Below are 57,311 nucleotides of genomic sequence, written 5' to 3' on the forward strand. Positions count from 1 at the left end.
CGATGGCTTAGGAAAGAAGCCCCCCGGTTAGGATCATGTACATCTTTACCAAGATGCCTAGTGATCGCCCAGATCCGGGTATATACGGCTGGGAATGGACTGCAGGAGGCCCCCCATGCAGGTCAAGAAGGTGATCACCTACGTGGCTGTCGCGTTCGTGGTCTTCTACCTGTTCACCCGGCCGGCCCAAGCCGCCGACGCGGTGAATGGTGTGTTCGACGGAATACTTCAGGGAGCCAACCAGTTGGCTACATTCTTCTCCAGAGTTCTGACTTAGCCTACGGTTCTGTCTGCGTCAGGTGCTTCCAAGCGCTGCCGGATCGTGTTACGCAGGCAGGATGAGAGATCGCCCCAGCGGCACCAAGATCAATCAGCTCGATCCCCACGCGCGGCGCATCCTCGAGCGGGCCGAGCTCGAGGGCATCGAGCTGATCCGGTTCCTTTACGCCGACCACGGTGGCGTGATTCGTGGCAAGGCGGCATCCCGGTCACGGTTGGCCGAACGGCTCAACACGGGCATCGGGCACACGGTGGCCATGATGGCGATGAACATGCTCGACCAGCTCCAGGAAGTCGAGCACATGGGTCCGGTGGGCGAAGTACGCATCGTCCCCGACCCCGCCACCTTCGTCCCGTTGCCTCACGCTCCGGGCGCGGCCGCGATGCTGTCGGATCTGCGTCAAGCGGATGGCACGCCGTGGGGCGCGTGTGCTCGCACGTTCCTCAAGGACGCCATCGCCGAGCTCGGCACCGAGGGCTACACGATGATGGCCGCGTTCGAGCCCGAGTTCACCCTCGGGCGCCGCCTGCCCGACCCGGCGGGCGGCCCCGACCGGCTGGTGCCGCTCGACGACTCGCTGTGCTACGCCGGCATGGGCTTCGACACGGCGCACGACTACACGCTCAAGCTGATCCGCGCCCTGGAGACGCAGGGCCTGCGCGTCGAGCACTATCACCCGGAGCTCGGCCCGGGCCAGCAGGAGCTGTCCGTACGCCACGCGCCCGCCCTGCGCGCCGCCGACAACCACATCCTCTACCGCGAGACCGTGCGCGGCGTGGCCATGCGCATGCAGATGTGGGCCAGCCTCGCCCCCAAGCCGCTGGCCGACCAGGCCGGCAACGGCGCCCACCTGCACCTGTCACTGTGGAACGACACCCACAACGCCTTCGCCGAGGAAGGCGAGATACGCGACGGCTTCATCGGCGGCCTGCTCGCCCACCTGCCCGCCCTGACGGCACTGACCTGTGGCAGCGTCAACAGCTTCCGCCGCCTGGCGCCCCGCACGTGGGCGAGCGCCTACGCCGTGTACGGCCCCGACAACCGCGAGGCCGCCGTACGCGTCTGCTCCCCGCTCGGCGACACCGGCGAGCCGAACCTGGAGCTGAAGCCCTCCGACTCCTCGGCCAACCCCTACCTGTCGCTCGGCGCCGTCATCCACGCGGGCCTCGACGGCATCCGGCGCAAGCTCGACCCCGGCGCCGCCGTGGACGTCGACCCGGACACCCGGCCCGGCCAATACGCCCGCCTGCCCGCCTCGCTCGACGAGGCGCTGGACGCGCTGGAGGCCGACGAGGTGCTCATGGAGGCGCTCGGGCCGCTGCGGCGCAGCGCGTATCTCGCCGTCAAACGGTCAGAGGCGGCCGCGTTCGCCGCCAAGGACGTCTCCTACGAGCTGTTCCAGCACCTGCGGGTGTTCTGACCCCGCTGCTGGCGCTCGACGCTGACGTTCGATTCCGACGCTGACGTCCGACGGGAAGAGGATCCACCGGGGAGCGCCGCGCTGTCGCGGCGCTCCGGCGGACGGCTAGCGGACCGGGTGGCCCGCCATCCGCAGGGTGTCCTTGACCTCGCTGATCTTCAGCGTGCCGAAGTGGAACACGCTCGCCGCCAGCACGGCGTCGGCGCCCGCCGCGACCGCCGGAGGGAAGTCCTCCAGCCTGCCCGCGCCACCACTGGCGATCACCGGCACACGCACGGCGGACCTGACCGCCCGCAGCATCTCCAGGTCGTAGCCGTCGAGCGTCCCGTCGCCATCCATCGAGTTGAGCAGGATCTCGCCCACGCCCAGCTCCTCACCGCGAGCCGCCCACTCCACGGCGTCGATGCCGGTGCCACGCCGGCCGCCGTGGGTGGTCACCTCGAAGCCGCTCGGCGTGCCGGGGGCCCGGCGGGCGTCCACCGACAGCACGACGCACTGCGCGCCGAACCGCCTGGACGCCTCCGTGAGCAGCTCGGGCCGGGCGATGGCGGCCGTGTTGAGCGACACCTTGTCGGCGCCCGCCCGCAGCAGCCGGTTGACGTCGTCGACCGAGCGAACCCCACCGCCGACGGTGAGCGGGATGAACACCTGCTCGGCGGTCCTGCGCACCACGTCGAGCATGGTCTCGCGCTCGCCGGACGACGCCGTGATGTCCAGAAAGGTCAGCTCGTCGGCGCCCTCCTGGTCGTAGCGCCTGGCCAGCTCGACGGGGTCACCCGCGTCGCGCAGGTTCTCGAAGTTGACGCCCTTCACCACACGCCCGGCGTCCACGTCGAGACAGGGGATCACTCTTACCGCTACGGTCATGCTCGCAGTGCCTCTATTTCGATCTCGACCAGCATGCGCGGGTCGACGAGTCCGGCCACCCGCACCCCTGTGCAGGCGGGGCGTACCTTGTAGAAGACGTCGTGGATGGCCCGGCCGACCAGGTCGAAGTGGCGGTGCTCCACCACGTAATAGCGGACCATGATGACATCCTCCTTGGTCAGGCCGCCCATCAGGACGGCCTCCAGAGCGATGTCGATGGCGGTCAGGCTCTGCTTGTAGGCGTCGCCGACGTGGCGTACCTCTCCGTCGACCGTGGCCGTGCAGCCGGACACGATCACGCGCTCACCCGCGACGACCGCGCGGGCGTAGCCGTACTTCTCCTCCCAGATGCCGCCCGAAAACACTCGGTAACCGGTGCTTTCCATACCGATGCTGCTGACGCTCATCTCGCCCCCTCCCGGCAAGAGCTACACGCGTACCGCGGCCAGCGCGTTTTCCAGTGTGAACGCGTGAGCGTACAGGGCCCTGCCCACGATGGCGCCCTCCACTCCGACCGGTACGAGAGAAGCGAGTGCGACCAGGTCATCGAGGCTGGAAACCCCGCCGCTGGCCACCACGGGCCGGTCGGTACGGGCGCAGATGCGCCGGTAGAGGTCGAGGTTCGGGCCCTGGAGCATGCCGTCCTTGGTCACGTCGGTGACCACGTAGCGGGGGCAGCCGTCGGACTCGAGCCGGTCGAGGACCTCCCACAGGTCGCCCGCGTCCTCGGTCCAGCCGCGGGCGGCCAGCGTGGTGCCGCGCACGTCGAGCCCGACCGCGATCTTGTCACCGTGCTCGGCGATGATCTTGCGGCACCACTCGGGGTTCTCCAGGGCGGCGGTGCCGATGTTGACCCGGCGGCAGCCGGTGGCCAGCGCGGCCGACAGGGAGTCGTCGTCGCGGATGCCGCCGGACAGCTCCACGTTCACGTCGAGCCGGCCGATCACGTCGGCGATCAGGGAGCGGTTGCCGCCCCGGCCGAACGCGGCGTCGAGGTCGACCAGATGGATCCACTCGGCGCCCGCCTCCTGCCAGGCCAGCGCGGCGGCCAGGGGCTCGCCGTAGCCGGTCTCGGTCCCGGCCTCGCCCTGCACCAGGCGTACGGCCTGGCCGTCGGCGACGTCCACGGCGGGCAGCAATACGAGCGACATTCAGATCCTCCGGTCGAAAGCCAGTGTCACGACAACGGGTGCGAGCAGCAAGGACAGGATCAGCACGCCGAAGCTGAGCGGGAACGAGCCCCACACCAGCCAGACGAGCGCCTGCACCAGCAGGAAGCCGAGCGCCACCACCACGTTCTGGACGCGGTGGCGGCGGGCGAGCAGGCCGCCCTGCCGGTAGAACCGCACGGGACGCGGGAGCGCACGGGTGAGGAGGGCACGGCGGCGCGACCGGCGCGCCTGCCGCTTCTCGTTGGCGCGGATCGCCCGCGCCCGCTCGGCCTCCCGCTCCGCCCTGCGCCGGGCGCGCTCCTTGCTCATGACGCCCCGCCCCTACTCATAACGCCCTACTCATGACGCCCCGCACATCCAGCGCCCTGCACATCTTGCGCACAGCGCCCTGCTCATAGCGTGTGGAGCCAGTTCCGCAGTAGCGCGGCACCGGCGTCGCCGGACTTCTCGGGGTGGAACTGGGTGGCCATGAGCGGGCCGTTCTCCACCGCGGCCACGAACGGCACGCCGTGCTCGGCCCAGGTGACGACCGGCTCCGCGAAGCCGTCGCCGGTGCGCAGCTCCCACTCGCGCACCCCGTAGGAGTGCACGAAGTAGAAGCGGGTGGCCGCGTCGAGCCCCTCGAAGAGCACGCTGCCCTCGGGCGCCTTGACCGTGTTCCAGCCCATGTGGGGCAGCACCGGCGCGTCAAGCCGCTCGACCGTGCCCGGCCACTCGCCGCAGCCCTCGGTCTCGACGCCGTGCTCGACGCCCCGGGCGAACAGGATCTGCATGCCGACGCAGATCCCCAGCACCGGACGGCCGCCCGACAGGCGCCGGCCGATGATCTGCTCGCCGCGGACGCCCTTGAGCCCCTGCATACACGCCTCGAACGCGCCCACACCCGGCACCACGAGCCCGTCGCACTCCAGCGCCGCCTCGAAGTCGGGCGTCACCGTCACCTCGGCACCGGCGCGGGCCAGCGCCCGCTCGGCCGAGCGCAGGTTGCCCGACCCGTAGTCGAGCACCACGATGTTCTTCTGGCTCACCACCACAACACCCCCGCCGTGATCGCCATCGCCGCGCCGAGCCCGCAGATGGCCGCACCGATCTTCAATCCCTGCTTGGCCAGGGAGAACACGCCACCGATCAGGAACAACCCGATGAACACCATCACGACGGCGAGGAGGTTGTCGGTCATAGGACGCCCTTGGTGCTGGGCACCCCCGTGGCGCGGGGGTCGAGCTCCGACGCCTCGCGCAGCGCCCTGGCCAGCGCCTTGAACTGGGACTCCACGATGTGGTGGGCGTTGCGCCCGTACGGCACGTGGACGTGCAGGCAGATCGCGGCCTGCGCGACGAACGACTCCAGGATGTGCCGGGTCATCGTCGTGTCGTATTCCGGGCCGATCATCGGCGCCATGCCCTCGGGCTCGGTGTGCACGAGGTAGGGGCGGCCGGACAGGTCGACGGTGACCTGGGCGAGCGACTCGTCCAGCGGGCACGACGCACTGCCGAACCGCCTGATGCCCGACTTGTCGCCCAGCGCCTCACGGAAGGCCGCCCCCAGCGCGAGCGCGGTGTCCTCGATCGTGTGGTGCGAGTCGATGTGCAGGTCGCCCTCGGTCTTGACCGTCAGGTCGAACAGCCCGTGCTTGCCGAGCTGGGCCAGCATGTGGTCGTAGAAGCCGACCCCGGTGGCCACCTCCACCCGGCCGGTGCCGTCGAGACCGACCTCCACCAGGACCGAGGTCTCCTTCGTGACACGCTCGACGCGGCCTACGCGACTCACAGGACTCCTTCCAGGGCGGCACGGAAGGCCGCCATCTCCTCGCCGGTGCCGATCGACACACGCAGCCATTCTGGCGGGCCCACCTCGCGGATGAGCACCCCGCGCTCCAGCATCCCCTCCCACGCCTTGCGCCGGTCCGGGAATCGCCCGAACAGCACGAAATTGGCGTCGGAGTCGGCCACGGACAGGCCCTTGGAGCGCAGCCACGCGACCGTGCCGTCCCGCTCGCGCCGCAGCGCGTCGACCGTGCCCAGCAACTCGGCGCGGTGCCGCAGCGCCACACGCGCCGCGGTCTGGGTGAGCGTCGACAGGTGGTACGGCAGCCGCACCAGCAGCAGCGCCTCCACCACGGCCGGGTGCGCGGCCAGGTAGCCCAGCCGGGTGCCGGCCATGGCGAACGCCTTCGACATCGTCCGGGTGACGATGAGCCTCGGGTGCGCGGGCAGCAGGGTCAGCGCCGAGGCCGTGCCCTCACGGGCGAACTCGGCGTAGGCCTCGTCCACGACCACCATGCCGGGCGCCGAGGCCAGCACCGCCTCGATCGTCTCCAGCGGCTGCGCGGTGCCGGTGGGGTTGTTCGGCGAGGTGAGGAAGACGATGTCAGGGCGGTGCTCCTCGATCGCCGCGGTCGCCTTGCCGGGGTCGATGGAGAAGTCGTCTTCCCGGGTCGCCCTGACCCACTCGGTGTTGGTGCCGCTGGTGATGATCGGGTGCATGGAGTAGGACGGCTCGAACCCCATGGCGGTGCGGCCGTGGCCGCCGAACGCCTGCAGGATCTGCTGGAGCACCTCGTTGGAGCCGTTGGCGGCCCACACCTGCTCGGTCGCCAGGCCGTGGCCGAGGTAGGCGGCCAGGTCGGCGCGCAGGGCCACGGCGTCCCTGTCGGGGTAGCGGTTGAGCTCGCCCGCCTGCTCCCCGATCGCCCTGGCCAGGTCTGCCACCAGCTCGGGCGAGGGCGGGTAGGGGTTCTCGTTGGTGTTGAGCCGGACCGGGACGTCGATCTGGGGCGCGCCGTACGGCGACTTACCCCTCAGGTCGTCGCGGATGGGCAGGTCGTCGAGGCTCACGTCGGCCCGATTCGCGTCGTCCAGGTTCACATCGTCCCGATCCGTGCCGTCCAGATCCGTGCCGTCCAGATTCGCGTCGTCCAGATTCGCGTCGTCCAGGTTCACTCGGTCTCCGTGGGCACTCGCCAGTCGAAACGGGCCCGGATCGCGGCGCCGTGTGCGGGCAGGTCTTCGGCGTCGGCCAGGACCGACACATGGGCCGCCGCGCCCGCGAGCGCCTCGCGGGTGTAGTCGACGACGTGGATGCCGCGCAGGAACGACTGCACCGACAAGCCGCTGGAGTGGCAGGCGCAGCCGCCTGTGGGCAGCACGTGGTTGGAGCCGGCGAGGTAGTCGCCGAGCGAGACCGGCGCGTAGGTGCCCACGAAAACGGCCCCGGCGTTGCGGACCCGCGCGGCCACGGCCGCCGCGTCGGCGGTGTGGATCTCCAGGTGCTCGGCGGCGTAGGCGTCGACGACCTTGAGGCCGTCGTCGATAGAGCTCACCAGCACGATGCCCGACTGCCTGCCGCTCAGCGCCTCGCCGATGCGCTCGGAGTGCCTGGTCGCCGACACCTGGCCCGGCAGCTCCTTCTCCACGGCGTCGGCCAGCTCGGCGCTGGTGGTGACCAGCACGGCGGCGGCGATCGTGTCGTGCTCGGCCTGGCTGATCAGGTCGGCGGCGACGTGGACCGGGTCGGCCGTCTCGTCGGCCAGGATGGCGATCTCGGTCGGGCCCGCCTCGGAGTCGATGCCGATGCGGCCCTTGAGCAGCCGTTTGGCCGCCGCCACCCAGATGCTGCCGGGACCGGTCACCATCGTGGCCGCCGGGCACTCTTCGGTGCCGTAGGCGAACATGGCCACCGCCTGCGCCCCGCCCACCGAGTAGACCTCGTCGACGCCGAGCAGCGCGCACGCGGCCAGGATCGTGGGGTGCGGCAGACCGCCGAAATCCTTCTGCGCCGGGCTGGCCACGGCCAGCGAGCCGACGCCGGCCTCCTGGGCCGGGACGACGTTCATCACCACGCTGGACGGATAGACCGCCCGGCCGCCCGGCACGTAGAGGCCGACGCGATCGACCGGCACCCACCGCTCGGTCACGGTGCCGCCGGGCACGACCTGCGTGGTCACGTCGCCGCGCCGCTGGTCGCGGTGGACCAGCCGGGCCCGCCTGATCGACTCCTCCAGCGCGGCCCTGACCTTGGGGTCGAGCTCGGCCAGCGCCCTGTCGAGGGCCTCGGCGGGGACGCGGGCGGAGGCGATCTCCACGCCGTCGAACTTGGCGGTCAGCTCCCGTACGGCGACCGCCCCGCGATGGCGCACGTCGTCGCAGATGGGCCGCACCTTCTCCAGGGCGGCCTCGACGTCGAGCTCGGCGCGGGGCAGCACGTCGCGCAGGTTCTCGGGCAGAGAACCGCGCATGTCAATACGGGAAATCACCCTGACAGTCTACGGAGTCCACAAGCTGAATCGGGTTCTGTCCACCATCCGGACAGCCGTCGAGAGCGCGGCCTGTGCTCCCCATCCGGACCCGTCGCGCCCAGGAAAGCCCGACGGCCGCGGGGCGGGCGCTCGCCGACGCAGCGCCCCGCGACCGTCGACACCCCGGACCGGGCCTGCCGGGGCGGCGTCGTGGCCGTCACGGGGGCACGGCCACGACTGAGGAAAGCTCGCCAGCGTTTTTCTCTGCCCTGGGCTGGCGCCCGCTAACGCGTACGCCAAGAAAAACCTTGAGCAATCCCAAAGTGACGTTAAGTAGTTTTTACCTCTGGTGCGTGTCGCGCGGAAGAGGTCGGCGACGAACAGTATTACGTGTCCATTATGTCCGGGTACATACACTGGCTGGCATGGGACATTGGCGCGGGCCCGACGGCATCCTGGTCGAGGCGATCATCTTGGATGATCGTCCGCTCCTGCGCGTCTCCCATCGGGTCAACGGCAGGACCTATCTGCGCGGCTACTGCGCCACCGTCTCCGAACTGGGCCAACACGGTGTAGACCTGGGCGAACTCGTAGAAGACACGCCTCTTGACCATCTGTAGACCCCGGACCGCCACTGTCGATCAGCCGGACGGGGTACGGCATGCACCATGGTGCGGCTGCCGGCCTACGCGCCGATGCTCGCCCAGCTCGGCACCCTGACCTCCGTCCAGGGCCCCGACTGGGCTGTGGAGATGAAATGGGACGGCGTGCGCGCGCTCGCCTACATTGAGGACGGCGCCGTCCGGCTGATGTCGCGCAACGGCAAGGACATCACCATCGCCTACCCCGAACTGCAGCTCATGGCCGGCGCCACCGGCGGGCGCGCGGCGGTGATCGACGGCGAGGTGGTGGCCTTCGACGAGGCCGGGCGGCCCAGCTTCGAGGCGCTCCAGCCCCGGATGCACCAGCGCAGTCCGGCGGCGGTGGCCGAACTGGTCAAGGCGGTGCCGGTGACGTTCATGGCGTTCGACCTTCTCCACCTCGGCGACGCCGGCGTGGTCGCGCGGCCGTACACCGAGCGCAGGCAACTGCTGGAGGGCACGCTCACGCCCGGATACCGGTGGCAGGTGCCGGTGTGGTTCGCCGACCACGCCACGCGGGCGCTCGAATCCTCCCAGAAGCTCGGGCTCGAAGGGGTCGTGTGCAAGCGGATGAGCTCGCCGTACCGGCCGGGCAGGCGCAGCTCCGAGTGGACGAAGGTGAAGAACGTCAGCGCGGTCGAGGTCGTGATCGGCGGATGGAAGCCCGGGGGCGGGCGGCGTTCGGGGATGATCGGGTCCCTGCTGATCGGCGCGTACGATCCGCACGGGCGGCTGCGGTACGTCGGCCACGTCGGCACCGGCTTCACCCAGGCCATGTTGCGCGACCTCCAGGAACTCCTGGAGCCCCTGGAACGGCCCGACCCGCCCTTCGACGAGGCGGTGCCGCGTGAGCACGCCCGCGACGCGCACTGGGCGGAGCCCCGCGTGGTCGGGGAGGTCCAGTACGCCGAGGTCACCGGCGACGGGCGGCTGCGGCATCCGTCCTGGCGGGGGCTGCGGCCCGATCGCGACCCGAGCGAGGCCGGCACGACCGAGATTCCGCCGTCCGGGCACACCGGCAACGCGGTGGCGGGCTGATCGCGACACGCGACGCCAAACTACACTTGGTCCTCTTATGGCGACTTAGAGTGATCGCGAGGTCATCGAGCCGCTCGGGGGAAACTGTGCAGAAGACTCTGGTCACCACGCTGACCACGCTGGCCGGGGTCACGCTCGCCCTGCCGGCCACCGCCGACCAGGCACCCGCGACCCCGGCGACCGCCGCGGCCCCCGCGACATCCACGACATCCACGACATCCGCGGTTCGAGCGACCTCTGCGGTTCCTTCGTCCCCCGCCTCCGCCGCGAGGCCCGCGACCTCCACGCAACCTGCGGCCTCCACCGCCGCTGCGGCCTCCACCGCGCCCAGGACCTCCGCCGTCGCCACGGCGGCCGGGCGGCCGGCGGCCGCCGCCCCGGCCCTTTCCTGGGGCGCCGCGGCGTCGCCCGTGATGCGGCCCGCGCGGGCCGTCCGATACTGGACCGCCGGCAAGCAGGCCAAGGCCAAGGCCGCGGACCTGCCGGAGAGCGGGCCACGCACGGGCGCGATCCCCAAGGCCGGGACCGGGGCCTCCGCGCCACGCACCGTGCCCTCGGCCAAACGGCTCACCCCCGGCGGTGACGCCAACGGGTACGCCCGCGTCCCCCGCCCGTACACCGGCGCACCCCACAGCCGCATCAGCGGCCGCCTGTTCTTCGTCAACGCCGCCGGGGACGGCGACTCCTGCAGCGCCTCCGTCATCCGCTCGGCGTCCAAGCTGCTCGTCGTCACCGCTGCCCACTGCGTGTACGGCGTCCCCGACGGCGCCTCCACCGGCCAGTGGCACACCAGCTTCGCCTTCGTCCCCGCCTATGACGGCCGGGCCGCCGACGTGGCGCAGCGCGAGCCGTACGGGCGGTGGGGCGGGCGGCGGGCGTGGAAGCCCGACAAGTACACCGGGCTGATCGGTGGCGACTGGAACTCCATCTACGACATCGCCCTCATCGAGGTGGGCGGGCGCAAGCGCAGCCTCCAGGACTCCGTCGGCGCCTTCACCCCGATGCTCAACCAGGGCGGCAGGCACACCATCGCCACCACCGGCTACCCGGGCCTGCTCGGCAGGGAGCCGTACGACGGCAGGGACCAGCTCTGGTGCGTCGGCCACACCCGGGAGAGCCGGGGGATCCCCGACGGCGACACCATGCTCGCCGCCGGCGCCGCGGCGCCGGCGGTCAGGACGGGGCGGATGGAGACGTACAACTGCCACCTGTTCAAGGGGCACAGCGGCGGGCCGTGGATCCTCAAAGGCACCGGCGACCTGGTCGGTGTGCTGTCGGCGGGCAAGGAGGACGGCGAGGCCGACGGCAACTCCGTCGCCAACGCGCTCAACCTCGAAGGCTACGGGGCGATCGTGCAGCAGGCGGACCCGAACGGCGTCTACGACGCGCTGTCGGTCAAGCTGGCCGCGCAACCGGTCCGGCGCGGCGGCACCACGACCGTCACGGCCACCGTCACCATGCGCGGCCTGATGGCCGCCGCCCAGGTGCCCTTCTCCCTCGACCTGCCGACCGGCACCAGCCTGCGGGCGACCAGCGGCGCCTCCTGCGAGCGCGCGAACAGGAAGGTCGGCTGCACGATCGCCGCCGTCCACCCCGGCAGGCCCGTCCGGATCACGGCCCGGGTGGGCGTGGCCAAGGACGCGCGACGCTCGCTGCCGTTCGTCGCCCACGTCACCTCCACCCGCCTGGACCCGGCCCAGCGCGACAACACCGCCGTCCTGCGCCTGCCGGTCCGGCGCTAGCGGCACGGCTCACCGGGTTGCTCACCTGACGCCGCATGTGGAACTGCTCGTCGAACGGTCCGGGATACGACGATGAGTTCGGGGCGTCCATCTGGTCTGTCTGCGCAGCGGGTGCTGTCGCACCGGCACGACGAGCGAAGGAGCTCCAGATGTTCGACATCGAACCGCAGAAGGCCACCGGCAAGGTTCTCCTTCACTTCAGCATGTCGCTGGACGGGTTCGTGGCGGGCCCGAACCACACCATGGACTGGCTGACCGGAGTCACCGGCCGCGACGGCGTGGAAGAGGAGTACATGGAGACCACCGGCGCGATCCTGGGCGGGCGGAACGGCTGGGACCGCGACCCGGGCGCCCGGCCCTACAGCGAGGACTGGAACGGCCCGATCTTCGTCCTCACCCACCACCCCGAAGACGCCACGCCCGCCGACGGCGTCACGTTCCTGAACTGCGACGTGGCCGAGGCGGTACGCATCGGCCTGGAGGCCGCCGGCGGCAAGAACCTCGAGGTCCTCTCCCCGACGATCGGCCGCCAACTGCTCGAACGCGGCCTGATCGACGAGATCGATCTGCACATCGCACCCATCCTGCTCGGTGACGGCATCCGGCTCTTCGACAACCCCGGCGGCCGGCCGATCCGGCTGCGACACGCCCACGGCGCACAACCCTTCGCCGAGGTCGACGTGCGCTTCCACCCCGTTGCGGAAGCGTAGGAACCGCGGCGTCCCCGGCCGGAGCGCAGGGCCTCCAGGAAGCAGGGCCTCTTCGGAGCCGGCCGGGACGGGGGCCGCCGCAGGGGCGGCGTCCCGGCCCGTGGTCAGGCGGGGGCCGGGACGGGTTCCTTCAGGGTGCGCGCCAGGAACCACGCCAGGATCGGGAACGCGATCAGGCAGGCCAGCGCCGTCCTGAGCGAGGCTGCCTCCGCGACCGCGCCCACCAGCGGGCTGGCCAGGCCGCCCACGCTCACCGCCAGCCCCAGGGTGACCCCGCTGGCCGTGCCCACCCTGGTCGGCAGGAAGTCCTGGCCGAGCGTGACGTGCAGGGAGAAGGGGGCGTACAGGGCGATCGAGGAGGCGGCGACGAACACGTACGCGAGCGGACTCGGCGCCAGCACCACGCCCGCGACCGCGGGGATCGCCAGCGCGTACGACAGGCGCATCGTCCGCACCCGGCCCCATCGCGCCGCCAGCCGGCCGCCCAGCACCGTGCCCACCGCCCCACCCGCGAACAGCACGAACAACACCACCGCGCCCGCCGCCCCACCCCCCATGTACAGGGCCACGAAAGCGCTCAGCCCGACGTACACCACGGAACGGAACACGATCACCAGCGTCAGCCTGGTGAACGACGGCCAGTCGTCCCGGCCCGGCGACGGCGCGGCGGCGCCCGCCGCCCGCTCTCCCCCGGCCAGCGCCCTGATCGCCGGCAGCGTCACCACCGCCCCCAGCACCGCCGGCACCACGAGGAGCGGCGAGGCCCCCAGCCCCCAGATCGACAGCAGCGGCGTCACCAGCACCGGCGCCGAGGCGAACCCCAGCGTCCCGCCCAGCGAGAACCAGCTCATCCGCACGTGACTGCCCTCACTCGCGATCCTGGCCAGCCGGGCGGACTCCGGATGGTAGGCGGCCACACCCAGCCCTGACAACGCCACGGCCAGCCAGGTCAGCACATAGGAGTCCGTCACACCGCCGAACGCCACCCCCGCCCCGGACAAGATCATGCTCAACGGGATCAGCCACGGCATCCGCCACTTGTCGGTCAGCACCCCGAAGAGCGGCTGCACGATCGACGACAGCAGCGTGGCGGCCAGCACGATGCCCGAGACGGCGACGTACCCGTAGCCGCGCCCGGCCACCAGGAACGGCACGAGGGCGGGGACCGCGCCCTGGTAGAAGTCCACGGTGGCGTGACCGGCGGCGAGCATGGGGATCCTGTTCACCCCTCGATCCTCGCCCCGGGGACGGCTGGCCCGCTTCCGATAAAATGCCAACTCATGACGGGAATCCGCCACCTGCCCGAAGCGCCGACCGGCCGGCGCCCGCTGGCGTCCGGCGCCGGCATCGACGCTCACCGCCACGACACCCACCAGATCGTGTACGCCTGCCGCGGCGTCGTGTCCGTCACCACCGACGCGGGCACCTGGGTGGCCCCCGCCAACCGGGCGCTCTGGATCCCGGCGCGAACCGTGCACGAGCACCGTGCCCACGGCGACACCGACCTGCGGCTGGTCGGCCTGACCGACAACCCGCTCGGCCTGCGCCGCCCGGCCGTCCTCGCCGTCGCCCCCCTGCTCCGCGAACTGGTCATCGCCTACACCGAGCCGGGCGCGAGCCGGGGCGACGAGCGGGCCCGGCTGCTCGCCGTCCTGCTCGACCAGCTCCGGCACGCCCCCGAGCAGCCGCTGCACCTGCCCACCGCCCGCGACCCCCGGCTCGCCGCCGTCTGCGCCATCCTGCACGGCGACCCGGCCGACGGCAGCACCCTCGCGCGTCTGGCCGCCCGGGTGGGCACCAGCGACCGCACCCTGGCCCGCCTGTGCCGGAGCGAGCTCGGCATGAGCTTTCCTCAGTGGCGTACGCAGCTCCGGCTGCATCATGCCCTGCTCCTGCTGGCCGACGGCATCCCTGTGACCACGGTGGCGCACCGCTGCGGGTGGGCCTCGGCGAGTGCGTTCATCGACGTGTTCAGGCGGGCGTTCGGGTACACCCCCGGCCGGGCCTTTACATTGTAGATTCGCTACAATCGGGTCCCGTGAGCAAATCGAAGGGCAAGGGCGGCACCCCGGCCACCATGGCGCTGACCAAGGCGAAGGCCGAGTTCACGCTCCACCCGTACGAGCATGACGCCTCGGCGCAGGCGTACGGCGAGGAGGCCGCGGACGCGCTCGGCGTGCCGTACGAGCGGATCTTCAAGACGCTGGTGGCGGAGGTCGAGAGCGGGCTCGCGGTGGCGGTGGTGCCGGTGGCGGGCAAGCTCGACCTCAAGGCCCTGGCCAGTGCGCTCAGCAGCAAGCGGGCGGCGATGGCCGACGCCGCGAAGGTGGAGCGGGTGACGGGGTACGTGGTCGGCGGCATCAGCCCGCTGGGCCAGCGCAAGCAGTTGCCGACCGTGGTCGACTCCTCGGCCCTCGACTTCGAGACGATCTACTTCTCGGCCGGGAAGCGCGGGCTGCAGATCGAGACCGCTCCCGACAACCTCATCACGATCACCAGGGCCGTCACCGCGCCCATCGGCAAGGCCGGATAACCTCCCGGGCGCTCCTACGCTTCGTGCTTCGGCACAGGTCCTCTCCGGAAAGCCGGTCCGACCTGGGAGCGAGCGGCCCGCGACGGGCAGCGCCGCCCCGGTCATCACCGGTGAGGCGGCCCGCCCTGCGCGTCGCCGGGTTCCGCGCCGCGCCCGCGCGGGCCAACGGGTCGTTCGCCGTCCCCGGCAGGCCCTTCCGCGACCCGCCTGCCGCGGTTGTCACCCGTCTCCGCGTCAGGCCCGCCGCGCACCCCGGCCACCTGGCCGTCGCGAGGCTCGCTCACCCGGCCGTCCCGCGCCCCGGCCAGGCGACCGCCGTCGTACCCGCCCACGTGCGCTTCGCGCGGCGCGACCGCCTGACTCTCGCGGGGCGCGACCGCCTGCCCTTCGCGGGGCGCGACCGCCTGCCCTTCGTGCGGCGCGGTGACGGGGCCGGCGGTCGGCTCGCTCGTACGGCCGTCGCGCGGCCCTGACACGACGCGGCCCTGGGGCACCTCGAGCGACGGCGTGGCCGGGTCCTGCCCCAGCAGCCAGCCGAACAGCCGCCGATGCCGCCGGCCGAACGGGTGGTCGCCGCGCTTCTTCTTCCGCTCCTCCTCCGCGAGCGCCTCCTCCAGCCCCGGCGTGTGCCCGCCGCCGAACCGCGCCATGTCGGGCCCCGGGAAGCCGCGCGGCTCCGTACGCCGCAGCGCCGGCCGCATCGAGTCCACCCAGATCGGCCCCGGCAGCGACGCCCCCTGCACCGACCCGTAGTACCGCTCCCCGATCCGCACCCCCTGCAGCGGGAACCGGTAGGAGCCCCGGATGTCCCCCACGCTCACCGCCGCCGCCAGCGCGGGCGTGTACCCGGCGAACCAGGCCGAGGTGTAGCCGTTGTTGGTGCCCGTCTTGCCCGCCGCGGGCCGGTCGATGCTCTGCCCGCGCATGGTGCCCTTGTCGAAGACGCCGCTCAGCACGTGGTTGACCGCGTCCGCGACCGGCCGTTCGATGACCTGCTCGCACGCGGGCGGCACGTGCGTACGCCGTCCGTCCCTGCCCGTGATCTCCACGATGGCCAGCGGCCGGCAGTACAGCCCCCTGGCCGCGAATGTCGCGAACGACGCCGCCACCGTCACCGGGTCCATCTCGTTGACCCCGAGCGTGAACGTCGGCACCTCCCGCAGCGGCCCGCCGTCGGCCCTGGTGACGCCGAGCGCCTTGGCCGTGCGGACCACGTTGCAGAGCCCGACCTTGCGCTCCAGCATCATGTAGAAGATGTTCACCGACTTCCAGGTGCCGGTCTCGATGCTGTGCGGCCCGCCGGAGCCCTCGCCGCTGGCGTTGAGCACGCGCGTGCCGGGGTCGTTGACCGAGCGTCCCCTGCAGTCGCGGTAACCCTGCTCCGGCACCAGCTCGCCCGGCGTCTTGAAGCCGTCGCCGAAGCGCCAGCCCTGCTGCAGCGCGGTGGCCAGGGTGAACACCTTGAACGTCGACCCGGCCTGGAAACCCTGCCCGCCGCCGTGCGCCACGTCGGCGGGCAGGTTGAAGGTGGTCTTGGCGCCGTTCTTGCGGTTGCCGGGGTTGCGGCCGAACCGTTTGCTGGCCGCCATCGCCTTGATCCGCCCGGTCCGGGGCTCCACCATGGCCTCGGCCGCGACCTCGGTGTCCTCGGGCGCGACGTACCGCTGGATGGCCCGGTCGGCGGCGCGCTGCGCGAGCGGGTCGAGGCTCGTCCTGATCACCAGGCCGCCCCTGGCCATCCTGGCCCGGCGCTCGCCGGCGGTGTTGCCGAAGACGGGGTTCGACAGGAGCTCCTGCTGCACGTACAGGCAGTAGAAGGGGAACTCGCTCTGCGCGCACCCGCCGGGCTCGGGCCGCAGCCTGATGCCCAGCGGCGCGGCCTTGGCGCTCGCCGCCTCCTGCTGGGAGATCAGCTTGAGCCCGGCCATGCGGTCGAGCACGAGGTCGCGCCGCTCCCGCAGCCGCGCCTGGTGCTCGCGGCCGAGCGAGGGATCGGTCGAGTACGGCATCCGCACCGCCCCCGCCAGCGTGGCCGCCTGCGTCAGCGTCAGCCGGGAGGCCGAGGTGGAGAAGAACCGCCTGGCGGCCGCCTCCACTCCGTGCGCGCCGGCGCCGAAGTAGGCGATGTTCAGATACCGCTCGAGGATCTGGTCCTTGCGGTACTTCTTCTCCAGCGCCAGCGCGTACCGCAGCTCGGTGATCTTCCTGGCCAGGTTGGGGGCGCGGGCCCGGTCGCGCTCGGCCTCGCTGCGGGCGCTCTCCACCAGGATGTTCTTGACGAGCTGCTGGGTCAGGGACGAACCGCCCTGCCGGATGCCGCCCGCCTGGGTGTTGGTGAGCAGGGCCCGGAGCGTCCCCCTGACGTCGAGGCCGCCGTGCTCGTAGAAGCGGGCGTCCTCGATCGCCACGATGGCCCTGCGCATCACCTGCGCCACGGCGGAGAGCGGGACGGCCGTCCTGTTGGCCTCGTAGAACTGGGCGAACTGCCGGCCGTCCTTGTCCAGCAACCGGGTCACCTGCGCGAGTGGCTCCTCGCGCGGGGCGGGCGGCAGGTCGACGAAGGTGTTCGCGACGTTCATCGCGGCGAGGCCGCCCCCGCTCACGGCGGGCGCCACCAGTGCGGCCGCCAGCACCCCGCCGAGCGCCCCCGCCAGCCCGAGCTGTCCGGCGGATCTGAGTACGGTCACGTCAGATGATCTGCGGCGTCCAGATCAGTGGCAAACGCCCGCTTCCAACCTCTTTACCGTTGCCTGCGGATGTTCAGACCGAGTGAGGCGAACTGCTCGAAAGGTCGGTGGTAGCCGCGTTCGATGTGATGTACCCCGCGCAGTGTGGAGGGTCCGTCGGCCACCGCCGCCGCCAGCACCGCCGAGAAACCGGCGCGGATGTCGGGCAGCGTCACGTCGGCGCCCTTGAGCCGGGACACGCCGCGCACGACGGCCGAGTGCCGGGCGTTGGTGTCGTGGTAGCGGCAGGCGGGGCCGCCCAGGCACTGGTCGAACACCTCGATCTCGCAGCCCATCTTCTGCAGCGCGGGCACGTACACCAGGCGGTTCTCGAAGACCGTCTCGTGCAGCACCGACATGCCCTGGCTCTGCGTGAACAGCACCATCAGCGGCGTCTGCCAGTCCGTCATGAACCCGGGGTGCGTGTCGGTCTGCACGGCCGCCGAGCGCAGGCCCTCGGGGGGCGCGGTGGCGCACAGGTACTCGTCGTTGATGGCGAACTGGGCGCCCATCCTGGCCAGCGTGGTGATGGCGGTCACCAGGCGGTCCTGCGGGCAGCCGTGGACGCGTACCTCGCCCTGGGTGATCAGCCCGGCCGCCAGGTACGAGAACGCCTCGATGCGGTCGCCCATCAGCCAGGTGGAGGCGCCGCGCAGGCGTTCGACGCCCTCGATGACGATCCTGCGGTCGGGCGAGAGCTCGATCCTGGCCCCCATCCGCTGCAGGAACAGCGCCAGCTCCACCACCTCAGGCTCCATGGCCGCGTTCTTCAGCACGGTCTTGCCCTCGGCCAGCACCGCCGACATCAGCACCGTCTCCGTGGCGCCCACGCTCGGGTACGGCAGCTCGATCCGCGTCCCGTTGAGCCGCTTGGCCTTGGCGAAGATGCCGGTGTCACCCACCTCCACCTCGGCGCCCATCGCGCGCAGGGCCTCCACGTGGAAGTTCACCGGCCGCCGCCCGATCGGGTCGCCGCCGACCAGCGGCACGAACGCCTCCCCCGCCAGGTGCAGCAACGGGCCGAGCATGAGGATGGGGATGCGGTTCAGGCCGGTGAACGCGGCGGGCACCCGCGGCTCGATCTCCGGCCCCTGCTCGATCCTGATCTCCTTCTGGGAGATCTCGACATTGATGCCAAGGGCCCGCAACATGGCGGCGGTGATCTCCACCTCACCCACGTCGGGGGCGTTGTGGATGCTGCTCTCGCCGGTGCCGAGCATGGCCGCGACCATGTGCTTGGACACGCCGTTCTTCGAACCGCGCACTTCGACGTCACCCCGGAGCGGGCCGGAGGGTTCTATAAGCCAGACCTCTTCTGCAATCACGAAGTGAGCCTAACCGGGGGATACCATCGAGCTGATTCGGACACACATGTGAGGGGGAGTGGCGTGACGAGGGAAGTGCGCGCTTTTGCGGTAACTGTCCTCGCATTGGCCGCTCTCGGGATGGCCGCCGGATTGGTGTGGTCGGGGCTCACTCCAAGGGCTCCGTACCAGGTCACCGAGCAGGGAACGGTCCTGGCCGACCCGGCCACGCAGGCGCTGATCGCGGCCGACGGCTGGTTCGCGGTGATCACGGGCGGGCTGGGGCTGCTGTGCGGCGGGGTCGCCTGGTTCTCGGGGCGGCGCTGGATGCTGCCGGTGCTGCTCGGGTTGTGCGCGGGTGGGGCGGTGGCGTCGTTCCTGACACTGTGGACGGGGTCCACGTTCACGCTGGGCGCGGTCACGGTCGAGGCGGCGTCCATACCCGGGGCCAAGATCGTCCCGGGCGCCCTCAAACTGACCGCCTCGGGCGTGCTGGTGTCCTGGCCGCTGCTGGCGGTGGGGTTCTTCGGGCTGCTGGAGGGCATGCACGGCTACCGGGAGTCGCCGCTGCGCCAGCCGTACGGCGGGGTCGAACCCTAACCGGACCACCCCCATCAACAACCCGACCCATCGAACACCAGAACCCACAACCCCGCCCCTGGCCAGGCGCCCATCAGAACGACAGCCACACAACAACCCCGGCCCATCAGTTGCCGGAGCGGCCACCTGCGCGCTGTAGCTGTGCCCCTGGCCCGACGGATGTCAGAACGACGACCCGCACACACAGAAACCCCGGCACCGGCAGATGCCGGAAGGGCAGTCAGCGCGCGCCGTGGCCCCGACCGCGGCCGGGCGGAGGTCAGAGGGGTGGTCTGCGGGAGCCGTAGCCCGTGGCCTGCTCGAACGCGCGTCCCACCCGCAGCACCCTGGCGTCCTCGAACGGCCGGCCGACGATCTGCACCCCCACCGGCAGCCCGTCCGCCGTGAACCCGGCCGGCACCGAGGCGGCGGGAGAGTGCAGGACGCTGATCCAGTAGGCCGAACGCATCCACGCGAGATAATCGGGCAGCCGCACCCCGTTGATCTCGCTGACATGAGGATGCTCGACCGGGAACGGCGGCACCTGGCTGACCGGCGCGATCAACACGTCGTAGGTGTCGAAGAAGGCCGCCATCCGCCGGTAGAGCCGGCTGCGCGCCCCCTCCGCCCGGGCCAGGTCGGCGCCCGTGACCTGCCGCCCCCGCTCGACGTTCCAGGCGGTGTTGGGCCCGACCCCGGTCTTGTCGCCGTGGGCGATCAGGTAATACCAGGCCCGGTACGTACGGAACGCGTCCTCGGCGTCGTCCCCCAGCTCCAGCTCCACCTCCTCGACGTGGGCCCCCAGCCCTTCGAGCACGGCCGGGGCCGTGGCGGTGACCTCCGCCGTCCGCGGATCCACCGGCAACCCGCCCAGATCGGGGCTCCACGCCACCCGCAGCCCCGCCACCCCCTGCTCGGGCTCGGGCGCGAACACCTCCTTGATCGAGTACGGCGAGCGCCGATCGAACCCCGCGATGGCCCCGAGCATCAGTGTGACGTCCTCGACCGTCCTGGCCATGGGACCCGGGACGGACAGGGTGTACCAGGCGGCGGCCTCGGACAGTCCGGGCACGCGGCCGGGCGTGGGCCGCAGCCCGACCACGTTGCAGAAGGAGGCCGGGTTGCGCAGCGACCCGCCCATGTCGGAGCCGTCCGCCAGCGGCACCATCCCGGTGGCCAGCGCGACGGCCGCTCCCCCGCTGCTGCCTCCGGCGGACTTGGACAGGTCGTAAGGATTCCGGGTGGCGCCGAAGACCTCGTTGACGGTGTGGGACCCGGTGCCGAACTCCGGCGTGTTGGTCTTCCCCACCGTGATCGCCCCGGCCGCCCGCAACCGCTCGACGATCACATCGTCCACGTCGGGCACGTTGTCGGCGAAGAGCGGCGACCCGTAGGTGGTACGGATGCCGGCGGTGTCCACCAGGTCCTTGTGCGCCACGGGCACGCCGTGCAGCGGCCCGGCGGGCGCTGCGGCATCGGCCGCCTTGGCCGCCTCGAGCGCCCGCTCGGCGACCAGGGTGACGATGGCGTTGACGTGCGGGTTGACCTGCTCGATGCGGTCGAGGTGGGCCTGAAGGACCTCCACGGCGCTCACCTGCCGGGTGCGGATGAGGCGGGCCAGCTCGGTGGCGGTCAGGTAGTGCAGTTCGCTCACCCTGCGATCCTGCCGCACGTCGAAGGCGGGGGCGACGGCGAGGTTTGCCAGCCGAGTCCTCCCAGGCGAGCAAGCCATGTCCAATCAGACCATTCCACCCAACCCCAACAAGCAGCCAACACCACCCGACCACCGGCCGTCCGAGCGGCCGGGGGGCCGCGAGGTCGGGGGCCGGGGGGTCGGGGGCCGGGGGTCGGGGGCCGAGAAGCCGGAGGGCCGAGAAGCCGGAGGGCCGAGAAGCCGGGCAGTAGGGCGGCGGTCGAGCGGCGGGCGGCAAGCGGGCGGTCAGGTGGGTGAGCGGCAAACGGAGAGCGGCGAGCAGCGGGCGGCAGTCGACAGGCGGTAGACGGGCGATCGGCGAGCGATCGGATGGGCGGGCAGATGAGCGGGCGGCGGGTGGGCGGGCAGACGGGCGGTCGGGAGGTCGAGCGGGTTGAGGCGGGGGATGGGGGTGGGGGATGGGGGTGTACACGGGCGGGCCCATGGGGGCGTCAGCCGCTTTCGTTCAGGACGCCTGTGCCCGGCTGCTCCGGGGTGGCCTCTCCCCCGGCTCTCCGGCCGCGCAGAAGCAGTAGCCCGCTGATGGCGAACGTGCAGGTCATGAGGATGAGCTGCACGCCGTACTGGATGTCCTGGGTCGGCAGGAGGTAGTTGCCCGCGTGCAGCCCCGTGTGTACGCCGACCGCCATCCACACCGTCCCCGTACGAGCCCGCGCCGCGGCGCACGCGAACCCGAGCCCGATCGCCTGAAGGACGTAGAGCAGCCGTTCGGCCAGAGTGTCCGCCGGGCTCTGCGAGACGATGTGCAGCGCGCCGAACCCCACCGAGACCACGACGATCACGGCCCTCGGCGACAACCGGCCCGACAGCGTGTCGAACAGGTGCCCGCGCCACAGCAGCTCCTCCGGGAACGCCTGGCCGAGCAGGGCGAAGACGATCGCCAGCGGCAGGTACGGCAGTTGGGCGGCCACCGCGCCCCAAGGCGCCAGGGCGGCCACGCCCAACGCCACCGACAGCGCACTGGCGGCCAGCACCGGCACCGCGCCCGCCACCAGGCCCAGCAGCAGGTGCGGCACGGCCCGCCAGGACCGTTCGAGCCCCACGCCCCGCCAGGTCTGGCGGCCGAGGAAGCGGCGGATGAGGTAGACCAGCCCCAGCGAGGCGAGCGTGATCCCGATCATGCCGAGCGGCCGGTAGAGGACGTTGCCGGGGTCCAGCAGCAGGGACACGGGGGCGGTGCCGATGATCACCTGGGCGAACATGGCGGCGACGGTGATCAGCACCGCCCAGACGGGATGCGTGGCCTTCATGGGACGCCACGGTAGGTAACCGGCCGGTTCCAGCGCATCGGACCACGGATGGAATCCATCATGACCATGGTCATGGGTACCGAGGGAGGATTCCTTCGAGGGCCCGGCGAACTAGGGTCGAAGCATGCTGCCCCGTCCGGACTGGCTGCGTGACCCCGATCGGCCGACGCTGTTCAGCGTCGTGTTCTGGGTGGTGCTCGTCGCGACCGCAGCCGGATACGCGTCCAGGCCGGGCACGATCGGCTACACGATCGCGTTCTGCCTCAACCTGGTGCTCGTGGCCGGGTTATGGCTGGTGCTCCCGTGGCGGCGCACCGACGGATGGCGGCGGCCCATCGCGGTGGTGTTCCTGGTGGCGACGTTCGCGCTGGGGTTGACGGGCTCGGAGGAGGTCCACCAGCTCCTGACGCTCATCGCCGTCGCGAACGTGGCATTCGTCTACGCCATGCGCGCCGCCGCGCTCATCATCGGCTGCCTGGGCATCGCCATCTTCATCTCGATCGTGGTGGTCTACGGGCGCGGCGTGCAGAACGCGGTGGCGCAGACCGTGCCGCTCATCGTGTTCGCCTCGTTCGTGCTGGGCATGACGTCGGCCGTGCTGGAGGCGCGGCGCAGGCGTGCGGAGGCGCAGCGGCTGCTGGCCCGCATCAGGGAGCTCACGGTCGCCGAGGAGCGGGCGCGGATGGGCGCGGAGATGCACGACTCGATCGGCCACCACCTGACGGTGATCAAGATGAGCCTGGAGAACGCCGAGCGCTTCCGCTCCCGCCGCCCCGAGGCCGCCTGGGACGAGGTGCGCCAGGCGAAGGAGACGACCGTGGAGGCCCTGGCCGACGCCCGCCGCTGGGTCCGGGCCCTGCGCCCGCTCGCCCTGGAGGGGCATGTCAGCAGCGCGGCCCTCGAACGCCTCGCGGCCTCGTTCGACGGCACGGGGCTCACGGTCTCCTTCGAGGTGGTGGGCGGCGAGCTGCCGCTGGAGCCGGATGTGGAGCTGGTGCTCTACCGGGTGCTGCAGGAGGGGCTGACCAACGCGGTCCGCCACGCCGGCGCCCGCCATGTGAGCGGCCGGCTCGTCTTCGAGAGCGAATACGTCGTGCTGGAGGTCTCCGACGACGGCGCGGGCCGCGACCGTGACGCCCGCGGCGGCTTCGGCCTGCGCTCCCTCGCCGAACGAGCCCGCGCCGTGGGCGGCACCCTGATCAGCGGCGACCGCCCGGGCGGCGGTTTCGAAGTACGCGCGAAGCTCCCGGTGCGGGCAGGAGCGACATCATGACCGTCCCCGCCCATCACCCAGGAGTGACGCCATGACCGCGATCAGAGTCCTGCTGGTCGACGATCAGGGGCTGATCCGGCAGGGGCTGCGCAAGATGCTGGAGATCGAGGACGGCATCGAGGTGGCCGGCGAGGCGACCGACGGGGAGGACGCCCTGCGGGTGATCCCGCGGTGCCGCCCCGACGTGGCCCTCGTCGACGCGCGGATGCCGCGGATGGACGGCGTCGAGCTCATCGCCCAGCTCTCGGCCAGGCATCCTGAGGTGACCGCGATCGTGCTCAGCACGTTCGACGAGGACGACTACATCTTCGGCGCCCTGCGCGCCGGAGCCGTCGGCTACCTTCTCAAGGACTGCACCCCGGAGGAGCTGGTCGACGCCATCCGCCGGGCCGGCCGCGGCGAGACCGTGCTGGCCCCGCCGGTGGCCGCCCGCCTGGTCGCCGAGATCCGCCGCACCCCCGCCACCCCGAGCGCCCTGCCCCGGCAGGGGCGGCTGTCGGCCAGGGAGTCCGAGGTGGCCCGCCTGATCGCCGCCGGAGCCACGAACAGGGAGATCGCCACCCAGTTGCTCATCACCGAGGGCACGGTGAAGAACCACGTCTCCAGCCTGCTGCGCAAGTTCGGCGTACGCGACCGCACCCGGCTGGCCCTCCACCTCAACGAAGACCCGGACACCGGCAAGGGCGGCACCGGCTGAGCACGGAAGCGGAGCGGCCTCATTCAGGGCCTCCTCCACCGGTGGCCCCCGGCCTCCTGCTCTGGTCGGGCGCGGTGACCTCCATGGCGATGATCTTGGCGACGTCCTCGCGCCTGTCGATGCGCCCCTTGACGAACACGATCGCGTCCTCGGCCAGGATCGCCGAGCACAGCCGGTACGCCGACGGGAAGATCAGCACCTCGATCGACCCTTCGAGGTCCTCGAGCTGGGTCAGCGCCCAGGCCTCGCCCTTCCTGGTGATCCTGCGCTGCACCCCGCTCAGGATGCCGCCCACGGTCACCACCTGACCGTCGGGCCGGCTCTCGTCCTGCACGGCCGCGATCGAGCAGTCGGCCCCGGCCGCCAGGACGTCCTCGACCCCGAACAGCGGATGGTCGGACACGTAGAGGCCGAGCATCTCGCGCTCGAACTGCAGCAGCGTGCGCTTGTCCCACTCCCCCGCCGGGACCCGCACGTCGAAGGTCTGGTCCTCGCCGCCGTCGATCGCGCCGAACAGGGAGTGCTGGCCGATGGCCTCGTTCTTCTTGATGTCGGTGATCGCGTCGACGGCCTGCTCGTGCACCAGGACCAGGCCCTTGCGCACGTGGCCCAGCGAGTCGAACGAGCCGGCCTTGACCAGGGACTCGATCACGCGCTTGGCGCAGACGACGGCCGGCACCTTGCGCAGGAAGTCCTTGAAGTCGGTGAAGGGGCCCTTCTCCTCGCGCGCGGCGATGATGCCGTCGACGACATGGGCGCCCACGTTGCGCACGGCCGACAGGCCAAAGCGGATGTCGGTGCCGCGCGGGGTGAAGTCGAAGTCGGAGTCGTTGACGTCCGGCGGGAACACCTTGATGCCCATGCGGCGGCATTCGTGGAGGTAGAGGGCCGACTTGTCCTTGTCGTCCTTGACGGAGGACAGCAGCGCCGCCATGTAGGCGGCCGGGTGGTTGGCCTTGAGGAAGGCGCTCCAGTAGGCGATGAGGCCGTAGGCGGCGGTGTGGGCCTTGTTGAAGGCGTAGTCGGAGAACGGCAGCAGGACGCCCCACAGCGCCCTGATGGCGGCGGCGGGGAAACCGTTGTCCTTCATGCCCTGCTCGAAGAAGGTGTACTGCTCGTCCAGCTCGGACTTCTTCTTCTTGCTCATCGCCCGGCGCAGCAGGTCGGCGGCGGCGGGCGAGTAGCCGGCCACGCGCTGGGCGATGGCCATGACCTGCTCCTGATAGATGATCAGGCCGTAGGTCGTGTCGAGGATGTCTTTGAGCGGCTCTTCCAGGGCCGGGTGGATCGGCGTGATCTCCTGCCGGCCGTTCTTGCGCAGGGCGTAGTTGGTGTGGGAGCCGGCTCCCATCGGGCCCGGCCGGTAGAGCGCGAGGACGGCGGAGATGTCCTCGAAGGTGTCGGGGCGCATGAGGCGCAGCAGCGAGCGCGTGCCGCCGCCGTCGAGCTGGAACACGCCCAGCGTGTCGCCCTTGGCCAGCAGCTCGTAGCTCTTGCGGTCGTCGAGCGGCAGCCCGGGCAGGTCGATCCGCTCACCCGTGCTCGCCTCGATCATCTTGAGGCAGTCGTCGAAGACGGTGAGGTTGCGCAGGCCCAGGAAGTCCATCTTCAGCAGGCCGAGCGCCTCGCAGGCCGGATAGTCGAACTGGGTGATGATCGCGCCGTCGGAGTCGCGGCGCATGATCGGGACGTGGTCGGTCAGCACCTCGGCCGACATGATCACGCCTGCGGCGTGCACGCCGCTCTGCCTGATCAGGCCCTCCAGGCCCCTGGCGAGGTCCATCGTCGCCCTGACGCCGGGGTCCTCGTCGTAGAGCCTGCGCAGCTCACCGGCCTCGTCGTAGCGCGGGTGGCCCTGGTCGAAGACGCCGGCCAGCGGGATGTCCCTGCCCATGACGGCGGCCGGGAACGCCTTGGAGACGCGGTCGCCCAGCGCGTAGGGATGGCCGAGCACCCGCCCCGCGTCCTTGATGGCGGCCTTCGCCTTGATGGTGCCGAACGTGGCGATCATGGCGACCTTGTCGGCGCCCCACCTCTCGCTCACGTAGCGGATCACCTCACCGCGCCGGCGCTCGTCGAAGTCGATGTCGACGTCGGGCATGGAGACGCGCTCGGGGTTGAGGAACCGCTCGAAGATCAGGCCGTGCGGGAGCGGGTCGAGGTCGGTGATGCCCATCGCGTACGCCACCAGCGACCCCGCCGCCGAGCCACGCCCCGGGCCGACGCGGATGCCGTGCGCCTTGGCCCACATGACGAAGTCGGCGACCACGAGGAAGTAGCTCGGGAAGCCCATCTGCTCGATGATCCCGATCTCGTGCTCCGCCCGCGCACGGTGCTCCTCGTCGAAGCCCTCCGGCCAGCGCCGCTCCATGCCCTCCCAGACGGCCCGGCGGAAGAACGCGCTCTCCGTCACGCCGTCGGGCACGGGGTAGGCCGGCATGAGGTTCCTGGCCTCGAAGAACCCGGACGGATCGACCTTCTCGGCCACCAGCAGCGTGTTGCGGCAGCCCTCGGCCCACAGGTCGGAGGAGTCGAGCGCGCGCATCTCGCCGGCGGTCTTGAGGTAGTAGCCGGTGCCGTCGAAGCGGAACCGGTCGGGGTCGTCGAGCCGCTTGCCCGTCTGGACGCACAGGAGGGCGTCGTGGGCGGCGGCGTCGGACTCGTAGGTGTAGTGCGAGTCGTTGGTCACCAGCGGCGGGATGCCGAGCCGCCGGCCGATCGAGATCAGCCCGTCGCGGACGCGGCGCTCGATGTCGAGGCCGTGGTCCATGACCTCCAGGAAGAAGTTGTCCCTGCCGAAGATGTCCTGGTATTTCGCGGCGGCCCTGACCGCCTCGTCATACTGCCCCAGCCGCAGCCTCGTCTGCACCTCGCCCGACGGGCAGCCGGTGGTGGCCATGAGGCCCGCGGAGTGCTCGGCGAGGAGCTCGGCGTCCATCCGCGCCCACTTGCGGACGAACCCCTCGGTGTAGGCGCGCGAGGACAGCCGCATCAGGTTGTGCAGGCCGGTCTTGTCGCGCGCCCAGATCGTCAGGTGGGTGTAGTGACCACCCGCGGAGACGTCGTCGCCCTTCTGGTGGGGCTCGCCCCACAGCACCGGCGTCTTGTCGCGGCGCGACCCCGGCGCGACGTAGGCCTCGATGCCGATGATCGGCTTGACGCCGGCGCCGATGGCCTGCCGGTAGAAGTCGAGGGCGCCGTGCAGGTTGCCGTGGTCGGTGATCGCGATCGCGGGCATCCCCAGGCCACCGACCTGCTCGAACATCTGCTCCAGCCGGGCGGCACCGTCCAGCATCGAGTATTCCGTGTGCACGTGCAGATGGACGAACGAGTCGCTGGGCGACATGGAGCGGCGCCTCCCGGTCTCGATGCGGAAATCTCTCGATGTGGAGATGCGGAGATGTTCGCTCCGAACTCTAGTGCGCAGCACCGACATTCCTGGAGCCGCCCGCCGCGCCCCGGCGCCCCGGCGCGGCGGGGGCGCCGGGATCGGTGGCGCCGATATCCTCGATGTCACCTTAGGTAACCAAGGAGACACTCGGTGCGCACGCAGACCGACGAGGGATACACCCACTCGCTGGGCAACCGGCAGGTCCAGATGATCGCCATCGGCGGGGCCATCGGCGTGGGCCTGTTCCTCGGCGCCGGCGGGCGGCTGGCCGCGACCGGCCCCGCCCTCGTGCTCTCGTACGCCACCGCCGGCCTGGCCGCCTTCTTCGTCATGCGGGCGCTCGGCGAGCTCGTGCTCTACCGTCCCGTCTCGGGCTCGTTCGTCGAGTACGCGGGTGAGTTCATCGGCCCGTGGGCGGCCTTCGCCAGCGGCTGGATGTACTGGGTCAACTGGGCGTTCACCGGCATCGCCGAGCTGACCGCGATCGCCACGTACATCCACTACTGGGCTCCGGCTTTCCCCGAGTGGGGCACGGCCCTGATCGCCCTCGGCTTCGTCCTGGTCGTCAACCTGCTGTCGGTGCGGCTGTTCGGCGAGCTGGAGTTCTGGTTCGCGATGCTCAAGGTCGTGGCGATCACGGTCTTCCTGGTCGTGGGCCTGGTCCTGGTGCTCTTCTCGATCGGGCAGGCGGGACCGCACAACCTGGTCGCGCACGGGGGCTTCTTCCCGACCGGCTTCCCGCTGGTGCTGATGAGCCTGCAGTCGGTGGTGTTCGCGTACGCGTCGATCGAGCTGGTCGGGATCACCGCGGGCGAGACGGCCAAACCGCGCGAGGTCATGCCGAAGGCGATCAACGGCGTGGTGTGGCGCATCGCGGTCTTCTACGTGGGCTCGGTGCTGCTGCTGGCGATGGTCCTGCCCTGGACCGCGTACCAGGCGGGCGTCTCCCCGTTCGTGACGGTCTTCTCGGGCCTCGGCGTCCCGTGGGCGGCCGACGCCATGAACCTCGTCGTGATCACCGCCGCGCTGTCGTCCTGCAACTCCGGCCTGTACGCCACCGGCCGCATCCTGCGTTCGATGGCCATGAAGCAGGAGGCCCCCCGCTTCGCCGGAGCGCTCAGCTCCCGCCACGTCCCCATCGGCGGCATCGTGTTCACCGCGGCCATGTTCCTGGCGGGGGTGGCGCTGTTCTACTACCTGCCCGAGCGGGCCTTCAACATCGCCACCGCCGTCGCCTCGCTGGGCGTGATCACCACCTGGGGCGTCCTGGTCCACTGCCAGACGCGCCTGCGCCGCTCGGGCCACCGCTCGCCCTTCCCGATGCCCGGCTCCCCGTACACGAACTGGTTCACCCTCGGCTTCCTGGCGCTGGTGGTGCTGCTGATGCCGTTCGCCGACCGCGATCAGCGCGTGGCGTTCTTCCTGATCCCGGGCCTGGTCGTGGCCATCGCACTCGGCTGGATGTCCGTACGTCACCGGCGTAACGCGGCCGGGACAGTCCCGCCTCGATGATCGGCTGGGTAGTCTCGATGGCGCACCGGATCACTCGAGGGAGGTCGCGCTGGACGCGTCGAGACGGAGGATCGTCCAGATCGCGGCGGCGGCCGTCATCGGCGCCGCGCTGGCTGTGGTCTGCCTGCCGCTGGGGGTCCTCCCCACACTGGCCTGCGCCGTCCTGGACGCGGGCTGCCCCGCCGCCGGCGAGCCCTCGGGGCGGCTGCCGAAGGTCACCCGCCTGACGCCCGTGCAGGTGGCCCAGCGCGGCATGTACGTCGCGCTCGGCGACTCCTACTCCTCCGGCGAGGGCGTCTTCGACCTGGACAGGCAGCCGGTCAACGACGGCGCCGACCGCTGCCACCGGGCGACGGGCTCCTACGTGCCGCTGGTGTCGAAGGCCTACGAGTTCGGCGGCGGCACCGCCTTCTACGCCTGCAGCGGCGCCACCACCCGGCAACTGCTGTCCGGCCAGTACGGCCAGCGTCCCCAGATCACCCGCGTGGACCCGAAGGCCAGCCTGGTGACGCTCAGCATCGGCGGCAACGACGCGGGCTTCACCGGCGTGCTGACGGCCTGCATCGTCAAGCTGCCGTGGTCGTCGGCCTGCGTCGACCAGGACGCCGCCGTCGCCCGCCGCATCGGCCTGCTGCGCGCCAACATGCTCACGGTCCTCAAGGAGCTGCGCGTGCGCGCCCCCGGCGCCCGCGTCGTCGTCCTGGGCTACCCCCGGCCGTTCCCGAAGGACCCGGCGCAGAGCGTGGACAACATGACGGCCGAGGACCAGCGCTGGATCAACGCGGCGACGCGGCGGCTCAACGACGCGGTCGGCTCGGTGGTGGCCGACTTCGACCGGGCGATCGCGGCGTTCGGGGCTCCGGGGAGCGTCGAATACGTGGACGCCTACGACGCGTTCACGGGGCACGAGGTGGGGCAGGCGCGCCCCTACCTGAACGGGCTGCACGTCGACATGGAGGAGCTGAAGGTCGACGCGCGCAGCTATCACCCGACGGGTGACGGCTACCGCCGCTTCGCCGAGCTCATCACGAAGCAGATCGCTGCCGGGCCCGACCGTCCCATGAACAACTTCCTCGTCACGACTCCCTGACCCGCTGCTCCTCGGCCAGGTGCAGGCCGGCCTCGATGACGGCGTTCATGATGGGGGCCAGCCGCGCCTCGCCGAGGGACGGCGCCCGCACGGCCATCCTGGCGACCAGGGCGCGCTCCCGGTCCGGGTCGCGTCCCTCGAACCCGCCCACGGGCTTGATCCGCTGCACGGTGCCCGCCAGCGCCGCCCGCCGCTCAAGGAGGGTGGCCAGCGCGGCGTCGACCCGGTCGATCGCCTGCCTGCACTCGGGCAGCGTGGCCGGCGTCTCGTGCCGGAGCAGCGCCCCGACGACGGTCACGGCCTCCTCGGCCACCCGCCGGGCCGCCCCGGGCGCTTCGACGATCAGCCCGTCGGCCCCGGCGGCCACGGCGGCGGCCGACAGCCCGATGTCGCCGGAGACGTCGGCCAGCACGGGACGCCCGGACAGGAGCCGGGCCGCCCGCAGCACTCCCAGGTCGGGGCGATCACCGCCCTCACAGAGGAGCACCCGCCCATCGCCCTCGGCCGCGCAGTAGTCGGCCAGCATGACCCACTCCTCCACCGGCGCGGAGGCGCGCCGCTCGACGACCACCGGCAGCCCCAGCCCGGCCGCCGCGCGCACCAGGGGGATGTCGCGCGTCCACGACGCCCCCACCACCACGGCGTCGGCCAGTTCGGCGATCGCCGGCAGGTCGGCCGCCGACGCGGGCTCCACCAGCGCGGCCCGCTCCCGCAGCGGCTGCGCGGAGGTCCGCAGGCTCACCCGGCCGCCGATCACCACGGCGGGGCCCTCGCCCACGAGCAGCCCGCCCAAGGCGACCACCTGACGTTCCAAGGTCGATGACATCCCGACTCCTCACCCGGCCGGCCCCTGGAGCCGGCGGAAACCAAAAAAGGCAGAGACGGGTGTCTCTGCCTTGTGCCGACTCCAGGAGATCGCTAGCGCACGACCGGCTCTCCCGGAGCCGGCTGGGTAAACACGTAGCGACGACAAGTCATATCTGAACCCTACACCCCTGCTTCCACCTGCTGGGCGGTGCTTCTCACATGACGGACTGACCTTCTGGCGAGTCGCCGTTGATCCCTGCCCGTGAGAGTATTTCTTGGCCTAGAGGAGGGTTTGAGGCCGTTGATGTCGGATCGCAAGCAGGACGGACGCCGCATCGCCGGCCGCTACCAGCTGCAGGAACCTATCGGCAGGGGCGGAATGGGCGTCGTGTGGCGCGCCCACGACGAGCTGCTTGACCGCACGGTCGCGGTCAAGGAGGTCAGGTACGCCGCCGCCCTGGGCGAAGAGGTGCAGCTGCTGAACCGGCGCACTATGCGCGAGGCGAGGGCGGCGGCGAGGTTCGAGCATCCCAACGTGATCGTCGTGCATGACGTGATCGAGGAGGACGGCCGGCCCTGGATCGTCATGCAGCTCGTCCAGTCGCGCTCGTTGGGCGCCGTGATCAAACAGGACGGGCCGCTGCCGACCAAGCGGGTGGCCGAGATCGGCCTGGCCGTGCTGGACGCGTTGCACCGCGCGCATGAGGCGGGCGTGCTGCACCGCGACGTCAAACCCGAGAACGTGCTGCTGGCCGACGACGGCCGCGTCGTGCTCACCGACTTCGGCATCGCCACGCTGGAGACCGAGACGCAGCTCACCGTGACGGGCCTGGCGGGCACGCCGGCGTTCATCGCGCCCGAGCGGCTCAAGGGCCTGCCCGCGCGGCGGGAGTCCGACCTGTGGTCGCTGGGCGCCACGCTGTACACGGCGGTGGAGGGCCGCTCGCCGCACGAGCGCGGGATGGCGCTGGCGACCATGCACGCCGTGCTCACCGACGAGCCCGACCCCATGCCGCACGCGGGGCCGCTCACCGACGTGATCAGCGGGCTGCTGAACAAGGAGCCGGTGCAGCGGCTGACGTACGAGGAGACGCAGCGCCTGCTGCGCCGGACCATCGCGGAGGCCACCCCGCCTCCGACGGCGCAGTTCCCGGCGTCCCAGGAGCTCCACGTGCCCGCCCCGGCGGCCGAGCCCGCCGCGCCGAAGCGGGCCACCGCGCCCACCAAGCCCAAGCGCCCGGCCAAGGCGAAGCGCCCCTACGCGCCCGTCGAGGACGACACCCCGACCGACCCGAACCTGGTGCCGGGTGCCGCGGCGGCGGCCGCGGACATGCCCGAGACCGGCGCCCGCATCCCGCAGGCGCCGACCCAGGACCCGCCGCCGCCGCCCGCGGCCGAGTCCACGATGGACGCGGCCAGGCCCGACCGGCGCCCGGTGGGGACGATCGTCGCGGCGGCCGTGGCGGTGGTGCTGGTGGCCGGTGTGGGCGGTTATCTCGGCCTGAGCTCGGCGCCTGACGACGAGACGGACGGGAAGGACAACACGCCGGCGGTGGCCGTCACCGCGACGCCGTCGCAGGGGTCGTCGGGCGCGCCCGCCTCTTCACCGCCGCCCTCGCCGTCCGCGAGCACGTCCCCGAGTTCGACCCCCAGTTCGAGCCCGAGTGAGAGCCCCAGCGCGACTCCCAAGGAGACGAAGAAGGACCCGCTGCCGGCCGGGTGGCACATGTACAAGGACAAGACCGGGTTCCAGATCGGCCTGCCGAAGGGCTGGAAGGAGTGGGACCGCCGGGGCAGGCAGGTCCTGTTCAAGGGCCCCGGGGCGGCGTCCAACGCGTACGTCATGATCGAGGAAGCGGTCAAGCCCGGCAAGGATCCGTACAAGGACTGGAAGAAGCAGGAGCCGTCGCTCAAGGGCAACTTCGGCGGCTACAACAAGATCGACATCAAGAAGGTCGACTACCAGAAGGCCGCCGCCGACTGGGACTTCACCTGGAACACCAACACGGGCAAGACCCGCGTACGGAACAGGGGCTTCATCACCGACAACGGGCGGGGCTACGCGATCTACTGGCACACGCTGAACAGCCACTGGAAGAGCGACTACAAGTTCTTCGAGGGGTTCTGCGCGACGTTCGTACCCGCCAAGTAGGCTTCCCCCGTGCAGGTCAGCAACCGTTACCGCCTCGTCGAGCCGATCGGCGAGGGCGGCATGGGCGTGGTCTGGCGGGCCTACGACGAGTTGCTCGACCGCACGGTGGCGATCAAGGAGGTCCGCTACACGGGGGTCGGCGACGCCAAGCGGGCCGAGCTCAACCGCAGGACCATCAGGGAGGCCAGGGCGGCGGGCCGCCTCGACCATCCCTCGGTGGTCGTCATCCACGACGTGGTCGAGGAGGACGGCCGGCCGTGGATCGTCATGCAGCTCGTCCGCTCGCGCTCGCTGGCCCAGGTGATCCGCGAGAGCGGCCCGCTGCGGACGGCCCAGGTCGCGGTGATCGGCGGCCGGGTGCTCGACGCGCTGCGGGCCGCCCACGCGACCGGAGTGCTGCACCGCGACGTCAAGCCGGAGAACGTGCTGCTGGCCGATGACGGCCGGGTCGTGCTGACCGACTTCGGCATCGCCTCGATGGAGACCGAGGCGGGGCTGACGGCGACGGGCGGGCTGGTGGGCACACCCGCCTACATGCCGCCGGAGCGCCTCAACGGCGAGCCCGCCCGGCCCGAGTCCGACCTGTGGTCGCTGGGCGCGACGCTCTACGCGGCCGTCGAGGGCGAGGCGCCGTTCAAGCGCGACTCGTGGGCCGCGACGGTGGCGGCGGTGCTGCGCGACGAGCCCGGCCGGCCGGTGCGGGCGGGGGCGCTGGAGCCGGTCATCATGGGGCTCCTGCGCCGGCTGCCCGCCGCGCGAATGACGGCCGAGGAGGCCGCGAGGCTGCTGCACGAGGCCGCGTCCGAGACGACGGCCCTCCGCCCGGCCGACGGGGCCACCCACGACATGACGTCCGTACGACGGCGCGGCAGGGCCCGGTGGATCGCGGTGGGCGCCGTGGCCGTGCTGGGCGCCGGGGGCGTGCTGCTGTTCAGTCAGTTCCTCACCCCGCCGCCGGCCGGCTCCCCGTCCACTCCCACGGCGTCGGCCGCCGCGCCGAGCCCGGAACCGAGCCCGGAACCGAGCACAGAACCGAGCACAGAGCCGACGAAAGAGCCGTCGAAGGAGCCGACCCGGGAGGCGACGGCGACCCCGTCGGCAGCGCAGGTCCCCGGCGGCTGGCGGCCCTACACGAGCACGGCGGGCCGCTTCTCGATCGCCCTGCCCGACCGGTGGCAGGCGAAGAAGAACCCCCAGCGCGACAGCATCTCCTTCACCGGCCCCGGCAGCCCGGGGGCGATGATCGTGGAGTGGACGGTCCCCGACCTCCCCTGGCGCGACCCGGTGAAGCACTGGGCGGCGCTGGAGAAGGAGATCAAGGACAAGGGCGAGTTCGAGCGCTACACCAGGATCGGCATCACGCCGGTCGACTACCTGGGCCGCCAGGCCGCCGACTGGGAGTTCACCCGGGTGCGCGGCGGGGTGCTGATTCACGTGATCAACCGCGGCTTCCACACGGCCGACGGCCGCCCGTACGCCCTCTACTGGGAGACCCCGCACTCCCGCTGGGAGCGGGACCGGCGCTACTTCGAGGCGTTCGCCAAGACGTTCAGGCCCCGCTGAGAGAGCGGGATGAGAGAGCAGGCCCATTTCTGGCGGCACCCGGCGGTGCCGGAGACCGACCTGCTCAAGGCGCGCTACGTCACCCACCGGTTCTCCCGGCACGTGCACGACGGCTACGCGATCGGGCTCATCGTCGCGGGCGTGGAGGAGTTCGACTACCGCGGCACCCTGCACCGGGCGAACGCGGGCGAGATGGTGCTGGTCAACCCCGACGCCGTGCACACGGGGCAGGCGGGGACGCCGGGCGGGTGGGCGTACCGGATGCTCTATCCGTCGATCGACCTGCTGGCCGGGATCGCCGCCGAGCTGGGGACGCCGCACGGCACGCCGCACTTTCCCGAGCAGGTGGTGCGCGACGACGCCGTGGCGGCCCTGCTGGGCCGGACCCACCAGGCGGCCGAGCGGGGCGACGCGCTGGCCGCCTCGACGCTGAGCCGCACGCTGTTCGCCCGGCTGCTGGCCCGGCACGCCGCCCCCAGACCGGTCGCGGTCCTGCCGGCCGAGGGCCGGCGGGCGGTGCGGGAGGCGCTCGACCTGCTGCACGGCAGCCTCGTGGACCCGCCGACGCTGGAGGGCCTGGCGGAGGCGGTGGGGGCGCGGCCGTTCGCGCTGCTGCGGGCCTTCAAGGCCGCCACGGGCATGCCGCCGCACGCCTACCTCACCTCGCTCCGGGTACGCCAGGCGCGCAGCCTCCTGCTGTCCGGCGTCCCGCCCGCGCGGGTGGCCGCCGAGGTGGGCTTCACCGACCAGTCCCACCTCAGCCGGCATTTCAAGCGCATCGTGGGCGTCCCGCCCGCGGCGTACCAGCGGGCCGCAGGAACGTACAAGACCGGCGATTCCAGCACCACCTAGCCTCTGTCGGCATGGAAGAGACCACACACCGTTCAGCCGCCGTGCGGGACGGTCTCGGCGTGGGCCTGGCCGTGGGGCTGTCAGGGCTCGCCTTCGGCGCCGCGGCCATCACCGCGGGCCTCACCGTGCCGCAGGCGTGCGTGCTGAGCCTGCTGGCGTTCACCGGCGCCTCACAGTTCGCGCTGACCGGCGCGGTGGGCGCGGGCGGCGACCTGGTGACCGCCGCCCTGGGCGCGCTGCTGCTCGGCGGCCGCAACACCCTCTACGGCCTGCGCCTGGCCGACCTCCTCCAGGTACGCGGCCCGCGCAGGCTCCTCGCCGCCCACGGCGTCATCGACGAGACCACGGCCGTCGCCCTGGCCCAGCCGACCCCGCGGGCGGCGCGCACGGGCTTCACGGTCACGTTCACCAGCCTCTACCTCACCTGGAACCTGACCACGCTGGCCGGAGCCGCCGGCACGTCGTCCCTGGGCGACCCGGCCGTGCTCGGGCTCGACGTGGTGGGCCCGGTCGCGTTCCTGGCCATCCTGTGGCCCCGGCTGACGGCCAGCGCCGAGCTGCGCCGCCTGGCGGCGATCGCGGCGGCGGTCGCGCTGTGCGCCACCCCGTTCCTTCCCTCGGGCGTGCCCGTGCTGCTGTCGGCCGTCGCGGTCCTGGCGGTGATGTTCCGATGACGCTGTGGTGGGCGATCGCCGCCGTCTGCGCGGGCTGCTACGCGCTGAAGCTGGCCGGGCTGGCCGCGCCCCGGCGGGTGCTGGAGCATCCGGCGGTGCGCAGGTTCGCCGAACTGGTGCCGGTGGCGCTGCTGGCGGCGCTGATCGCGGTGCAGATGTTCACCGAGCAGGGCGGGCTGCGCTTCGATCCGGCCCGTACGGCGGGCCTCGGCGCAGCGGTGATCGCGCTGCTGCTGCGGGCGCCGTTTCTGATCGTTCTGGCCACGGCGGCCGCGGTTACCGCGCTTGTCCGTATCTTTCTGGGGTAGTCGCCGTGCATGTCCGATACAGCGGGGATGGTCGGTGGACGATATCGGCTGCTCAGGACGATTGGCCGAGGCGGCATGGGCACGGTCTGGCAGGCGCACGACGAGGTGCTGGGCCGGGACGTGGCGGTCAAGGAGGTGCTGCCGCCTCCTGATCTCACGGACGAGGAGCGCGACGTGTTCGCGGTGCGCACGTTCCGTGAGGCGAGGGCGGCGGGCCGCGTGGCGCACCCGGGCGTGGCCGCCGTGTACGACGTCCTGGAGGAGGGCGGGCACCCGTGGATCGTCATGCAGTTCGTGGAGTCCCGGACGCTGGGCGACCTGATCCGCGACGACGGCCCCATGGCCCCGGCGGCGGCCGCGGACGTCGCCTTACAACTGCTTGAGGCGCTGCGCGCCGCCCACGCGGCCGGCGTCCTGCACCGCGACGTCAAACCGGACAACGTGCTGCTCACCCCCGACGGCCGGGCGGTGCTCACCGACTTCGGCATCGCCACCACCGAGGAGGAGACGACCGTCACCAGCACGGGCGTCCTGGTCGGCACCCCCTCCTACATGGCCCCGGAGCGCGCGGCGGGCGGCCGGGCCAGCCCCGCCTCGGACCTGTGGTCGGTGGGCGTGACGCTCTACATGGCCGTCGAGGGCCGCTCCCCCTTCCACCGGGACAACGCCCTGGCCACGCTCGGCGCGGTGATGCACGCCGAGCCGGAGCCGCTGGCCCGCGCCGGGGTGCTCGCTCCGGTGGTGCACGGCCTGCTGCGCAAGAACCCGGCCGAGCGCATGTCGCTGATGGACGCCGAGCGGCGGCTGAGCGTCATCCTGTCGGGCGGCGCCCCCGAGCCGACCGGGCCGGTCACCGTACCGGCCGGGGCCGGGGTGGCGGGAGCCGCGGGAGCCGCAGGGGCGGCGGGGACGGCGCGGCGGGGGCGGGCGCTGCCGATGGCCGCGATCGCCGGGGGCGCGCTCCTGGTGGCGGTCGTCACGGGCGGCGCGGCCTGGTGGACCCAGCAACCCCAAAACCTGCCCCGGGCACCGGAGAACAGCGTTCCCGTCGTGGTGAAGACCACCCCCAGCGCCGAGCCGACCAAGGAGCAGACCGCGGAGGCCACCGCGCAGCCGACGCCGGGGACGACTCCGCAGGAGACCTTCGAGCAGCCCCGCGGCACCCCGGCCCCCAGCGGGTCCAGAAGTCCCGGGGGCAAGCCCACCAAGGCGACGCGGGGCCCGACCCAGCGGTCCACACCGACCAAGGCCGGGACCAAGACCGAGACAGAGCAGGCCGAGAAGAAGTCGGAGGCGCCGCCCGAGACCTCCGGCCAGGTCGAAGGCCAATAGGGGCCTCGGATGAGCGCGGCAGGCGCCGCTAGGACTCCTCGCGCACGATGTCGAGGGTCTTCTGCAGGTCCTGCGGGTAGTCGGTGCTGAACGAGATCCACTCCCCGGTGGAGGGGTGCTCGAATCCGAGCGCGACCGCGTGCAGCCACTGCCGGGTGAGGCCCAGGCGGGCGGAGAGCGTGGGGTCGGCGCCGTACATCAGGTCGCCGACGCAGGGGTGGCGCAGGGCCGACATGTGCACGCGGATCTGGTGCGTACGCCCGGTCTCCAGCTTGATGTCCAGCAGCGACGCCGCCCGGAAGGCCTCGACCGTGTCGTAGTGCGTCACCGACGGCTTGCCCCCGGCCACCACCGCGAACCGGCCGTCGCCGGACGGGTGCCGGTCGATGGGCGCGTCCACGGTCCCCCTGAACGGGTCGGGGTGCCCCTGCACCAGCGCGTGGTAGCGCTTGTCGACCGTGCGCTCCTTGAAGGCCCGCTTGAGCCACGAGTAGGCGTGCTCGCTCTTGGCCACGACCATCGCGCCCGTGGTGTTGGCGTCGAGGCGGTGCACGATGCCCTGGCGCTCGGCGGCGCCGCTGGTGGCGATCGTGTGCCCGGCCCCGAGCAGGCCGCCGATCACGGTCGGGCCCGTCCAGCCGACGGTCGGGTGGGCGGCCACCCCGATCGGCTTGTTGACCACGACGATGTCGTCGTCCTCGTAGACGATCGTCATGCCCGGCACCGGCTCGGCGACCGGCATGGGGGTGGTGACGGGCGGGGGCAGCGTCACGTCGAGCCAGGCGCCCGCGTGCACGCGGTCGGACTTGGCCGGCTGCCGGCCGTCCACCATCACCTCGCCCGCGACGATCAGCTCGGCCGCGCGCGTGCGGGAGAAGCCGAACAGCCGCGACAGCGCGGCGTCGAGCCGCTCGCCCTCCAGGCCGTCGGGCACGGGCAGGCTGCGCTGCTCAGTCATTCTTCGCCACCTCTTCTTCCTTCGACCCGTCGATCTGCACGTTCCGCCAGGCCAGGAGCACCGCGAGGATGCCGCCACAGACGATGGCCGAATCGGCGATGTTGAAGACGGGGAAGTAGTCGATGACGGGGAAATGCCCGGGCAGCACCTCGATGAAGTCGACGACGTGCCCCTGGAGCTGCGAGGAGCGCCCGAACCCGGACGGGTAGCGCAGCAGCCGGTCGGTGAGGTTGCCGAGTGCCCCGCCGAGCAGCAGGCCGAGCGTGATCGCCCAGGCCCGGCTGCCCAGTTTGCGGGCCGTGCGCACGATGGCCACGACCACGCCGGCGGCGATGAAGGTGAAGATGAACGTCATCCCCGTGCCGATGCTGAACGCGGCCCCGGAGTTGAAGATCACCCGGAACTGCAGCACGTCCTGGATGACGACCAGCGGCGCCTCGCCCTCGAGTGTGCGCAACACCACCGTCTTCGTGACGAGGTCGGCCGCGTAGATCACGGCCGCCAGCACGACGAGGACGGCGAACAGGCGCTTACGGGCCGGGCCGCCCGCCGGCGGTGCTACCGGCGCTCCTCCCTCTGCTTGCAGGCCACGCACAGCGTCGCCCTCGGGAACGCCTGAAGGCGCTCCTTGCCGATCGGCTTGTGGCACGATTCGCACACTCCATAGGTCCCTGCGTCGATCCTGGCGATCGCACGTTCGTTCTGCGCGACCAGATCGCGCGCATTCAGGGTAAGGGCGATCTCGCGTTCGCGCTCATACGTCTTGGCGCCGGCGTCCGCCTGGTCGTCGCCGGCTCCTTGGGTGACGTCTCCAGAGGCTATCTCCGACTCGTGGCGGTGAATGTCCGCCTCGAGCTCTCCGATCTCGGTCTGGAGCCTGCCGCGTACCTCGGCCAGCTCCTCTTCCGACCACATCGACGGTGTAGCGGTCTGCGTGACTGCCGCCATGGCTGCCTCCATTGCTGATCAAGGCCGTGAATGGTGCGGGCAGCTTAGGATCCTTATAACGGAACGGCAAACGACCCGCCGGACGGTTTACCTCCCCCGTACTATCCCGCCTCGCGCATCTAACTCCTCATCAGCGGCGTCCATTCCCACAACTTTGCGCCGTTTACGTCTCCCGTACCAACGGAGGCCAAGGGCATGGGCGCCACCAGGTAAACCTGGAAGCCTTCGCCTCCACTCTGCGTTATGGTTTGAGACTGCAAGGCGTTGATGGGGCCCGACTGTGAGGGATATCACCCCGGAGCCGCCGGAAGAACGGCTCTCCCGAGCTCATTAGAACCGGCCGCAGATCAAATGAAGAGGGCCTCGCCCGGTGCGAGGTCAAGAAGGGTGGTACCGCGGGGCCCGTACGGCTTCGTCCCTTCACGCCAGCCCTACCGGCCGATCAAGCGTGGAGGTCACGCCCGACATGTCTTCGCCATCTTTCCGCTCTCTTCCCGCGCAGGTCGACCTGCCCGCGCTCGAGCGCGAGGTCCTCGATCGCTGGCGGGACGGGAAGATCTTCGAGCGTTCGGTCGAGCAGAACGCCGGCAACCCGTCCTGGGTCTTCTACGAGGGCCCGCCCACGGCCAACGGCCTGCCCGGCGTCCACCACGTCGAGGCCCGCGTGTTCAAGGACCTGTTCCCGCGCTACAAGTCGATGCGCGGCTTCAGCGTGCCCCGCAAGGCGGGCTGGGACTGCCACGGCCTGCCGGTCGAGGTCGGCGTCGAGCGCGAGCTGGGCCTGTCCGGCAAGAAGGACATCGAGACCTACGGCATCGCCGAGTTCAACGCCAAGTGCCGCGAGTCGGTGCTGCGGCACGTGGACGCGTTCGAGCAGATGACCGAGCGGATGGGCTACTGGATCGACCTGTCCCAGGCGTACCGGACCATGGACCCCTCCTATATCGAGTCGGTCTGGTGGTCGCTGAAGGTCGTCTTCGACAAGGGCCTGCTGTTCCGCGACTTCCGCATCACGCCCTACTGCCCGCGCTGCGGCACCGGCCTGTCCGACCACGAGCTGGGCCAGCCCGGCGGCTACGAGAACGTCTCCAGCCCGTCGGTCTACGTCCGCATGCCGGTGACCTCGGGGCCGCTGGCCGAGCTCGGCGCGTCGCTGCTGATCTGGACGACGACGCCCTGGACGCTGGTCTCCAACACCGCGGTGGCGGTGCACCCCGACGTCACCTACGTGGCGGCCCGCACCGCCGGCGAGGTCCTGGTCGTGGCCGAGCCCCTGCTCCCGGTCCTCGGCGAGGGCACGACCGAGGTGGCCCGCTACACCGGGCGCGAGCTGGAGCGCACCTCCTACAGCCGCCCGTTCGACCTGGTCGACATCCCGGGCGCCCACTACGTGGTGCTCGGCGACTACGTCACCGTCGAGGACGGCACCGGCCTGGTCCACCAGGCGCCCGCCTTCGGCGCCGATGACCTGGCCGTCATCAAGCGCTACGACATGCCGATCGTCAACCCGGTCGGCCCCGACGGCCGCTTCCTCGACGACGTGCCCATGGTCGGGGGCCGCTTCTTCAAGGACGCCGACGAGGAGCTGACCGAGGACCTGCGGGCCCGCGGGCTGCTGTTCCGCGACGGCCACTTCGAGCACAGCTACCCGCACTGCTGGCGCTGCCACACCCCGCTGCTCTACTACGCGCTCCCGTCCTGGTACATCCGCACCACCTCGGTCAAGGACCAGATGCTGGCGGAGAACGCCAAGACCAACTGGTACCCCGACACGATCAAGTGGGGCCGCTTCGGCGAGTGGCTGCGCAACAACGTCGACTGGTCGCTGTCACGCTCGCGCTACTGGGGCACGCCGCTGCCGCTGTGGGTGTGCGCGGAGGACGAGAGCCACGTGACGTGCGTGGGCTCGATGGAGGAGCTGGGCGAGCTGGCCGGGCAGAACGTCTCTGCGCTCGACCCGCACCGCCCGTACGTCGACGACGTCACCTTCGCCTGCCCCTCGTGCGGCGGCGAGGCCCGCCGCGTGCCCGACGTCATCGACGCCTGGTACGACTCGGGCTCCATGCCGTTCGCCCAGTGGGGCGCGCGCGGCAAGCCCGAGGGCCTCTACCCGGCCCAGTTCATCTGCGAGGCCACCGACCAGACCCGCGGCTGGTTCTACTCGCTGATGGCCGTCGGCACCCTGGTCTACGGCCAGTCCTCCTACGAGAACGTGCTCTGCCTCGGCCTCATCCTGGCCGAGGACGGCCGCAAGATGAGCAAGCACCTGGGCAACATCCTCGAGCCGATCCCGCTGATGGACCAGCACGGGGCCGACGCGCTGCGCTGGTTCATGGCCTGCTCGGGCTCACCGTGGTCGGCCCGTCGGGTGGGGCACAACACGCTCGAGGAGATCGTCCGCAAGGTCCTGCTGACGCTCTGGAACACCTCGTCGTTCTTCACCCTCTACGCCAACGCCGAGTCCTGGTCGCCGGCCCTGCTCGCCGCCGCCACCCCGGCGGCGGAGCGCCCGCTGCTCGACCGCTGGGCGCTGGCCGAGCTCCACCGCACGGTGGCCGAGGTCACGGCGGCGTTCGACGAGTACGACACCCAGCGCGCCGGCCGCCGCCTGGCCGACTTCCTCGACGACCTGTCCAACTGGTACGTACGCCGCTCCCGCCGCCGCTTCTGGCAGGGCTCACCGGACGCGTTCGCGACCCTGTACGAGTGCCTGGAGACGGTGCTCAGGCTGATGGCGCCCATCACGCCGTTCGTCACCGACCACCTGTGGGACGTCCTGCGCTCGGCCGACGCGCCCACCTCCGTGCACCTGACCTCCTGGCCCGAGGTGCGCGAAGACCTGCTGAACCCGGCGCTGTCCGACCAGATGGCCCTGGTACGGCGCCTGGTGGAGCTGGGCCGCTCGGCCCGCGCCTCCTCCGGCGTCAAGACCCGGCAGCCGCTGCGCCGCGCGCTGGTGGGCGCGCACGACTGGCCGGCGCTGCCCGTCGAGCTCCGCGCCCTCGTGGCCGACGAGCTCAACGTCCAGTCGCTCGAGGACATGTCCGGATTCAGCGCCGACCTCGTGTCCTACTCGGTCAAGCCCAACTTCCGGGCCCTGGGCAAGCGCTTCGGCTCCCAGACCAAGCTCGTGGCCGCCGCGGTGGCCGCCGCCGACCCCACCCGCGTGGCCCGCGCCCTGCGCTCGGGCGCCACGGTCATGGTGGAGGCCGACGCGCTGGGTGAGGTCATGCTCGGCCCCGACGACGTCATCGTCAACGAGCAGCCCCGCTCGGGCTGGGCGGTGGAGACGGGCGCGATCGGCACCGGCACGGGCGAGACGGTGGCCCTCGACCTGGAACTGTCGGACGAACTGCGCCGCGCCGGCCTGCTGCGCGAGGTCATCCGCCTGGTCCAGGACGCCCGCAAGTCGACCGGCCTGTCGATCACGGACCGCATCGACCTGTGGTGGACCGCCACGTCCGCCGACCTGGCCACGGCCCTGCGCTCGGAGGGCCACGTGGTGACGGAGGAGGTCCTGGCCACGTCCTTCACGGAGGGCACGGCCCCCGACGCCCTCCCGACCCACACGGACGAGGACCTGGGCCTGACCTTCCAACTCCGCCGCGCCTAACCCCAAAAGGGGCGCGCCCCACAAAGGGCGCGCCCCTTCTTACTCCCCCACACCCACAACCCCACCAACCCTCACCTCGCCCCCCCACCACACGCCCCGACCACGCCACCCCGAGCCGCTCTGGCACAACCACTCCAGCCCGAGCCACTCCAGCGCCTCCGGCCCGGCCGCAAACCCTCCAGCCTGGGCCACTCCGGCACGGCCAGGCGGCCACTTCGGCCCAGCCCGCAGCACCGCCGACCGGAGCCACTCCCGGCACAAGCCGCTCTGACGTCTCCGGCAAGGCCATGTGGTCACTGCGGCGTGTCCACACCGGCGTCTCATGCCCGGCCATCGCGGCGTCTCCATGCGCTCCGGCGGCACCACACCGACGGCGCGAGCGTGGCGGGTCAGTCCTAGCTGACCGTCTCGCGGTCGTGCTGGCAGACCGAGCAGCTCGTCAGCCCGGCAGCCTCGGCCGCGGCGAGCGTCATGGTCTCCACGCCGCTCTCCCCGGCGCCCCGGATCAGGGGGCAGGCCGTGCTGTGGTAGCGCCGCGTACCGACGATGACCTTCACCGTCCCCGGGCGCTCACCCTTACCCCCGGAAGCACCCTTGGCGCCGCCCTCATCACCCGTCTTGGCGGCCGAGCCCTGCGCGCCGGACACGGGTGGCCGGGATGCGGCCGACGAAGGCCCGCTCTTGGGGGCCGCGCCGGGCTTGGACGCGGCGCCGCTCCCCTCACCCCGAGGAGGCTCACCCTTGGCGGTGCCCGACGTCGCGGCACCCGGCTTGGAGGCGTCGGGCCTCGACGTCTCAGGCTTCGAGGCCGGCCCGGAGACGGCGCCCGTGCCGGGCGAACCGGTCCGCGGCCGATCGGCGGGCGGACGCTCGGACCCGGTCTTCCCTTCGGCGGCCGGCGGCTGCACCCCGGACGGGCGAGTGGGGGCGCCCGTGGGCAGCGGCCCCTTGGGCTTGGCCTCCGACTCGGCCGAGGAGGCGGGCCGCTCGTGCAGGATCACGGTCTCGTTCGCCGGGGAGGAAGGCTCCTTGGCGGGGCCAGAAGGACGCTGGGACGGCTTGGCGGCCTCACCCGAAGGTCCTGGACGGCCCGGCGTCGCGGAAGAAGGCACGCGAAGCTGCGGCGCCGTGTCAGGACCGGAGGTCTCGTCATCCGGCCCGGCCGCGCCGGGCTTACCGCCCGGCTGCCCCGGCTTGCCCCCGGACTCCCCGGCCTTACCAGCGGCGGGCTCCCCGGCCGCACCACCACCCGGACCGGGCCGCGAGGACCCGCCAGTGGGCTCACCAGGCCGAGCGGACGGGCCGGTGGACTGGCCGGGCTTGCCAGCGCCAGGGCCGGGCTCGGGCGTCGTGCCGGGCCGGGCCGGCTTGCCGGCCGTCGCGCCAGGCTTGGCTCCCGTCACACCGCCCGCCGCACCACCCGTGGCACCGGTGGCGGTGGCGGTGGCGGGCTTGGTTCCGGGGCGGCCGGTCTGGTCGGCCGTGCCGGCGCGCTGCGACGGCTTGCCCGTGGCGCCGGGCTTGCCGGAAGGCGCATCCGGCTTGGCGCTCTCGTCGGCCGGCGCCTCGGCCCTGAGGGCGAACGGCGGCGGCCGGAAGTAAGAGGTCTGTGCGTCCGCCTGCTCGTCATCCGATTCGGGAGCGGCGGCGGAGGAAGAGCCCTTGGCCTGGCCCGCCGGCGTGGCGGACGAGCGGCCGAACCACCCGGTGACGCCTTCCTCGTGGGCGGCGGCAGGCTCCGGGCTGGGGGTGGAAGCCTTCGTGTCGGGCTTCGGCGAAGCGACCGGCGACGCGGCCGGCGGGCCCGCTGAGGGGGCGGCCGGCGGTCGGAGGTCGCGGGTCTCCGCGGAGTTCTCGGCCCGGCTCTCGGCGGGGAAAGCGGGGCCGGGGGCGACGGCGGGGTCGGCGGCAGGCGGCAGCTGCCGTCCGCCGAGCGCTGCGTCTGGCAGGCACGTCGTGCAGGGCGTGAAGCCCTCCTCGCGTGCCTCCTCGTAGGTGAGCTCCTCGTGATCCCGCCCGCTCAACTGCCGGCAGCCGGCGAGGTGGTAGCGCTTGCGTCCGGGGATCACCAGCACGATCGCATCCGGCGAAATGCCGCTCGCCGCCGGATGGCGCGGGGCCGGGGTCGCGACGGGGACGGTCGCCGTCCGCTGTGGCGGCCGCTGATGCGGTGGGGGTTGCGGAGGCGGCTGGTGAGCCATGGGACCGGTCTGGCCGTACGGCAGAGCGGGCGGCGCAAGCCCCTTCGGGGGGGTGGCCGGCGCAGCGGCCTGCCCACCTCCGGGAAAAAGCTCGTTCCGCCGCAAGAACGCCCCGATCACCAGGAACAGCGCGGACAGCACGCTGACCACGATGGACCACATGATCAGGAACGGCTTCGCCAGTACGAAACCCGCGATCAGCAGAACCACTGCCGCGAGCACCAAACCAGCACTGATAAGGATCACAGGGGGCTCTTTCGAGAGACAGGTCCTAGTGACCCGCTACTTTACCGGCGGTCGTTGTGCGGACCGTCCCCGCCCGGGAAGGCGCCCTGCGGAGCGTCGCCGCCGAAGGGGTTGGGACCACCACCGGGAAGCGGCGGCTGACCACCCTGAGGCACGGCGTGCGACATGGCGGGAGCCTGACCCTGCGGACCACCGGACATCACCGGGAACCCACCGCTGCCCTCGGCGGACACGTTGAGCTCGGCGAGCTGGTTCTCCAGGTAGAGCTTGAGCCTGCTGCGGTATTCGCGCTCGAAGCTGCGCAGCTCCTCGACCTTGCGCTCGAGCTCGTCGCGGGTCTGCACCAGCGAGCCCATGGCCTGGCGGTGGCGCTCCTGCGCGTCGCGCTCGAGCGTCTCGGCGCGGGCGCGGGCGTCGCCGATGACCTGCTCGGCCTGGCGGCGCGCCTTGGTCAGGATCTCGTCGGCCTCGCGGCGGGCGCGGGTGACCGTCTCGTCCGCCTCCCGGCGGGCGTCGGCGATCGCCTGGTCGGCGGTCTGCTGGGCGAGCGCGAGCACGCGGGCCGCGGTGTCCATGTTGTCCTCGGCGGGAGGCATGTTCATGGCCACGGGGACCGGCTGCTGCTGCACCGGCGGCGGCTCGGGGGCCCGCATGGGCTCCGGCTGCGGCGGCGCCATCATCTCGGGCTTGGGCTGTTCCTGGATCGGGGCGGAGGCCATGGGCATGTTCATGCCGCCCGGCACCTTTCCGCGCAGGCACTCGGCCAGCTTGGCGCGGAGCTCCTCGTTCTCTTGGATCAGGCGGTCGAGCTCAGCCTCCACCTCGTCGAGGAAGGCGTCGACCTCTTCCTCGTCGTAGCCCGGTCGCAGCCGGGTGGTACTGAACTGCTTGTTCCGCACATCAGCGGGCGTCAGCGGCATTTTTTGGTCTCCTTGGCGCGCTTGGAGTCTGTCCGGAGGACGGTAACCCGAATCACTTCAGCGCGGACACGAGTTGGATCACGACCGGCGCCACACCGGCCCGCTCATCGCAACGCCTGCGCGATCTGGATCAAGATCAGCACGACGATGAACAGGACAGTGAAGCTTAGGTCAAAGGCCACCGTACCCAACCGGAGCGGGGGAATGAAACGGCGGAGGAACTTGAGTGGTGGGTCTGTTGCGGTGTATGTGGCCTCCGCCAGCACCAGGACGACACCCGACGGTCGCCACTGGCGCGCGAACGCCTGAACCATCTCGAAGATCATCCTGCCGATGAGCAGCACCAAATAGAGAGACAGGACAATGACCAAGATCTGACTGACGATCCCCACGGCCCGGCCGCGCCTCCACTTCCGATGTGCCCTCCCGGCCTCGGCGAGGCCTGGTTGGGTCCGATAGACATACAGAGACTCTAACTCTGGTTGAAGAACCCGCGTTCCGCGATTCGGGCCTTGTCCTCAGCGGTCACCTCGACATTGGCAGGGGACAACAGGAACACCTTGTTGGTAACACGTTCAATGCTGCCATGTAGGCCAAAGACGAGACCTGCCGCGAAATCGACGAGACGCTTGGCGTCGCTGTCAACCATCTCGGTCAGATTCATGATGACCGGGGTGCCGTCCCGGAAGTGCTCACCGATGGTACGCGCCTCGTTGTACGTCCTCGGATGGAGGGTCGTGATGCGGGCCAGATCGGTCGTGCGGCGCTCCAGGATCGTCGTGGCGGGCCTGGGCGCGGGGACGCCCGCTTCGCCCTCGTCGTCGCGCTCCTGGACCGCTACGGGCCGCTCCTCGCCGGTTCGCTGCACCTCGTCCTCGTAGGTGTAGTCGTCCGTGTAGGTCTCGTACCTCTCGTAGCGGTCGTCCTCCACGAGACCGAGGTAGACCGCCATCTTGCGCATCGCGCCGGCCATCGCTCCGTCGTCCTCCTGATCATGGTCGCACTCGCTCGGGCCCGTCGCCGTGTCCGAGGCGGCAGCCGTACCCCCTTGGAGCTCACCGCTGATCGACCTCTACTTGGTCATGAGCCTGAAGACCCACTTGAGGGGACATTACCTGACGAAGGGCTTGCGACGACCGAGCAACGCCGTACCGATCCGCACGTGTGTCGCGCCATAGGCGACGGCCTCGTTGAGGTCCTCGCTCATGCCCGCCGAAATCATCGTCGCGCGGGGATGCTGCTCCTGGACCAGCCGCGCGAGGTCGCGCAGCCGGCCGAACGCGGGGGCCGGATCCTCCCCCAGCGGCGCCACCGCCATGACGCCGCCCAGCCACACGCCGTCGGCGAGCGCCACCTCGTCGGCCAGTTCGAGCAGGTCGTCCGCGCGGGCGCCGCCCCTGTCGGGGTCGTCGTCGAGCGCGACCTGCAGCAGGCAGCCGATCCTGCGGCCCTGCCGCACCGCCTCCTTGCTGATCGCCTCCACCAGCCTGAGGCGGTCGACGGAGTGGATCACGTCGGCGTAGGCGACCACCGAACGCACCTTGTTGGTCTGGAGCTGGCCGACGAAGTGCCAGGTCAGCGGCAGCTCGGCGAGCTCACTGGCCTTGGGGGCGGCCTCCTGGTCGCGGTTCTCGCCGACGTCGCGCACGCCCAGCTCGGCCAGGATGCGCACGTCGTCGGCGGGCCTGGTCTTGGTGACGGCGATCAGTGTGACCTCGCCCCGGTCGCGTCCCACCGCGTGGCAGGCCGCCGCGATGCGCGCGTCCACCTCGGCGAGACCGGCCGCGATCTCGTCCCTTCTCACGTCCCTCTCCCCCTCACTCAAGGCCCTGCTCACGCCCGTGCCGGACGCTCCCGCACACGACGGCGCCGCTCCCGTGTCCCTGCGGGGAGCGGCGTCAGGCGGGCGGTTATTTGAGGAAGTCGGGAACGTCGAGTTCCTCTTCTTGCTCCTCGAAGATCACACGGGGACGTTTGGCGGGCTCCGACATGCGGGAGGTGATGGGCGTGGGCGGGTTGGCGGGCTCGGGCGTGGGCCGGGGAATCGAGACGGGGCCGGACGGCTCGTCGGCGATGGGCTCGTCGTCGGGGTCGGGCACCTGCACCGACTCCACCGGGCGCACGGGCTCGGGGCGCGGCTCCGACCTGAAGTCCGCCCGCGGCTCCGGACGCGGCTCGGGACGGAACTCCGTCCGCGGCTCCGCACGGGGCTCAGGACGGAAGTCGGAGCGCGGCTCGGACCTGAAGTCGCCCCGCGGCTCCGAACGCACCTCAGCGCGCGGCTCAGGGCGTAGCGCGGGCGGTTCGGACTTCACGCTGGGCGACGACACGCTCGGCCGCACGGGCGACGACACCGGCGGTGCGGCCGGCTGGGCGGCGGCGGGCCGGGCCGCCGGGCGCGGCACCGTCTTCTCCACGGGGCCCGGCACGTCGTCGAAGCCCGCGGCGATCACGGTCACCCGCACCTCGTCGCCGAGGGCGTCGTCGATGACCGTGCCGAAGATGATGTTGGCGTCGGGCGCGGCGGCCATCGACACGAGCTGGGCCGCCTCGTTGATCTCGAACAGACCGAGGTCGGAGCCGCCCGCGATCGACAGCAGCACGCCGTGGGCGCCGTCGATGCTGGCCTCCAGCAGCGGGCTGGAGACCGCCATCTCGGCCGCCGCCACCGAGCGGTCGTCGCCGCGCGCGTGGCCGATGCCCATGAGGGCCGAGCCGGCGCCCGACATGACCGACTTGACGTCGGCGAAGTCGAGGTTGATCAGACCAGGGGTGGTGATCAGGTCGGTGATGCCCTGGACACCCGACAGCAGCACCTGGTCGGCGGCCTTGAACGCGTCGAGCACGCTCACCTGCCGGTCGGAGATCGACAGCAGCCGGTCGTTGGGAATCACGATCAGCGTGTCGACCTCGTCGCGCAGCGTCTCGATGCCCGCCTCGGCCTGCGACGCCCGGCGCCGTCCCTCAAAGCTGAACGGCCGGGTCACGACACCGATGGTGAGCGCGCCGAGCGATCTGGCGATGTTGGCCACGACCGGCGCGCCGCCGGTGCCCGTGCCGCCGCCCTCGCCCGCCGTGACGAAGACCATGTCGGCCCCCTTGAGGACCTCCTCGATCTCCTCACGGTGGTCCTCGGCCGCCTTGCGGCCGACATCGGGGTTGGCGCCCGCGCCCAGTCCGCGCGTGAGCTCGCGGCCCACGTCGAGTTTCACATCGGCGTCACTCATCAGCAGCGCCTGGGCGTCGGTGTTTATGGCGATGAACTCGACGCCCTTGAGTCCCTCTTCGATCATCCGGTTGACGGCGTTGACTCCGCCGCCGCCGATGCCGACGACCTTGATGACCGCGAGGTAGTTCTGCGGTGCTGCCACGACGAGGGGCCTTTCCGCTCGTTGACTTGCCATTTCGGTGCGGATTGTCTCCGCTTTTTCTTAGTTCGGGTAACTCTCAACCTCAGGTTGAGATTTAGATTTATGTCAACCTGAGGATTGATACGGACAGTAGGAGTTACGCTCCAGGCGGGTCAACTAACCGCGCCGCAAGCACGTCCGGCGTGTCGCGGGCTGTCCGTTTCGCTCCGCAGTCACGCCTGGTCGCGGCCCTCCTCTGCCGAAAGTCCGGCTTACAGGCTCTCACGCCGCGACCCCCACCTCGCACAGGCTCGGCGATGCCCTTGCCGCTGGGTTGCCAGACCCTGACGATCACGATCACTTCAGGGTCACCACGTCGGGGGAGCTGACGTCGTACAGGGTGACCGCTCTTTCGCGCTTGAGCAGCGAGACGAGGATCTCGGCCTTCTCCTGGGGACGGTCGGTGCCGCCCCAGATCACGGTGCGCCCGTCCGACAGCTCCAGCGTCACGCCTTCGGCCGTTCCGGCCCGCACCTGCCTGACCTTGCCCGCCACCTCGCCCGGCACCGCCTGGATGACCTGCAGCGCCGCCATCATGGCCGGGTCGCCGGCGGCGGGGCGGTCGACCTTCAGCAGGGGCAGCATCGGCGGCGGCGCGGCCTTGATCTCGATCACCACGCCCTGCTTGTCGACGATCGCCACCTGGTCGCCCGCCGGGATCGCGGCGATCGGCTCCCGCTCGACCACCTCGATCTTGAGCGTGCCCGGCCAGATCCGGTCGACCTTGGCGGTGGCGAGCTGTCTGATGCCGAGGACGCGGGTCTCGACGTCGGCGAGGTTCACGGTGGCGAGCGGGTGCAGATCGGCCACTCCGGCCTGCTGTTCGATGCGCTCGCTGGCCACTGTGAGATTTCCCACGATCTCGATCGAACGCACGCCCAGCACGGGTGAGAAGAACACCAGCCACGCGGCCGAGCCCACCACTCCCGCGGTCAGCAGCACCAGGAACGCCGTGCGTGCCTTCATCGCCCTCCCACCAGCCTGCGGCCCATGTCGGCACCGAACCTACGCCGACGCGCGGCGCAACACCCGCGCGCCACGCCCGCGCATGACCCGCCGCCCCGGCGCCGCTCCCGCGGCATGCGCCGAAGGCGTGTCAGGAGAGCCGGGCGACGATCTGCGGGCCCAGCTCGGTGACGTCGCCCGCGCCCATCGTGAGCACGATGTCGCCGGGCCGCGCCCGCGCGGCCACCATGGACGGCACCGAGGACCGGTCGGGCGCGTACGCCACCCGCTCCGGCGGCAGCGGCACCCGCCCGGCCACCATGGCCCCGGACACCCCCGGCTCCGGGTCCTCACGGGCCCCGTAGACGTCGAGCACGATCGCCTCGTCGGCCAGCCCCAGCGCCGCGCCGAACTCGTCGGCGAAGAACCGGGTGCGCGAGTAGAGGTGCGGCTGGAAGATCGCGATGACCCGCCCGGTGCCGGAGTAGGAGGCCACCACGTCGCGGGCGGCCCGCAGGTCGGCGGCCAGCTCGGTCGGGTGGTGGGCGTAGCTGTCGAACACCGCGATGCCCCCGGCCTCGCCCTTGGCCTCGAAGCGCCGCTTGGCCCCGGTGAAGGCGCCCAGGCCCTGCCTGATCTCCTCGAACGGCAGCCCCAGCTCGTCGGCCACGGCGATCACCGCGGTCGCGTTGAGCGCGTTGTGGGCCCCGGGGACGGCCAGCCGGACCTCGCCCTTGCCCGCGATCTCGAACACGGTGCCGAACCCGTCGGGCCTGATGCCGCTCACGCGGTAGTCGTCGCCCCGCACGCCGTAGGTCCGCACCCGCAGCCCCCGCTCCCGCGCCCGGGCGGCCAGGTCGGCCGAGCCCGGGTCATCGGCGCACAGGATCAGCAACGAGCCGACCCGGTCGGCGAACCTGGCGAAGCTGTCGTGCACCGCCCGCGGGTCGCCGTAGTTGTCGAGGTGGTCGGCCTCGACGTTGGTCACCACGGCGATGTCGGGGGCCAGCATGAGGAACGAGCCGTCGCTCTCGTCGGCCTCGGCCACGAACACCCGGCCCTGACCGTCGTCGGCGCCGAGCCCGGTGGTGACGAGCTGGCCGCCCACGCAGTAGGACGGGTCGGTGCCGCACTTCTGCAGCGCCACGGTCAGCATCGAGGTGGTGGTGGTCTTGCCGTGGGTGCCGGCGATGGCCACGGCGGTGCGCCCGGCCATGACCGAGGCCAGCGCGGCGGCCCGCGGGATGATCCGCAGCCCCTGCTTGAGCGCCTCGCCCAGCTCGGGGTTGGAGTCGCGGATGGCGGTCGAGACGACCACGGTGTCGACGTCTCTGATGTGGGATGCGGCATGGCCGATGTAGACCGACGCGCCCAGCTCGCGCAGCTCGGTGATGAGCTCTGAGCTGCGCGCGTCGCTGCCCGACACCCGCACGCCGCGCTTGAGCAGGATGCGGGCTATGCCCGACATCCCGGCGCCGCCGATGCCGATGAAGTGCACCCGCCCCAGCTCTTCTACGGTGACGGGATCGACCAGCTTGACGAGACTCATCGGGCTATCTCCAACACTTTCCTGGCAAGCATGATATCGGCGTCCTTCCTCCCCAGTCTGGAGGCGGCCTCCGACATGGCGACGACCCGCTCGGGGTCATGAAGGATGGGCAGCACGTTGTGGATGATCCATTCGGGTGACAGCGCGGCGTCGTCGACCACCAGGCCGCCGCCGCCGCGTGCGACGCGCTCGGCGTTGATGCGCTGCTCGCCGTTGCCGTACGGCAGCGGCACGTAGGCCGCCGGCAGCCCCACCGCGGTCAGCTCGGCGCAGGTCAGCGCGCCGCTGCGGCACAGCGCCACGTCGGCGGCCGCGTAGGCGAGGTCCATGCGGTCGACGTAGGGCAGCAGCACGTATTGCGGGTCGCCGGGCGGCGGCTCGTGCTCGACGGTGTTCTTCGGGCCCAGCACGTGGAGCACCTGCACCCCGGCCCGGCGCAGCATGGGCGCGGCGGCGAGCGCGGCCTCGTTGAGCGACCTGGCGCCCTGGGAGCCGCCGAACACCAGCAGCGTCGGCCGGTCGTTCTCCAGCCCGAACCACGAGCGCGCCTTGTCGCCGGTGGACAGCCGGTCGAGGTTGACGATCTCGCGGCGCAGCGGCGTGCCGATGAACTCGGCCTTGGGCAGCGCGCCGTCGGGGAAGCCGCTGAAGACGTGGTCGGTCAGCCGCGCGCCCAGCCGGTTGGCCAGCCCGGGGCGCGGATTGGCCTCGTGGACGACGATCGGCACGCCGCGCCGCTTGGCCGCCAGGTAGGCGGGGGTCGCCACGTAGCCGCCGAAGCCGACCAGGACGTCGGCCTCGACGCGGTCGAGGATGGCGACCATGGCGTTGATCGCCCCGGCCAGCCTGCCCGGCACCGTCAGCAGGCTCGGGGTGATCGATCTGGGCAACGGCACGGCGGGCACCATCTCCAGCTCGTAGCCCCTGGCGGGCACGAGCCGCGACTCCAAGCCGCGCTCGGTGCCCACGCAGGTGATGCCGACGCCCCGGTCAAGGTAACGCAGCGCGTCCGCAAGGGCGAGCGCGGGCTCGATGTGCCCGGCCGTCCCCCCACCGGCGAGGACCACCCTCATCTCGGTCACTCCCTAACGTGTAGCTCGGCCTCTGGTCGTACCCCCCAGGCCAAGCCAGCTTAGGGCCCGGGCGGCCGGTCCGGGGCCACGAGCCGCCAAGGCCTCGCGCGCGCCCGGCTCGCGCTTGGCGAACGACAGCAGCATGCCGAGCGCCGCCAGCGTGGGCAGCAGCGACGAGCCGCCGTACGAGACCAGCGGGAGGGGGATGCCGGTGATCGGCAGGACGCCCAGCACGGCGCCCATGTTGACGGTCGCCTGGCCCACGATCCAGGCCACCATGGCGGCGGCGGCGAGCCTGATGAAGGCGTCGTTGACGCGGACGGCCACCCGCAGCCCCGCGTAGCCGAGCAGCCCGAACAGGGCCACCACCATCAGCGTGCCCATGAGCCCGAGCTCCTCGCCGAGGATGGCGAAGATGAAGTCGCTCTCACCGTGCGGCAGCCAGCTCCACTTCTGCCGGCTGCTGCCCAGCCCGAGCCCGAACCAGCCGCCGGAGCCCATCGCGATCTGCCCCTGGACGGCCTGGTAGCCCGCGCCCTGCGCGTCGGCCCACGGGTCGAGGAAGGCGCCGATGCGCGCCATCCGGTACGGCTCCACCTTGATCATGATGACCGCCGCCAGCACCGCCAGCGACAGGATGCCGCCGAACAGCTTGACCGGCGCCCCCACCACCCACAGCAGCGCCAGGAAGATCATGAAGAGCACCAGCGTGGTGCCCAGGTCGCGGCCGAGCATGACCATGACGGCCAGGATCGCGGTGCCGGGCATGAGCGGGATCAGCATCTGCCGCCACTCGATGCGGCCCTGCCTGGCCCGTCTGGCCATCAGGTCGGCCCCCCACAGCGCGAGGCCGAGCTTGGCCGGCTCCGACGGCTGGATGGTGAACGGGCCGATGTAGATCCAGCGCTGCGCGCCCAGCTCGGACGAGCCGATGAACAGCACCATCACCAGCGCGATGATCGACAACGCCATCAGCGGGTAGCCGGCCCAGCGGAAGAACTTGACCGGCAGGCGCGAGCACGCGTACAGCACGGGCACGCCGATCGCCGCCGACAGCGACTGCTTGATGAACCACGAGAACGGGCTGCCGGTCTTCTGCAGCGCCTCGATGCTGGAGGCCGACAGCACCATCATCAGCCCGAGCGCGAGCAGCAGCGCGCTGCACATGATGATCAGGTAGTAGGTGGTCAGCGGCTTCTCGAGCAGCTCCTTCAGCGTGCCGAGCTGCTCCTTGGTCCAGCCCTGCGGGCTCTCCTGGGCCGGGCGTACCCGTTCCTCAGCGCTCGTGCTCACGTCGCGCCCTCAGCTCGCGTACGGCACGCGCGAAGGCCTCTCCCCTCGCCGGATAGTTGGCGAACATGTCCAGGGAGGCCCCCGCCGGGGAGAGCAGCACGGTGTCCCCTGGCGAGGCCAGGCGCGCGGCTTCGGTGACGACTCTTTCCATCACACCAGTGTCCCGATCCGGGATGTCCACTACGGGGACATTCGGCGCGTGTCGCGCGATGGCTTCCGCGATCCGGGCTCGATCGACGCCGAGCAGGACGGCTCCGCGCAGTCGGGGGGCCGCCTGGCGTACCAGGTCGTCGACGTCGGCGCCCTTGAGCTGCCCGCCCGCCACCCACACCACCGACGGGTAGGACGCCAGCGCCGCCGCGGCCGCGTGCGGGTTGGTCGCCTTGGAGTCGTCGATGTAGTCGACCTCGCCGACCCGGTCCACGTGGGCCAGGCGGTGCGGGTCGGGCACGAAGTCGCGCAGCCCCTGGCGTACGGCCTCGGACGGCACGCCGAGCGAGCGGGCCAGCGCGGCGGCGGCCAGGGCGTTGGCCACGTTGTGCGGGGCGAAGGGCCGGATGTCCTCGAGCGTCGCCAGCTCCTCGGCCGCCTCGACGGGGTCGTCCACGAACGCCCGGTCGACCAGGAGGTCCTCGACCACGCCGACCTCGCCCCGCCTGGGCACGCGCAGCGTGAACCCGACGGCGCCCGGGTAGGGCGCGGCGAGCCGGGTGGCCTCGGGGTCGTCGGCGTTGAAGATCACGGTCCCGGCGCGCTCGTAGATGCGGCCCTTGGCGGCGGCGTACTCCTCCATGGACCCGTGCCAGTCGAGGTGGTCGGGCGCCACGTTGAGGATGGCCGCGGCGTGCGGGGCCAGCGTGCCCGACCAGTGGAGCTGGAAGCTGGACAGCTCGACGGCCAGCGCGTCGTACGGCTCGGCGACCGCCTGGACGACGGGCACGCCCACGTTCCCCACGGCCAGGGCCTTGTGCCCGGCGGCCAGCAGGATCGAGGTGACCATGCGCACGGCGGTGGTCTTGCCGTTGGTGCCGGTCAGCGCCAGCCACGGTGCGGCCTGCGCGGGACGCAGCCGCCAGGCCAGCTCCACCTCGCCCACGACCTCGACCCCGGCCCGCAGCGCGGCGGCGATCAGCGGATGGTGCGGCGCCCAGCCGGTGGTGACCAGCCGCGTCGCCCCCTCGGGCAGCGCCATCTCGCCGAAGCGGACCTCGACGCCCACCCGGGCCAGCTCGGCCGCGGCGCCGAGCTGCCGCTCGCCCTCCACGGCCTCGACGACCACGACCCGCTCACCGCGCTCGGCCAGCACCTTGGCGACCGCGGTACCGGACACGCCGAGCCCGGCGACACACGTGAGACTCATGCCTAGGGCATCCATTCGACGTAGAACAGGCCGAGCCCGAGCGCCGCGCAGAGCATCGCGACCAGCCAGAACCGCACCACGATCGTGGTCTCCGCCCACCCCTTCAGCTCGAAGTGGTGCTGCAGCGGCGCCATCCTGAACACGCGTTTGCCGGTCATCTTGAAGAACCCGACCTGGATGATCACCGACAGCGTGATGATCACGCACAGGCCGGCCAGGATGATCAGCAGCAACTGGGTACGCGTGGCGATGGCGAGCCCGGCCAGCACGCCGCCCAGGGCCAGCGAGCCGGTGTCGCCCATGAAGATCCGGGCGGGCGGGGCGTTCCACCACAGGAACCCGATCAGCGCGCCGAGCACGGCGGCGGCCACCACGGCCAGGTCGAGCGGATCTCGTACCCAGTAGCAGTTGGGGCCGAGCTGGTCGATGCAGTTGTTGCGGAGCTGCCAGTTGCCGATCAGCACGTACGCGCCCAGCACGACCCCGGTCGCGCCACTGGCCAGGCCGTCGAGGCCGTCGGTGAGGTTCACCGCGTTGGAGAACCCGACGATCATGATGAGGACCCAGATGGTGAACCCGACGATGCCGATCGACGGGCCGAGGTCCCGCAGGAACGACACGCGGGTCTCGGCGGGGGTGATGCCGTACACGTTCGGCTCACGCACCACCAGGAACGCGAACACCGCGCCGATGATGAGCTGGCCGAGCGCCTTGGCGCCGCTGCGCAGGCCCAGGCTCCGCTGCTTGTAGATCTTGATGAAGTCGTCGAGGAACCCGACCGCGCCGAGCCCCGTCATCAGGAACAGCACCAGCATGCCCGAGACGGTCGGCGCCTCCAGCATGGCCAGGTGCGAGGCCGCGTAGGCCAGCAGCGCGGCCAGCACGATCACGGTGCCGCCCATCGTGGGGGTGCCGCGCTTGCCGTGGTGGG

51 protein-coding genes and 1 pseudogene (1 of these 52 running past the window's edge) are annotated in these 57,311 nt (G+C 71.6%); 20 read left to right on the forward strand and 32 right to left on the reverse strand.

Annotated features, from left to right (window positions below):
- The first annotated feature begins 115 nt into the window (after positions 1–115).
- Both AB0I15_RS57900 and AB0I15_RS57905 read left to right on the forward strand, forming a co-directional pair.
- Positions 116–277 (forward strand): hypothetical protein, encoded by a 162-nt coding sequence (locus AB0I15_RS57900; protein ID WP_170223530.1) that lies wholly within the window; start codon positions 116–118, stop codon positions 275–277.
- A gap of 61 nt (positions 278–338) precedes the next feature.
- Positions 339–1,700 carry a glutamine synthetase family protein gene (locus AB0I15_RS57905; protein WP_358117272.1) on the forward strand — a complete coding sequence of 454 codons (1,362 nt, stop codon included), beginning with the start codon at positions 339–341 and terminating at the stop codon, positions 1,698–1,700.
- A gap of 105 nt (positions 1,701–1,805) precedes the next feature.
- On the opposite strand, the gene hisF is transcribed toward AB0I15_RS57905, so the two are convergent.
- The 9 genes from hisF to hisD form a co-directional block, all read right to left on the reverse strand.
- Entirely contained in the window at positions 1,806–2,567 is a 762-nt protein-coding gene (gene hisF / locus AB0I15_RS57910) for an imidazole glycerol phosphate synthase subunit HisF (protein ID WP_358117274.1), read from the reverse strand.
- Positions 2,564–2,974, reverse strand: a complete 411-nt coding sequence (locus tag AB0I15_RS57915; protein WP_358117277.1) for a Rid family hydrolase — start codon at positions 2,972–2,974, stop codon at positions 2,564–2,566. The genes hisF and AB0I15_RS57915 overlap by 4 nt, the downstream gene beginning before the upstream one ends.
- A gap of 21 nt (positions 2,975–2,995) precedes the next feature.
- Positions 2,996–3,718, reverse strand: a complete 723-nt coding sequence (gene priA, locus AB0I15_RS57920) for a bifunctional 1-(5-phosphoribosyl)-5-((5-phosphoribosylamino)methylideneamino)imidazole-4-carboxamide isomerase/phosphoribosylanthranilate isomerase PriA (protein ID WP_358117279.1) — start codon at positions 3,716–3,718, stop codon at positions 2,996–2,998.
- Positions 3,719–4,048: a hypothetical protein gene (locus AB0I15_RS57925; protein WP_358117281.1), complete on the reverse strand. Its 330-nt coding sequence runs from the start codon at positions 4,046–4,048 to the stop codon at positions 3,719–3,721. It lies immediately after the preceding gene.
- Positions 4,049–4,131: 83 nt separating this feature from the next.
- Positions 4,132–4,770, reverse strand: a complete 639-nt coding sequence (gene hisH / locus AB0I15_RS57930) for an imidazole glycerol phosphate synthase subunit HisH (RefSeq protein ID WP_358117283.1) — start codon at positions 4,768–4,770, stop codon at positions 4,132–4,134.
- Positions 4,764–4,919, reverse strand: a complete 156-nt coding sequence (locus AB0I15_RS57935) for a hypothetical protein (protein ID WP_358117285.1) — start codon at positions 4,917–4,919, stop codon at positions 4,764–4,766. Before AB0I15_RS57935 ends, hisH begins: the two co-directional genes overlap by 7 nt.
- Complete coding sequence (hisB, locus tag AB0I15_RS57940) at positions 4,916–5,509, reverse strand: imidazoleglycerol-phosphate dehydratase HisB (RefSeq protein ID WP_358117288.1); 594 nt, start codon at positions 5,507–5,509, stop codon at positions 4,916–4,918. Before hisB ends, AB0I15_RS57935 begins: the two co-directional genes overlap by 4 nt.
- Positions 5,506–6,681, reverse strand: a complete 1,176-nt coding sequence (locus tag AB0I15_RS57945) for a histidinol-phosphate transaminase (RefSeq protein ID WP_358117291.1) — start codon at positions 6,679–6,681, stop codon at positions 5,506–5,508. The genes hisB and AB0I15_RS57945 overlap by 4 nt, the downstream gene beginning before the upstream one ends.
- Positions 6,678–7,994, reverse strand: coding sequence for a histidinol dehydrogenase (gene hisD, locus AB0I15_RS57950; protein WP_358117294.1), 1,317 nt, complete (start codon positions 7,992–7,994; stop codon positions 6,678–6,680). The genes AB0I15_RS57945 and hisD overlap by 4 nt, the downstream gene beginning before the upstream one ends.
- Positions 7,995–8,401: 407 nt before the next feature.
- Here hisD and AB0I15_RS57955 point away from each other — a divergent pair, with 407 nt between their 5' ends.
- The 4 genes from AB0I15_RS57955 (at position 8,402) to AB0I15_RS57970 (ending at position 12,107) form a co-directional block, all read left to right on the forward strand.
- Positions 8,402–8,596 carry a hypothetical protein gene (locus AB0I15_RS57955; RefSeq protein ID WP_358117296.1) on the forward strand — a complete coding sequence of 65 codons (195 nt, stop codon included), beginning with the start codon at positions 8,402–8,404 and terminating at the stop codon, positions 8,594–8,596.
- 48 nt (positions 8,597–8,644) lie between these two features.
- Positions 8,645–9,655 (forward strand): non-homologous end-joining DNA ligase, encoded by a 1,011-nt coding sequence (gene ligD / locus AB0I15_RS57960; protein WP_358117299.1) that lies wholly within the window; start codon positions 8,645–8,647, stop codon positions 9,653–9,655.
- Between the two features lie 86 nt (positions 9,656–9,741).
- Positions 9,742–11,397 carry a trypsin-like peptidase domain-containing protein gene (locus tag AB0I15_RS57965; protein ID WP_358117302.1) on the forward strand — a complete coding sequence of 552 codons (1,656 nt, stop codon included), beginning with the start codon at positions 9,742–9,744 and terminating at the stop codon, positions 11,395–11,397.
- Positions 11,398–11,546: 149 nt separating this feature from the next.
- Positions 11,547–12,107, forward strand: a complete 561-nt coding sequence (locus AB0I15_RS57970; protein WP_358117305.1) for a dihydrofolate reductase family protein — start codon at positions 11,547–11,549, stop codon at positions 12,105–12,107.
- 104 nt (positions 12,108–12,211) lie between these two features.
- On the opposite strand, the gene AB0I15_RS57975 is transcribed toward AB0I15_RS57970, so the two are convergent.
- Positions 12,212–13,333: an MFS transporter gene (locus tag AB0I15_RS57975; RefSeq protein WP_358117308.1), complete on the reverse strand. Its 1,122-nt coding sequence runs from the start codon at positions 13,331–13,333 to the stop codon at positions 12,212–12,214.
- 54 nt (positions 13,334–13,387) lie between these two features.
- Here AB0I15_RS57975 and AB0I15_RS57980 point away from each other — a divergent pair, with 54 nt between their 5' ends.
- Together AB0I15_RS57980 and ybaK are read left to right on the forward strand one after the other, a co-directional pair.
- Positions 13,388–14,125, forward strand: a complete 738-nt coding sequence (locus tag AB0I15_RS57980; RefSeq protein WP_358117311.1) for a helix-turn-helix transcriptional regulator — start codon at positions 13,388–13,390, stop codon at positions 14,123–14,125.
- Between the two features lie 59 nt (positions 14,126–14,184).
- Positions 14,185–14,640, forward strand: a complete 456-nt coding sequence (gene ybaK / locus AB0I15_RS57985; protein ID WP_358117400.1) for a Cys-tRNA(Pro) deacylase — start codon at positions 14,185–14,187, stop codon at positions 14,638–14,640.
- A gap of 104 nt (positions 14,641–14,744) precedes the next feature.
- On the opposite strand, the gene AB0I15_RS57990 is transcribed toward ybaK, so the two are convergent.
- Together AB0I15_RS57990 and murA are read right to left on the reverse strand one after the other, a co-directional pair.
- The gene (locus tag AB0I15_RS57990) at positions 14,745–17,327 is read right to left on the reverse strand and encodes a transglycosylase domain-containing protein (RefSeq protein ID WP_358117314.1); all 2,583 of its coding nucleotides are present in this window, start codon (positions 17,325–17,327) and stop codon (positions 14,745–14,747) included.
- A gap of 53 nt (positions 17,328–17,380) precedes the next feature.
- Positions 17,381–18,691 (reverse strand): UDP-N-acetylglucosamine 1-carboxyvinyltransferase, encoded by a 1,311-nt coding sequence (gene murA, locus AB0I15_RS57995; protein WP_358117317.1) that lies wholly within the window; start codon positions 18,689–18,691, stop codon positions 17,381–17,383.
- 120 nt (positions 18,692–18,811) lie between these two features.
- Here murA and AB0I15_RS58000 point away from each other — a divergent pair, with 120 nt between their 5' ends.
- Entirely contained in the window at positions 18,812–19,270 is a 459-nt protein-coding gene (locus tag AB0I15_RS58000) for a hypothetical protein (RefSeq protein WP_358117320.1), read from the forward strand.
- A 259-nt stretch (positions 19,271–19,529) separates the two neighbouring features.
- On the opposite strand, the gene AB0I15_RS58005 is transcribed toward AB0I15_RS58000, so the two are convergent.
- Entirely contained in the window at positions 19,530–20,903 is a 1,374-nt protein-coding gene (locus AB0I15_RS58005) for an amidase (protein ID WP_358117322.1), read from the reverse strand.
- A gap of 491 nt (positions 20,904–21,394) precedes the next feature.
- Positions 21,395–22,213, reverse strand: coding sequence for a type II CAAX endopeptidase family protein (locus AB0I15_RS58010; RefSeq protein WP_358117325.1), 819 nt, complete (start codon positions 22,211–22,213; stop codon positions 21,395–21,397).
- A 124-nt stretch (positions 22,214–22,337) separates the two neighbouring features.
- Between AB0I15_RS58010 and AB0I15_RS58015 the strand changes: the two genes are divergently transcribed.
- Positions 22,338–23,486 (forward strand): sensor histidine kinase, encoded by a 1,149-nt coding sequence (locus AB0I15_RS58015; protein WP_358117327.1) that lies wholly within the window; start codon positions 22,338–22,340, stop codon positions 23,484–23,486.
- 31 nt (positions 23,487–23,517) lie between these two features.
- Positions 23,518–24,183, forward strand: coding sequence for a response regulator transcription factor (locus AB0I15_RS58020; RefSeq protein ID WP_358117330.1), 666 nt, complete (start codon positions 23,518–23,520; stop codon positions 24,181–24,183).
- Between the two features lie 19 nt (positions 24,184–24,202).
- Here the strand turns inward: AB0I15_RS58020 and dnaE are convergent, their stop codons facing one another.
- Complete coding sequence (gene dnaE, locus AB0I15_RS58025) at positions 24,203–27,529, reverse strand: DNA polymerase III subunit alpha (RefSeq protein ID WP_358117333.1); 3,327 nt, start codon at positions 27,527–27,529, stop codon at positions 24,203–24,205.
- A 195-nt stretch (positions 27,530–27,724) separates the two neighbouring features.
- On the opposite strand from dnaE, the gene AB0I15_RS58030 reads away from it, so the two are divergent.
- Entirely contained in the window at positions 27,725–29,086 is a 1,362-nt protein-coding gene (locus tag AB0I15_RS58030; protein WP_358117335.1) for an amino acid permease, read from the forward strand.
- A 115-nt stretch (positions 29,087–29,201) separates the two neighbouring features.
- Positions 29,202–30,176 (forward strand): SGNH/GDSL hydrolase family protein, encoded by a 975-nt coding sequence (locus AB0I15_RS58035; RefSeq protein ID WP_358117338.1) that lies wholly within the window; start codon positions 29,202–29,204, stop codon positions 30,174–30,176.
- Here the strand turns inward: AB0I15_RS58035 and AB0I15_RS58040 are convergent.
- Both AB0I15_RS58040 and AB0I15_RS58045 read right to left on the reverse strand, forming a co-directional pair.
- Positions 30,163–30,456, reverse strand: coding sequence for a chorismate mutase (locus AB0I15_RS58040; RefSeq protein WP_358117403.1), 294 nt, complete (start codon positions 30,454–30,456; stop codon positions 30,163–30,165). The genes AB0I15_RS58035 and AB0I15_RS58040 overlap by 14 nt on opposite strands.
- 198 nt (positions 30,457–30,654) lie before the next feature.
- Positions 30,655–31,002, reverse strand: a pseudogene (locus tag AB0I15_RS58045) (3-deoxy-D-arabinoheptulosonate-7-phosphate synthase); the annotation flags it as partial.
- Positions 31,003–31,287: 285 nt separating this feature from the next.
- On the opposite strand from AB0I15_RS58045, the gene AB0I15_RS58050 reads away from it, so the two are divergent.
- Genes AB0I15_RS58050 through AB0I15_RS58075 form a run of 6 tightly spaced genes read left to right on the forward strand, consistent with a single transcriptional unit; the run spans position 31,288 to position 37,864 of the window.
- Positions 31,288–33,135: a serine/threonine-protein kinase gene (locus tag AB0I15_RS58050; protein ID WP_358117340.1), complete on the forward strand. Its 1,848-nt coding sequence runs from the start codon at positions 31,288–31,290 to the stop codon at positions 33,133–33,135.
- Between the two features lie 9 nt (positions 33,136–33,144).
- Entirely contained in the window at positions 33,145–34,698 is a 1,554-nt protein-coding gene (locus AB0I15_RS58055) for a serine/threonine-protein kinase (RefSeq protein ID WP_358117343.1), read from the forward strand.
- Between the two features lie 9 nt (positions 34,699–34,707).
- On the forward strand, positions 34,708–35,550 hold the full coding sequence (locus tag AB0I15_RS58060; protein WP_358117346.1) for an AraC family transcriptional regulator: 843 nt from the start codon (positions 34,708–34,710) through the stop codon (positions 35,548–35,550).
- 11 nt (positions 35,551–35,561) lie between these two features.
- Positions 35,562–36,224, forward strand: coding sequence for an AzlC family ABC transporter permease (locus AB0I15_RS58065; protein ID WP_358117349.1), 663 nt, complete (start codon positions 35,562–35,564; stop codon positions 36,222–36,224).
- Complete coding sequence (locus AB0I15_RS58070) at positions 36,221–36,532, forward strand: AzlD domain-containing protein (protein ID WP_358117351.1); 312 nt, start codon at positions 36,221–36,223, stop codon at positions 36,530–36,532. The genes AB0I15_RS58065 and AB0I15_RS58070 overlap by 4 nt, the downstream gene beginning before the upstream one ends.
- A gap of 27 nt (positions 36,533–36,559) precedes the next feature.
- The gene (locus AB0I15_RS58075; protein ID WP_358117406.1) at positions 36,560–37,864 is read left to right on the forward strand and encodes a protein kinase; all 1,305 of its coding nucleotides are present in this window, start codon (positions 36,560–36,562) and stop codon (positions 37,862–37,864) included.
- A gap of 28 nt (positions 37,865–37,892) precedes the next feature.
- Here AB0I15_RS58075 and AB0I15_RS58080 read toward each other — a convergent pair whose 3' ends face one another.
- The 3 genes from AB0I15_RS58080 to AB0I15_RS58090 are packed head-to-tail and all read right to left on the reverse strand — an operon-like array spanning position 37,893 to position 39,770.
- The gene (locus AB0I15_RS58080) at positions 37,893–38,822 is read right to left on the reverse strand and encodes an RluA family pseudouridine synthase (protein WP_358117353.1); all 930 of its coding nucleotides are present in this window, start codon (positions 38,820–38,822) and stop codon (positions 37,893–37,895) included.
- The gene (lspA, locus tag AB0I15_RS58085) at positions 38,815–39,417 is read right to left on the reverse strand and encodes a signal peptidase II (protein WP_358117355.1); all 603 of its coding nucleotides are present in this window, start codon (positions 39,415–39,417) and stop codon (positions 38,815–38,817) included. The genes AB0I15_RS58080 and lspA overlap by 8 nt, the downstream gene beginning before the upstream one ends.
- A complete protein-coding gene (locus AB0I15_RS58090; RefSeq protein ID WP_358117357.1) occupies positions 39,381–39,770 on the reverse strand; it encodes a TraR/DksA C4-type zinc finger protein in 390 nt (129 codons plus the stop codon). Before AB0I15_RS58090 ends, lspA begins: the two co-directional genes overlap by 37 nt.
- Positions 39,771–40,236: 466 nt before the next feature.
- Here AB0I15_RS58090 and ileS point away from each other — a divergent pair, with 466 nt between their 5' ends.
- Positions 40,237–43,383 carry an isoleucine--tRNA ligase gene (ileS, locus tag AB0I15_RS58095; RefSeq protein ID WP_358117359.1) on the forward strand — a complete coding sequence of 1,049 codons (3,147 nt, stop codon included), beginning with the start codon at positions 40,237–40,239 and terminating at the stop codon, positions 43,381–43,383.
- Between the two features lie 395 nt (positions 43,384–43,778).
- Here the strand turns inward: ileS and AB0I15_RS58100 are convergent, their stop codons facing one another.
- The 12 genes from AB0I15_RS58100 to mraY all read right to left on the reverse strand — a co-directional run.
- Entirely contained in the window at positions 43,779–45,794 is a 2,016-nt protein-coding gene (locus tag AB0I15_RS58100; RefSeq protein WP_358117361.1) for a hypothetical protein, read from the reverse strand.
- A 77-nt stretch (positions 45,795–45,871) separates the two neighbouring features.
- Complete coding sequence (locus AB0I15_RS58105) at positions 45,872–46,750, reverse strand: DivIVA domain-containing protein (protein ID WP_358117364.1); 879 nt, start codon at positions 46,748–46,750, stop codon at positions 45,872–45,874.
- A 104-nt stretch (positions 46,751–46,854) separates the two neighbouring features.
- Positions 46,855–47,142, reverse strand: a complete 288-nt coding sequence (locus AB0I15_RS58110; RefSeq protein ID WP_358117367.1) for a YggT family protein — start codon at positions 47,140–47,142, stop codon at positions 46,855–46,857.
- Positions 47,143–47,222: 80 nt separating this feature from the next.
- Positions 47,223–47,723, reverse strand: coding sequence for a cell division protein SepF (sepF, locus tag AB0I15_RS58115; protein ID WP_358117370.1), 501 nt, complete (start codon positions 47,721–47,723; stop codon positions 47,223–47,225).
- Positions 47,724–47,861: 138 nt separating this feature from the next.
- Positions 47,862–48,554, reverse strand: a complete 693-nt coding sequence (locus AB0I15_RS58120; protein WP_358117373.1) for a YggS family pyridoxal phosphate-dependent enzyme — start codon at positions 48,552–48,554, stop codon at positions 47,862–47,864.
- 106 nt (positions 48,555–48,660) lie between these two features.
- A complete protein-coding gene (gene ftsZ, locus AB0I15_RS58125) occupies positions 48,661–50,121 on the reverse strand; it encodes a cell division protein FtsZ (protein WP_358117376.1) in 1,461 nt (486 codons plus the stop codon).
- A gap of 336 nt (positions 50,122–50,457) precedes the next feature.
- Positions 50,458–51,126: an FtsQ-type POTRA domain-containing protein gene (locus AB0I15_RS58130; protein WP_358117379.1), complete on the reverse strand. Its 669-nt coding sequence runs from the start codon at positions 51,124–51,126 to the stop codon at positions 50,458–50,460.
- A gap of 130 nt (positions 51,127–51,256) precedes the next feature.
- Entirely contained in the window at positions 51,257–52,654 is a 1,398-nt protein-coding gene (murC, locus tag AB0I15_RS58135; protein WP_358117383.1) for a UDP-N-acetylmuramate--L-alanine ligase, read from the reverse strand.
- Entirely contained in the window at positions 52,651–53,727 is a 1,077-nt protein-coding gene (gene murG / locus AB0I15_RS58140; RefSeq protein ID WP_358117386.1) for an undecaprenyldiphospho-muramoylpentapeptide beta-N-acetylglucosaminyltransferase, read from the reverse strand. The genes murC and murG overlap by 4 nt, the downstream gene beginning before the upstream one ends.
- A 12-nt stretch (positions 53,728–53,739) precedes the next feature.
- Positions 53,740–55,020: a putative lipid II flippase FtsW gene (gene ftsW, locus AB0I15_RS58145; protein WP_358117389.1), complete on the reverse strand. Its 1,281-nt coding sequence runs from the start codon at positions 55,018–55,020 to the stop codon at positions 53,740–53,742.
- Positions 55,004–56,380 (reverse strand): UDP-N-acetylmuramoyl-L-alanine--D-glutamate ligase, encoded by a 1,377-nt coding sequence (murD, locus tag AB0I15_RS58150; protein ID WP_358117391.1) that lies wholly within the window; start codon positions 56,378–56,380, stop codon positions 55,004–55,006. Before murD ends, ftsW begins: the two co-directional genes overlap by 17 nt.
- Positions 56,381–56,382: 2 nt before the next feature.
- On the reverse strand, positions 56,383–57,311 hold the 3' portion of the coding sequence (mraY, locus tag AB0I15_RS58155) for a phospho-N-acetylmuramoyl-pentapeptide-transferase (protein WP_358117394.1). The gene runs 124 nt beyond the window's last position; the window shows 929 of its 1,053 coding nt (coding positions 125–1,053); the start codon falls outside the window, past its right edge; the stop codon is at positions 56,383–56,385.

Source organism: Nonomuraea sp. NPDC050643, from assembly GCF_040654715.1.
GTDB lineage: Bacteria > Actinomycetota > Actinomycetes > Streptosporangiales > Streptosporangiaceae > Nonomuraea.

Bases quoted from the DNA above. Each gene is read 5' to 3' on its own strand.
- ybaK (WP_358117400.1), top strand. From the start codon at position 14,185: ATGGCGCTGACCAAGGCGAAGGCCGAGTTCACGCTCCACCCGTACGAG.
- AB0I15_RS58010 (WP_358117325.1), bottom strand. From the start codon at position 22,213: ATGAAGGCCACGCATCCCGTCTGGGCGGTGCTGATCACCGTCGCCGCC.
- sepF (WP_358117370.1), bottom strand. From the start codon at position 47,723: ATGGCCGGCGCGATGCGCAAGATGGCGGTCTACCTCGGTCTCGTGGAG.
- AB0I15_RS58105 (WP_358117364.1), bottom strand. From the start codon at position 46,750: ATGCCGCTGACGCCCGCTGATGTGCGGAACAAGCAGTTCAGTACCACC.
- AB0I15_RS58090 (WP_358117357.1), bottom strand. From the start codon at position 39,770: ATGGCGGCAGTCACGCAGACCGCTACACCGTCGATGTGGTCGGAAGAG.
- murD (WP_358117391.1), bottom strand. From the start codon at position 56,380: ATGAGTCTCACGTGTGTCGCCGGGCTCGGCGTGTCCGGTACCGCGGTC.
- AB0I15_RS58015 (WP_358117327.1), top strand. From the start codon at position 22,338: ATGCTGCCCCGTCCGGACTGGCTGCGTGACCCCGATCGGCCGACGCTG.
- AB0I15_RS58050 (WP_358117340.1), top strand. From the start codon at position 31,288: ATGTCGGATCGCAAGCAGGACGGACGCCGCATCGCCGGCCGCTACCAG.
- AB0I15_RS58080 (WP_358117353.1), bottom strand. From the start codon at position 38,822: ATGACTGAGCAGCGCAGCCTGCCCGTGCCCGACGGCCTGGAGGGCGAG.
- AB0I15_RS58130 (WP_358117379.1), bottom strand. From the start codon at position 51,126: ATGAAGGCACGCACGGCGTTCCTGGTGCTGCTGACCGCGGGAGTGGTG.
- AB0I15_RS57925 (WP_358117281.1), bottom strand. From the start codon at position 4,048: ATGAGCAAGGAGCGCGCCCGGCGCAGGGCGGAGCGGGAGGCCGAGCGG.
- ileS (WP_358117359.1), top strand. From the start codon at position 40,237: ATGTCTTCGCCATCTTTCCGCTCTCTTCCCGCGCAGGTCGACCTGCCC.
- murC (WP_358117383.1), bottom strand. From the start codon at position 52,654: ATGAGTCTCGTCAAGCTGGTCGATCCCGTCACCGTAGAAGAGCTGGGG.
- AB0I15_RS58000 (WP_358117320.1), top strand. From the start codon at position 18,812: ATGGCCGCCGGATTGGTGTGGTCGGGGCTCACTCCAAGGGCTCCGTAC.
- ligD (WP_358117299.1), top strand. From the start codon at position 8,645: ATGGTGCGGCTGCCGGCCTACGCGCCGATGCTCGCCCAGCTCGGCACC.
- AB0I15_RS57915 (WP_358117277.1), bottom strand. From the start codon at position 2,974: ATGAGCGTCAGCAGCATCGGTATGGAAAGCACCGGTTACCGAGTGTTT.
- AB0I15_RS57955 (WP_358117296.1), top strand. From the start codon at position 8,402: ATGGGACATTGGCGCGGGCCCGACGGCATCCTGGTCGAGGCGATCATC.
- AB0I15_RS57900 (WP_170223530.1), top strand. From the start codon at position 116: ATGCAGGTCAAGAAGGTGATCACCTACGTGGCTGTCGCGTTCGTGGTC.
- AB0I15_RS57905 (WP_358117272.1), top strand. From the start codon at position 339: ATGAGAGATCGCCCCAGCGGCACCAAGATCAATCAGCTCGATCCCCAC.
- AB0I15_RS58065 (WP_358117349.1), top strand. From the start codon at position 35,562: ATGGAAGAGACCACACACCGTTCAGCCGCCGTGCGGGACGGTCTCGGC.
- AB0I15_RS58020 (WP_358117330.1), top strand. From the start codon at position 23,518: ATGACCGCGATCAGAGTCCTGCTGGTCGACGATCAGGGGCTGATCCGG.
- AB0I15_RS57935 (WP_358117285.1), bottom strand. From the start codon at position 4,919: ATGACCGACAACCTCCTCGCCGTCGTGATGGTGTTCATCGGGTTGTTC.
- priA (WP_358117279.1), bottom strand. From the start codon at position 3,718: ATGTCGCTCGTATTGCTGCCCGCCGTGGACGTCGCCGACGGCCAGGCC.
- AB0I15_RS58060 (WP_358117346.1), top strand. From the start codon at position 34,708: ATGAGAGAGCAGGCCCATTTCTGGCGGCACCCGGCGGTGCCGGAGACC.
- AB0I15_RS58075 (WP_358117406.1), top strand. From the start codon at position 36,560: ATGGTCGGTGGACGATATCGGCTGCTCAGGACGATTGGCCGAGGCGGC.
- hisF (WP_358117274.1), bottom strand. From the start codon at position 2,567: ATGACCGTAGCGGTAAGAGTGATCCCCTGTCTCGACGTGGACGCCGGG.
- murG (WP_358117386.1), bottom strand. From the start codon at position 53,727: ATGAGGGTGGTCCTCGCCGGTGGGGGGACGGCCGGGCACATCGAGCCC.
- AB0I15_RS58070 (WP_358117351.1), top strand. From the start codon at position 36,221: ATGACGCTGTGGTGGGCGATCGCCGCCGTCTGCGCGGGCTGCTACGCG.
- AB0I15_RS57980 (WP_358117311.1), top strand. From the start codon at position 13,388: ATGACGGGAATCCGCCACCTGCCCGAAGCGCCGACCGGCCGGCGCCCG.
- dnaE (WP_358117333.1), bottom strand. From the start codon at position 27,529: ATGTCGCCCAGCGACTCGTTCGTCCATCTGCACGTGCACACGGAATAC.
- AB0I15_RS57970 (WP_358117305.1), top strand. From the start codon at position 11,547: ATGTTCGACATCGAACCGCAGAAGGCCACCGGCAAGGTTCTCCTTCAC.